The organism is Microcoleus sp. ARI1-B5 (assembly GCF_036705795.1).
Lineage (GTDB): Bacteria > Cyanobacteriota > Cyanobacteriia > Cyanobacteriales > Microcoleaceae > Microcoleus.
On record NZ_JAUBVK010000007.1, the window covers coordinates 230,686 to 288,236 of the forward strand.

A 57,551-nucleotide genomic window follows, 5' to 3' on the forward strand; every position below is an offset into this window, starting at 1 on the left:
CTACAACTATCCCAGCATCTAATATAGGTTTAATTGTCGCTCTTTCGGGTAACGGGGCTTGGCTGAGCTTTCTCATCGGCTTGATCGGCCTAGTATTTGTCAGCATCAATATCAACCAATTTGCGAGTCGATCGGCTTCTGCAGGTTCTCTTTATTCTTACATTGTTAAAGGACTAGGCCCGACTGCCGGCGTAATTTGCGGCTGGAGTTTGGTACTGGCTTATCTATTTACTGCTATGGCCGTTTTGTGTGGTTTTGCCAACTTTACGGGTATTTTCATCGGTCATTTAGGCATCCATCCGTCACCGATTACCCTGTTATCGATCGGGGCTGGCGTTGCTTGGTATGCAGGTTATAAAGATATCCAGCTTTCAGCTATGGCGATGCTGTGGCTGGAGGGAGCATCAGTAGCGGCGATCGCACTTTTAGGAATTATCATCTGGGCGCACAAAGGTTTTGCCTTAGATATGTCCCAACTGACTTTGGAAGGCGTAACTCCGGGGAACATAGCGACGGGACTTGTCTTAGTAATGTTTGGTTTCTCTGGTTTTGAAAGTGCTACATCTCTGGGCGACGAAGCGAAAAAACCCTTAAAAAATATCCCCAGGGCTGTCATGGGCAGCGCTGTGATGGCAGGCTTATTCTTCATTTTGATGACCTATATTGAGGTTTTGGGTTTTAGCGGTACTGGAGTTTCTATTACTAATACTGAAGAACCTCTGAGTTTTCTGGCGCAACAAGTGGGCATGGGCTGGCTGGGAGAGTTAGTGGCTTTCGGCGCTTTATTTAGCTTTTTTGCTTGCGTGCTCGGCAGCATCAATCCAGCGGCGAGAGTGTTTTTTATGATGGCGCGCCACGGTTTGTTTCACTCTTCATTAGGTGTAGCGCATTCATCTAATAAAACTCCCCACGTTGCAGTAACGATGTGTACATTTCTGACATTCTTGGTGCCGGCTGTGATGTCTATGTTTAACATCAAACTGTTCGATTGTATGGGTTATTTGGGGGCAATTTGCAGCTACGGATTTTTAACCGTGTACGTCTTAATTTCGATCGCGGCTCCGGTTTACCTGCACAAAATTGGTAAGTTGCGCCTGCGAGATGTGCTGTTCTCAGTGGCGGCGATCGCATTTATGATGATTCCGATTGCGGGCAGCGTGGGCATTCCCGGCAGCACTATGTTCCCACCTCCCGAAGCTCCTTACGATGCCTTTCCTTACTTGTTCTTGATGTACTTGGTTGTTACTTGCGGATGGTTTTTCTGGCAGCGGCTGCGTTCTCCTGAACTGACGGGATCGATGCAGCAGGGTATTGACGCAATTCATGCCAAGTTCGAGGAAGAAAATGCAATTTACGGCGGTGTTCGATTGAAAGCAGTATCGATCGACAGCAACGGCTTTGATTAGTTGCAAGGCGGTGTTTATAGATGTTAATTTAGCCGCCAAGACCGCCAGGGAATTAATTCCCTGGCTAATAGCAAAAGTCCTCTGAAGAGGACTAATAATTTCTTCAGTCCTCTTGAGAGGACTCGCAGCTCTGAGGCGGGGGTTTTAACCCCTGCCGCACCGCGGGAGCAACCGCAAAGACCGCTGAAATTAAGGAGACACAGAAATGAATGAATTACTAACAGCAATTTCTACGGCAATGACAGCTTTTACGGCTACGAATCTAGACGATATTCTGATTCTGCTGCTGTTTTTCTCGCAGGTGAATGCAGTATTTCGGCGCAGGCATATCGTCTTCGGTCAGTTTCTGGGTTTTACTGCACTGGTTTTTGTTAGCCTTCCCGGCTTTTTTGGCCGCTTAATCTTTCCGCCAGATTGGATCGGAATGCTGGGTTTGCTGCCAATTGCGATCGGGCTTAGCCGCTTGCTGAATTCAGAAACCGACGATTCGGAAGTTGAGGCAGAATTAGAGCAATCTGAGAAATCTTTTTTTAGCAGTTTTCTGTCTCCTCAAACTTACAGCGTAGCAGCGGTGACGGTGGCAAATGGGGGCGACAATATCGGGATATATGTGCCGCTTTTTGCTAGCAATACTTTAGAAAGTTTGGCGGTTGTTCTCGCTGTATTCTTCGGGATGGTGGGCGTTTGGTGCTACGCTGCTTATCGGTTAATTCAGATGCGGGCGATCGCGGATACTCTGACTCGCTACGGCAATCAGCTTGTGCCTTTTGTTTTGATCGGATTGGGAATGGCGATTCTGGTTAAAAGCGGCACTCTGGCAAGTCCAACTTTAAGTATAATATCTTTAGTTGGTTGCGGTTTCTGTTTGATAACTATGAGCAGAAGTAACGCCAGCGAACCAGAAGTTTAGGAAAGTTGAAGGAACAGCACATGAGTTGGATTGCAGCAGCGATTATTACCGGGATTACATCTTTTGCCGCAACCAATATCGACGATATGGTGCTTTCGATGCTGTTCTTCGCCCAGGTAGATGATACTTTCCGCCCCCGGCATATCTTTGTCGGTAAGTACCTCGGATTTGCAGCACTCATCGCTGCTAGTTTGCCCGGTTTTTTTGGCGGTTTAATTGTGCCGAAAGCTTGGATTGGCTTGCTGGGTTTGGTTCCGATCGCGATCGGCATCAGTCACTTAGTCAAAAGAGAAAATGAGGAAAATGACGTACAAGCGGTATCGGGCGAATTTAACCGTCAATCTAACTCATCTGCGGTGTCAAAACTAGCAAATCTTTTCAACCCCCAAACTTTGAATGTGGCTGCGGTAACAGTGGCTAACGGGGGAGACAACATCGGCATTTATTTACCGCTGTTTGCTAGCAGCGATTTGCCGAGCTTGGTGGTGATTTTGGCGGTTTTCTCGGTGATGGTAGGTGTTTGGTCTTATGCCGCTTACCGGTTAACTCTTCATGGGGCGATCGCCCGTATTTTGACTCGCTATACTCAGGCTGTTGTCCCTTTTGTATTGATTGGTTTGGGAATATTCATCCTGATTGAAAGCGGTACTTATCGCCTGCTCCCGCCCTTTCAATCTAACTAAGAATTAGCCCGGGTTCCCCTACTTACATCCCTCTATAGGTAGATAATTTTCCGGAACATCATAAGTTCTAACTCATCAATTTTACCTTACCAATTATTTTCTTAAAATGGTGTCTAAATTACTTGCACTATATCACCAAAGATGCTAAGTTAATAATGAACTAATTGCTCGAGCTAAAAGCAGCTTCAAACTAATTTAGCCGCGAATTTTGACGAAAGTTCAAGCCATATTGTGAGCTAGCAAGTTGCCAGACTTAGGCAAGAATATACCTGTCATTTCACTAAATTATGTAGTGGTGAATCCAACTCAGCTAAAAACTTGAGGAGGAATCCTTAAAATATCGCCCGAACACTTCGCCACTACCCCACGCCGCTCGACTTTGACAATAGGTCTAATCCTAAAAAACCAGATTTTTTGATTCTGCCAAATTTGGTTTCTCAGGCCAACCAGTTAAAGAGAGTTCGTTTTTGCCTAAGTCCTAAGATAGCAAGCAAACAGAAAGTTGGAAAAAACCTGACAATCTAGAAAAGGACAAAAATTGTGAAAATCTTCAAATTTGTTTTAGTGCTCTTGGTAATGGCCGCCAATTTAGTATTCGTTCCCCCATCCTGGGCCGACGCTCCAAAAACGCCGAAATATGCGAGCAATCCCGACTACATAGAGGTGACTCAAGCTCTGAACACTCTCAGGACAGCGAAAGATGCACCCAATCTCGCCCAGACTTATACCCCTGAGCAACTTCAGCAAAAAATCGCTCAATTGGAGTTTCAAAAATACACTTTAGAAACGGGAAAACCTTGGGGTCAGTGCCGCAACGAAACCGGAAAAACCCTGGCTGTCTACGGCCCGAAACGCAAAAAAGCAGCTTCCTCTTCTTACGAGAATGCCCTTTATTTTCTAGCTGACGGCCAAACAACTGAACATAAATGGGATTGCGATGGAATTTATCTACCCAGCGATATCAAAGCAACTGATTTAAGAGCGACCGATCAACCTTCAGAAGAATTGACTGGCGGTCTAGCTGTTAAGATAGTTGACGGAACTCAAGTTGTAGCGAGAGCTAATCCCGATACGGCGGCTGTAGAATTCAACGTTCCTACTGCTAAAGTTTTCCAGCCTGGGGATGCGAATTGGTTTGTTCCTGATGTGACTCAGGCGTACATAGATGCCCAAGTTCCCAACGCACCTACTGAGGAAAATGATTAGTTTTGGTGAAGTTGTAATGCGATCGCCTGTGTAAAGCCCGTTGCAACGCAAAATCCCGCCCGGGAGCGCTCTCCCGGCAATCGTCCAAGCTCGATCGCTCGTGCCGTAGGGACACGGCGCCATGCCCTTCTTCGTGTCAACTTAAGCTGTCAGTCCGGCAAATCCTCTCACCTACCCACCAGCCCGCCAGGGAATGAATTCCACGGGGCTTATAGCGAAAGTCCTCTCAAGAGGACTAATGAGTTTAAAAATTCTTCTTCTGAGTCCTCTTGAGAGGACTTTAGCTTTGAGGCAGGGGTTTCAACAAGAGCCGGACTGAAGGTGTTACCTTAAGTTGACACCAATCGGCATTGCCTTTGTCCCTACCTCTGCTACTTCATATTTGCAGTTAAAATTAAAAGGTTTCTCTATGCTATTAAAGTTGAAATCCACGAAAGTAAATACAGAAAAGACTAAGCGACCAAATCCGTCGCGGGTGCGCGATCATTTGGCAAACGAGCGCACTTATTTAGCATGGATGCGGACAGCAATATCGCTGATGGGTTTTGGCGTAGTTATCGTGCGCCTTCGCGCCTTCCATCCCCCTCTGCTGCCAACTCCGGGCAATGGTTGGAAGTTAGGTTTGCTTTTTTCAATAGTGGGTTTGCTGACGGTGCTATTATCAACTAAGCACTACTTCGGCGTCCGCCACGATATCGATTACGATACTTATGAACCTACCGATCGCTGGGTAATTCTTTTCAGCCTCGCGATCGCAATCCTAGGGGCTGGGGTAATTTATTATATGTTCACCGTTCCTTCTAGCTTAGAAGGTTTGATGGCTCCTGAATAATGGCGCAGGTTTAATATCAATCTTAAAGAGTTCGATCGCGTGCAATTATCGTTCCAACCGATGCAAGTAGATGATGAGAAACCAAACCAGCAAAATCTGTCGCGGGCGATCGACCGATCGGCAAATGAGCGCACCTTCTTAGCATGGATGCGGGCCGCGATCGCCCTCATGGGTTTTGGCGTCATCATCGTCCGACTTCGCGTCGTGCAAGTGCCCGTACAGTACCGCCTGGGGATGGGGTGGAAGTTGGGTTTAATCTTCTCTCTAATAGGTTTGGCGACAGTCTTAATCTCAACTTTGCACTACTTCACCGTTCGCCGCCAAATTGACGAGGATACCTACGAACCGTCAGATTGGTTGATATTCGTCTTCAGTTCGGCTGTCGGCTTATTGGGGATTGGAGTAATTTATTTTATCTTTGCAGCCGCCGTGGGCCCAAGTAGTTTTGTAATACCCGATTGATTTTCAACAGGAGTTAATTATGAACAGCGATACAGTTGCCACGATCGCTTCCATTATCATCTTAGCTGCTGCTATCTGGGCAGCATTCGTAGTGCTGGAGACTGTCGCGAAAATAGTCCCTAAATTGCTGGGCGTGACAGTGGCGATCGGGCTTTTGCTCGTTTACCTGCAATTTTACTGGGGCATCGATACTGCATATCTTTGGCAAACTGTCAAGCATTTGCCTGAAGCTTTCAATTTCTCGATCGGCGCCTAAATTAGCACCAGCCAGGATTCTCAACAACCTCTCGCGGATAGATATTTTTGTACCGGGAAAAAACTAGATTTAGCCGATCGCCCATAAAATACGGTAACTCGATCGAGTTACTAGACATTACTCAGTTTTGCTGTTAAACTACGGTAAGCCGATCGAGTTATGGGTTCTTAACGTGGAAAACGCTAAAAAAGTCAGTGAAAAGTACGAGCTTGCAGGACAACTCACCCAACAGTTGCCACAAGCTAAGGGCTTTAACGAAGTCTGGTTTAAAAAGATCAGAGGCGGGTTGCTTCTGGCAATTGGATATTTGCTATCACCGCTGTGTTGGTGGAATGACATATTTTTCAATCTGCCAATTGCCTACGCCTTTGGGTATATCTTTAGTTGGCTTTCCCCAGATTTACTGTTTCCTTGCACCATTGTCGGCTACTGGCTTTCCAATATTGCGGGAATTCTGTTGATGCAGCTAGGAACTTTAGATGTTTTTACAGACAAACCCAAGGAAAAAAACCTCAAAAAAGAGTTATTGACGGGTTTAGTTTCCTCAACCGCCTTCACTCTTGTCATTGTGGCATTGATTCATTTTAATGTTCTCGATACTCCCGATTTCTTTGCCGGCAAGCAGTCGGTTAACCTCAGCTCTACTTTACCTATGACGAGCGTCATTTCAAGGTAGAAGACAAAATATAAACCCCATAAATGAATCCAGGGTTTTTGATCAGTTACACAGGTACATTTAAGAAAATCAGGGAGCTTTTACACTACAATTTCTGTAGTCTTGTTTATTTGCATTTAGTTACTTTTACCAAGAATAGAGTTGCTGAGAACGCGACAACTCTAAAGCCTTGAAAAGACAAATTTATGGTGAAAAATATTGAAATGCAAGTGAGATTTAGCCTGTGTAGCTGTGTTGCAGGAGCCGCCCAAGTTATCTATTTGTGGGTGGGCAGCGCTTAAATACACAGTTTTTGGGCATAACCGTGAACTACTTATTACTATCGTTTCTCAGCTTTTTTGTGGGCATTATCGTTGGTTTGACCGGAGTTGGCGGAGCCTCGCTCATCACCCCAATGTTAATTTTTGTTTTTCAAATTCCAGCATCAATTGCTATTAGTTCTGATGTCGTAGCGGCTACACTGATGAAAGTTGTTGGCGGCTTCAAACACTGGCAGCAAAAAACCCTCGACTTGCAAGTAGTTAAGTGGCTGGCTTTGGGGAGCGTACCCGGTTCGCTGACTGGCGTGTGGATTTTACACTGCATCCAATCCAGCGAAAATCAGGACTTAGACAGCATATTGCTGCGCTTTCTCGGAGTAGCGATCGCCCTAATTGTCGCTTTATCGCTGAGCCAATTAGCGGTCAAAACATTTTTCCCTAATTTTAAATTGCCTTCGCCCCCTGAATGGGACTTAAATACTAATTATGGTCGTTTTTGTACTGTGAGTGCAGCAGCAATTTTAGGCTGCATAGTGGGAATCACTAGCGTGTCTTCCGGTTCGATGTTTGCACTGTTGCTGATTGCTTTTTTCCGCCTGGATACTTCTAAATTGGTGGGTACAGATATTTCGCAGGCGGCGCTTTTGTTGATGTTTACATCTGTGGGACACCTCAGCCTCGGAACAGTAAACTGGAGTTTAGTTTTGCCGATTTGGTTGGGTTCGGTGCCGGGAGTTTTGGTAGGCGCTAAATTCTGCCAAATTATGCCTCAACGCCCGCTAAAGTTTGTTATTTACGGAATGTTGGCGATGGCTAGTTGGAAGTTGTATCAAGTCTGAAAAGTAGGGTAAGGTCAGGAGTATTGCTGTCAACAAATATGCGCTTTCGGTGCAGTCCGCCAGGGAATTAATTCCCTGGCGGTCTTTCGGGTTAAGCTGATAGCAATGTCGCAGTAATGACGATCGCCCCTACTACGTATTAATAATTGCTGACTAATGCTTCAAGTTCGCCGACGGTAGGCAATTCTAAATCTTTGAACAAGACTGTACTGAGGTAGCGTTCGCCATAAGAAGGCTGCACAAAAACTATCAATTTTCCAGCATTTTCCGGCCGCTTGCCGACTTGAATTGCGGCACACAAAGCGGCGCCTGCAGAAATTCCTGACAACAATCCTTCTTCTCTGGCTAGTCGGCGACTGTAGGCGATCGCATCTGCGTCGCTAACTGCGATCACCTCATCAATTAACTCTGGTTTCAACACTTCCGGGATGAATCCTGCGCCAATCCCTTGAATTTTGTGAGCACCAGATTTGCCTCCAGAAAGCACGGGGCTGGTGGCTGGTTCAACTGCGATCGTCCTAAAACTCGATTTCCGCTGTTTAATTACCTCAGCAACTCCAGTAATCGTACCGCCGGTGCCAACTCCAGCAACTAAAAAATCTACTTTACCTTCTGTATCTTCCCAAATTTCTTCGGCCGTTGTTTCCCGGTGAATTTTTGGATTAGCGGGGTTGCGAAACTGTTGCAGCATGAAAGCATCGGGGGTTTCTTCTACAATTTCTTCCGCACGGGCGATCGCGCTTAACATCCCTTCATGTCCCGGAGTTAATTCCAACCGAGCTCCGTAAGCTTTCAGCATCGATCGGCGCTCTAAACTCATCGTATCCGGCATTGTTAAAATCAGACTGTAGCCTTTCGCCGCCGCGATCATTGCCAAAGCAATTCCAGTATTTCCCGAAGTCGGTTCAACTAAAACAGTTTTTCCCGGTTGAATTAACCCCGCATCTTCTGCCGCCTGAATCATGCTCGCCCCAATGCGATCTTTCACCGAAGCCGCCGGATTCATCCCTTCCAATTTCGCTACAATTGTAGCAACCACTCCCTCAGCTTGAGGAATTTTATTGAGCTGAACTAAAGGAGTTCTGCCAATTATTCCTGTAACATCCTTAGCAATTCTCATGGCTTAATTTCTCTCCCTTTAAATGTAGTACATGGGATTTGCTTGTTTGCGAACATCCCGCTGTTCGCACAAATCTTGTAATGTGTATTTGCCCAAAACCGCCAAAGATGCCTGTTGAGCTTCCTGCCAGATTTCTAGCACCGCAGTTTTTTCTATTGTTACAGATTCCGAAACTTTTTGGGTCTGGCCGCTGCCGGATCCTTCGAGAGTCGAAAACACCTCTAGCAAAGTAATCTGCCAAGGCTCTTTCGCTAGCAAATAACCGCCTTTAGCACCCCGCAGACTCTGGACAATACTTGCACGCCGCAGCACGGCAAGAATTTGGTCTAAATAGCGTTCCGGTATCTCACCAGAAGCAGTAAGTTCGTTTACTGTTAGGGGCGAATCCTTCGGGTGGTGGCTCGCCAGTTCCAAGAGCGCTAACAGGGCATATTCTACTCTAGAAGATAGTTCCACATTCCCCACTGGCGATCGAGTTTAAATTGTACATTATATCATAGTACACAATTCCGGTAGGTGTACAGGTGTTAGTATATTTTTATTACAAAAACGGTTGGAGAAATCCCGTGAGCAACGTAAATGTAGGTTTAAGCTGTCGGCACTGTCGGTTTTACGAGCAGCACGGGCACAGGGGCGGAAACTGCCTGATGCTCGGCGTGGGGGTACAGGGTGGGTGGAAAGCTTGCCCCTTCTTGGTTCCACCCTTTGCACCGTCTTGGGAACACCCAGAAGCGGGTAGAGAACGAAAGTCTCAAATGTTGGAGCGATCGAGTATTTTACAAGCAATACCGCCGCCTTAAAGTAAGTGCTAAGTAGGTAGGCGGATATATGCTGTGTCATCGTTAAGTTTATTCATACTCACCTACTTGGCGGCAGTCAACACGTGCGAGATATCGCATCTGTTGGCAGTGAGAAGGAAGAAATCAACACAAAGAAAAAAGCAAGTGCGATCGTCACCCTTGCTTTTGAACTTATTGACCAGTGGAGGAGAAAATTTAATAAATGCAAATTCTCACAAAACTGGGTTTAAAACCCCGTCCTTTTAGGACGGCTTTCTCTGAATTTAGGGATACGCCCGTACTTGTGTTTGTATATTTTTGTGAATAATTCGGCAATATTAAGCCAGCCCCGCTAGCATAAAGATATCGTGATGAGGTCGAAGTCATGCTAGTTTTTGAGTTCAAAGCATTCGGTAAAAAACAGCAATTTGACGCTGTAGACGAAGCAATTAGAACGGTGCAGTTCATCCGCAACAAAGCATTGCGCTTTTGGATGGAAAACACAAAAGTCGATAAATACGGCTTAAACAAGTACAGCGCTGTTCTAGCTAAAGAATTCCCGTTTTGCGATGACTTAAACAGCATGGCTCGCCAATCTAGCTCAGAAAGAGCGTGGTCGGCGATCTCCCGATTCTATGACAACTGTAAAAAGAAAGTCCCAGGAAAAAAAGGATTTCCGCAATTCCAGAAAGACAACCGCTCGGTCGAATACAAGACTACTGGCTGGCGTCTGGCAGATGACCGGAAATCTATTACTTTTACCGATAAGAAAGGAATCGGGAAACTCAAATTAAAAGGAACGCGCGACTTGCATTTCTACCAACGCAGTCAAATCAAGCGAGTGCGCTCGGGTTAGCGAGCAGACGGATATTACGTCCAGTTCTGCATTCAAGTTGACCGCTCTGAGAAGATTGAAATTACTGGCAACGCCATTGGATTAGACGTGGGACTAAAAGAGTTCTACACAGATTCCAATGGTGTTGCAGTCGAAAATCCGCGATTTCTGGGCAAGTCCGAGCGCAGGTTAAAAAAAGCCCAAAGACGAGTTGCCAAACGAGTCAAGGGTTCGCAAAATAGAAAAAAGGCTAGAGTGATTTTAGGAAAGCGCCACCTCAAAATAAGTAGGCAACGTAAAGATTTTGCCGTGAAATTGGCAAGATGCGTGATCCAGTCTAGCGACTGTGTAGCCTACGAAGATTTGAGGATTAAAAATATGGTGAAGAATCACTGTCTAGCGAAATCGATTAACGACGCATCTTGGTATATGTTCCGAGTGTGGTTGGAATATTTCGGCAAAGTATTCGGAAGAATTACGATTGCCGTGCCAGCCAATGGAACAAGTCAAGAATGCTCTAACTGCGGAACAATTGTTAAGAAAACTCTATCAACGCGAACCCATGCTTGTCGGTGTGGATGCGTATTAGATCGTGATTGGAATGCCGCTAAAAATATTCTAAGTCGGGGATTGAGTACGGTGGGGCACACCGGAACTTGGATTTTAGATCCGAACGCTTGTGGAGAATTGACCGCTACCGATGTTGAAGTAATTCTGCATCGGCAAGTCGATTCTGCGAATCAAGAATCCCCTCGCATGCACGGCAGGGGAGTGTCAAATTTCGTAGTGCCACACCTCAGAAGGCTGCAGAATAATCCGGTGGAGCGGCAGACGATCGATCAAGCCTTGCTGCTCAAAATGACCGAGGGTGCGAGTTACAGTTACGCGACTTGTACCGATGATTTCTGCAATGTCCTGATGCGTTAAAATCATATCGATCAGATGTCCTTGCTCTACCTCAGAACCAAACCTCTTAGCCAGCCAAGTTAATAGTTGATAGAGCATAAAATCAACTCTTTTGTAACCTCGCATTACCATAAACTCTTCAGCCTGCTGAATGTGATTGAGCAGAATATCTCTATTTAGCCAGCGATCGCCACATAGTAAAATTGCCTCGACTTTAGTGAGGCATTCAATTTGAAAAGGATCGCATTTTGATATCGGTTTGCCGATCGTATCACCAGGCCCCCACAATCCCAAGGTGATAATTGTGCCATCTTCAAGCCACGTTACAGTTCGCACTACTCCAGTTTCAATTCGCCACAGAGCATTGCTTCTGTTGGGCAAGTGCGAGCGACGAGAAAATATATGTCGGCTCGTTTCATCAAAAATTTTAGTGGAAACAGAAACAATAGTCATAGCCAGTTACTGAACGAATCAAAGTTAGTTTGTACAATTGCAGCAGGATAGTGCTGCTAGCAAAAATCTATATAAATTAAACCTTTACTAGATTCCTGCACCGTCTAAAAACTGTGTAATAAATAAATTAGAAGACATAAATAATTCATGTTTTTCGACCTCTGCTGGCTCTGATTGAGTTGTTTTGAGCGGAGATAATTGAGATTTCAAAAAAGCAACCTGCTCTTCTAAATCCTTAATGCGATCGAACAAAGCTCGGATTGCTTGAGCTTCCAAATCCGGTAGGTCTTGAGAATTTTGAGCATCTTCCACCTGCTTTTTCCGAGGGATGATGCGGCCGGGAATTCCCACAACTGTGCAATCGCTAGGGACATCCCGCAGCACTACCGAACCCGCACCAATCCGAACATTATTGCCAATTTGAATATTGCCTAAAACCTTAGCACCGGCTCCTACCACTACATTTTCTCCCAGCGTTGGATGCCGTTTTCCTATTTCTTTACCCGTGCCGCCAAGGGTCGCTCCTTGATAAATTACAGCATAATCTCCAACGATCGCAGTTTCGCCAATTACCACCCCCATGCCGTGGTCGATAAACACCCCCCTACCAATTTTTGCACCTGGGTGGATCTCAATACCTGTTAAAAAGCGGCTCAGTTGGGAAATCAAGCGCGGTACAAACGGCAGGCCAGCGGAATAAAGCCAGTGTGCTATCCGGTGCAAAAAAAGTGCTTGCAGTCCGGGATAGCAAAATAATACTTCCAGCCAGTTGCGCGCCGCCGGGTCGCGTTCGTAAATAATTTGCAAGTCACTGAACATATTTACTCTCGCCGTGTTTGGGTTATACAGTATCGGCAGTGCGGACGGTTTAAGCTGCTTTATGCAGTAGTGGTTGTGGCATTATTACATATAATACTGTAAATCGACCGAATTACAGTAGTTAATGAAAAAAAATTTTTCCTTCCCCAGCCCCTTCTAAGCTGCCTCCGATATTTTCCGCGAAACAAACGGTACAGCTTGTCTGACTTCTTGCCGCAGCGGAATCTCGATCGAGAATTCCGTCCCCAATCCCGGTGTCGAATCGCAGCGCAGCGCACCCTTGTGCTTTTCTACGACAATTTTATAGCTGATTGACAGTCCCAATCCTGTCCCTTTTCCGGCAGGTTTAGTCGTAAAGAACGGGTCAAACAGCAGTTTTTTGACATTTTCTGGCATACCGGGGCCGTTGTCAGATATCCGCACAATTATTTTGTCGGGACTTGAATATTCTGTGGTTATGGCGATCGCGATCGGATTGGCTTCCGCTGCTTTGGGCCCGCGATCGAGGCTGTAACTCTCAAGGGCGTCGATCGCATTAGCCAGAATATTCATAAACACCTGATTTAATTGTCCGGCATAGCACTCTACTAAAGGTAAATTGCTGTAGTTTTTAACAATCTCGATCTGCGGGCGATCGGCTGTAGCTTTCAGGCGACTTTGCAGAATTAGCAGAGTGCTGTCAATGCCTTCATGGATGTTGACAGGTTTCATTTCGCTTTCGTCCAAGCGAGAGAAATTCCGCAAAGATTTGACAATTTGAACAATGCGATCGGCTCCTATTTTCATCGAGGACAGCAGTTGCGGCAGATCTTCGCACAGAAAGTCCAAGTCAATATTTTCTAAATGCTCTGAAATTTCCGACGGAGGGGATAAATAGTGTTTCTGGTAGAGTTCTACCAACTCCAACAAATCGTTAGTATATTTGCTGGCGTGGTGGATGTTGCCGTAAATAAAACTAATAGGATTGTTAACTTCGTGGGCGACACCAGCAACTAATAAACCCAAACTAGACATTTTTTCCTGCTGAATCAGTTGACTTTGAGTTTGCTGCAACTCTTGCAAAGTTTGTTCTAGCCGTTGAGATTTAGCCGTGCGTTCTGCTGCTATTTTTTCAATGAGAGCGGTATAATTCCACAAGCTGATTAGATAAAGTGTCGCCGCCAAAGTTAAGATTGTCCCAAAAATTAAAACAGTCAAAGAACGCCAAAATCTTAGAGGATTAATGTACTCTGGCGTTAGCCGCAGTTGCAGCAACCACCTGCGATTTTCAATATTGAGAATGCGGGTGCAACTGCTGCCATCCGGGCAGTAAGCTCTTTCCCCAACTTGGAGTTGATTTTTAATGTTTTCGTCGGTGACTATCCTTTTAGTCTTTGCTTCGTAAAAAGCTAGAAATCTTTCTGCTTCAGGAGCCATAGCATCTTGAAGATAAACGTTAACAAAGTTGAGTTTAGTTTCCTGTAAGGCCGACTTAACAATAGCATCAACGAGCAAAACTCCGAAAGCAAAACCTTTCAAATTTTCGGGTGACGGAGCCGGTGAATCCGGCGGCACTTCTGCGGTATCGCCAGCAGAAACTTGACTAAAAATTGGCAGAAATACGAAGACGGTTGGTTGATTTTGTGAAGACCATTTTTGACGGTCAGTCGCAATAATTTCTTGTCTTTTGGCGGCTTTTTCTAACGCTAGCCGATTGGCGGTTAAATCTAAACCTAAATCTATTTCATCAGTCAGGAATTGCGGAGAGTCAGAAACACGGGGCAGCCAAGCGATCGCCTTCAGGCTCGGATGGCGGTACAGGGCAGAACCAACAAATGTATTCATTTCTGGTTTTTTAACGCCGTCAAATACGCTGTAAAATGCTCCAGCAGCACGAATTATTTCTAAATTGCCGCTAACATCTCTCTGAATGTCTGTAGCTATTTTGTCCAGCCGGTCTTGCAGTTCGGCTTGCATGGATTTGTATTCCCAATTGTACGCAACTGAAGAGGCGATCGCAGACAGTCCAAATCCTGCACCAAGTGTTAATGCTGCCTGGATGTAACGGCGATAAGCAAGTAAAGTCCTAGTTGCTAAATTGAACAATTTGTTAGCATTCATATTCTTCGCTGACCTTTTTTTCTCGTTCCCAGTCACAGCCTGGGAATGAATTTCAGGAGGAACCACCTCCGGTTTGGAGCCACGAGACAGCATTACCAGGCACGAGCCTGGTAACGATGTGGCAGCAGTATTTTGTAAAAGCTCCCCGATAGTATTTTGAGTAAGATGCAGCCGCTGATTTAAATTGAATAAGCAGGAAAAGTCATCGCGTGTTTGGGCTTGACGTAAACGTGCTGATCTCGCGTTAACTGTAGAGAATCGAATCGCTCGCGACTCACGTAAGCTGTTACTACCTGCTCGGATTCTAACACTAACTCGGTTTGTATTTCCCGCCCTAAATGAATGATGCGGCTGACTTTTGCTAATGAAAAACCAGACTCCGGCTTAGTTTTAATTTCCACGTCGTGGGGGCGCAAAAACACTACTTCCGAATGAGCGGCTCCATTATGGCGAGGCGTTGTGGGGTTGCTGGCGAACAAACCCGCAGCATTCGACAGCACATTGACCGGCCCAATAAAACTCATCACAAAAGCTGTTGCCGGTTTGTCGTAAATTTCCGCAGGAGTGCCGACTTGTTCGACTCTACCTTTGTTCATCACTACAATTTCGTCGGCTACTTCCATAGCTTCTTCTTGGTCGTGAGTCACAAAAACTGTGGTGATATTAACTTCTTTGTGAAGGTTGTGCAGCCACGATCGCAATTCTTTACGGACTTTAGCATCTAATGCTCCAAAAGGTTCGTCTAGCAGCAGCACTTTCGGTTGAACTGCTAGAGCTCTGGCCAAAGCAACCCGCTGCCGCTGGCCCCCGGAAAGTTGCGAAGGGTATCTGTCGCCCAAACCGTTCAACTGCACTAAATCCAAAAGTTCCTCAACCCGCCTGCTAATAGAGCCTTTAGGAACTTTGCGAATTTCCATCGCAAAAGCAATATTTTTCCGAATACTCATGTGTTTGAACAAAGCGTAGTGCTGAAACACAAAACCGATATGCCGTTCCTGCACCGACTGATGAGTAGCATCTTCACCGATCAGGTAAATCTGACCGCTGTCCGGCGGTTCTAGCCCCGCGATCATCCTCAGCAGAGTCGATTTCCCGGAACCGGAAGGCCCCAACAGCGCGACTAAAGAACCCCTTTTAATTTCCAAATTCACGTTGTCAATGGCGTGGAAGGAGCCGAAGTGTTTCGATACGTTCTGAACTGTAATGCTCATGAGTTTATTTACCTATTTTAGGAGTTGAGGATGTTAACTCCGAATACCAGACAGATTTACAGTAGTATATCCTGAAAAAAATATTTTGCAACACCTGTAACTTTTTGTATCGTATTTCTAGCCCTCCTGATGGGGACTGCGCTTCAAAGTTGACGCTGGCGGACCGTCCGAGTTAACCCGTGAGCGTTTCCAGATGTGGCTGTATCGTTCAGTTGACCTGTGACAGTTGACCTGTGACAGTTGACCTGTGACAGTTGACCGCAAGAGGGCGACCTCTACCTGGAAGTCCGAGGATTGGAGTAATGAATAGTCGGATTTTAATTTCTCAAGGGATCTCGGGGCTGGGGCTTTAAACCAATTCTTTCTGGTAAAGGCGATAAATGCGATCGTCAGTCAATTAGGGAAAAATTAAATGTCCCCGCCCGCAGTATGCAGGTAAAATGCCCAACAGCTTAGCAGCAATGGCTGTTTTGCGGTAGTCTGCTAGCCTGACCCTTCCCCGACTCCCGACAATTCGCCAGTCCCGGCGATATTGAAGATTTCAGGTACGAATTGCTCAATCTGAACTGCGATCGCCCACAATTTATATGACAATAGTTAGTTCAGAAGCCAGCCAGCTTCAGCTTTGACAAACTACCAGAATAGTAAATTCTAACCAGAACACCGCTATGGGAAAACCAACAGGCTTTATCGAATTCCTCCGCGAATTGCCCTCAGAACTCTCACCAGTCGAGAGAGTCCACAACTGGGACGAATTTCACCTGCCGATGGATGAGGACAAACTCCGCAGCCAAGGCGCGCGCTGCATGGACTGCGGCATTCCATTTTGCCACACCGGCACCATCATCAGCGGCATGGCAAGCGGCTGCCCGATTAACAACCTCATCCCCGAATGGAACGACTTAGTATATCGCGGACTGTGGAAAGAAGCCCTAGACAGACTCCACAAAACGAACAACTTCCCCGAATTCACCGGCCGCGTCTGTCCCGCGCCCTGCGAAGGTGCTTGCGTGCTCGGCATCAACAACCCGCCGGTCACGATTAAAAACATCGAAGCCTCGATTATCGACAAAGGCTGGGATGAAGGCTGGATTACCGCCGAACCGCCAGCCAAACGCACCGGCAAAAAAATCGCCGTCATCGGTTCCGGGCCCGCAGGTTTGTCGGCTGCGGCGCAACTAAATAAAGCCGGTCATTGGGTAACTGTATACGAAAGAGCCGATCGACCGGGCGGCCTGCTAATGTATGGCATCCCCAACATGAAGCTAGACAAAGAACAAGTCGTGATGCGCCGCCTGAAAGTCCTCGAAGACGAAGGCGTGACATTCGTCTGCAACACCGAAGTCGGCAAAGACTTACCAGCAGAACAACTGCTAAAAGAATACGACTCCGTTGTGCTCTGTACCGGCGCCACCAAACCTCGCGACTTGGGCATCCCCGGCCGGGAATTAAAAGGCATCCACTTCGCAATGGACTTCCTGACAGCCAACACCAAAGCAGTTCTCGACAAGAGCACCAACGATAACTTCATCTCCGCCGAAGGCAAAGATATCGCGATCATCGGCGGCGGCGACACCGGCACCGACTGCGTGGGCACCTCCATCCGCCACGGCTGCAAAAGCCTGGTACAGCTAGAAATCCTGCCCAAACCGCCCTCGGAACGCGCCGCCAACAATCCCTGGCCGGAATGGCCGAAAGTCTACCGTCTCGACTACGGCCAAGAAGAAGCCGCAGCCAAATTCGGCGACGACCCCCGCGGCTATCTCACCACCGCCACTTCGTTCGAGGGCGACGAAAACGGCAATGTCAAAGCCGTGCACACCGTTGAGGTGGAGTGGGCGAAAAACGAGAAAGGACAGTTTATTCCGAAACACATCCCGGGCACGGAAAAAGTGTTGCCCGCACAGCTTGTGTTGCTAGCGATGGGCTTCCTCGGCCCGGAACAGCCCTTGCTGGATGCGCTGGGATTGGAACGCGACGCCCGCAGCAACGTGAAAGCCGAGCACGAAAAATATACAACCAGCATTCCGGGAGTTTTCGCGGCAGGGGACTGTCGCCGGGGACAAAGTTTGGTGGTTTGGGCGATTAATGAAGGGCGCGGCGTGGCCCGGGAGTGCGACCTTTATTTGATGGGTGAAACCGATTTGCCTTAGTTGATTGATTTGGCCGGTAGTCTACTGTTTCACTATTAGACCCGCAGATCCCCCCTAGCCCCCCTTAAGAAGGGGGGGACTGGAGTGTTCAAAGTCGACCCCTACTCCCCTTCTTAGGGGGGGACTGGAGTGTTCAAAGTCCCCCTACAACCAGGGGGATGCGAGGGGGATCGAGACTCGGGTAAAAACGAGATTTATCAAACAAAGGTTTTAGTAGATTGTTGACACTAATGCTCTTCATTGCCTTTTTTGAGATTTAACATTTTGAGTAAAGGGCATTCTTGACAGTGGGGAAATCGCTGCTGCACTTTGTTACCCTTGATAATTTGCTCGTAGGGGCAACTTTGTTGCGATTGGCGATCGAACTGCAAGTGCAAACCTACTGAGGCAACGGTTAAAATAGTACCAGCCATGCTGTCAATATACCCGATCGCGATCGAACCAACTGCCTCTGCAACTTGAACGCAAACGTAACAATCCAGAACTCGCCCAACAATATTACAACAGTGCCCATCAAATCTTTCAACAATTGGGAGCTGCGAAAGACTTAGAAAAAATCGATCGAGAGTGGGAATCCGATTAATTTTAATCGAGAAATGCCGCAGGCGATAGGTGAAAAAACTCAGCTAATTTCTGAATTTGACTCACCGTCAGTTCCCTGTTACCATTCAACACCTCAGCCACCAGAGACTCAGTATAAAAAATATCCACCAAGTCTTTTTCTGAAAGCTCAGCTTCAACCATCAAAGCCTTGAGCAATTTAATCCCCTTCAGCACAGGCATTGGCTCATGTTTTTGTTCGTAATCATAGACAAGAATACCCAGCACATTTAAGTAATCTCGGTCATCTTGCGTCAGTTTTCGGCGATCCAAAATATAATTAATCCGATTTTGGGTAGCAATTAACTCAGCTTCACAACTAATCGGGCGCGGGGGAAAAGCTACGATTAACTCAATGTAATCGCTACTAGGAGTTTTCAAACCAATCGTCATTTTTCCAATTCTCCTTGTCGTATTCTGAATGAATTAATACACTGCGGACGAATACTATTTGGTATTCATAATCAATAAAACTGATTAGCCGATAATTATTGCCACCAATATTAAAGACTGTAAAATTACCTACTAAGTCAGCGGAGGGAAAGACTTGGCGTACCTCGACAAAATTTTGCCATTCAGCCTCAGAAGTACGCTGATACCATATTAATAGACTTGGTTCAGCATTGGGGTGTTTTTCCCAAAATTCTCTCAGTGGTTTTCGGCTGATGACACGCATTAGATAATTATTTTATTCCTTGCTTGATAAGTATCATAGCTTTTAAGGTGCGTCTGCTTTGAGATTTTCGATTATTGATACAATTGTCGAAGATGACACACCCTACGATTACACAGCTCATCAACCAAAATTCAACGGATCGACATCAATAGTTAAACTAACAGAACGCGGCGTGCGTGAAGCGAAGCTATCCCGAAGGGAATCGCGCAACCCGATCAAATCCGACAAATCCAGCGACTCATCCAAAGGCAACTTCAGCAAAATCTGCCAGCGATAGCGATTCGCAACCCGCATAATCGCCGCCGGTGCAGGCCCCAACATCTCGCAGCCAGACGCCGGAAATCGATCGATATAATCGCGACAAACAGACGCCAACTGTACCGCAGTCACCGCAACCTCCGCCGCATCAGCACTACTCAACCGCAACAAAATCAACCGCCCCGAAGGCGGATAATTCAGCGCCGCCCTTTCTGCTAATTCCGTCTCCACAAAACCCGCATATTCGTGCCGCCTCACAGCTTGAATTACCCGATGTTCGGGAGTATAAGTTTGAATAATTACCCGCCCCGGATCGTCGCCTCTGCCCGCACGGCCCGCAACTTGAGTTAATGTTTGAAAAGCTCGTTCGCTGGCCCGATAATCCGATAAATTCAGCAACCCATCAGCAGACACAACACCCACCAATGTAACTTGAGCTAAATCTAACCCCTTCGTCAGCATTTGTGTACCCAGTAAAATATCAGCTTCCCCGTTGGCAAATTGAGTTAACAATCGGCGGTGGTCGCCCTTATTTCTAGTAGTATCGCTATCAAACCGAATAGTCCGCAATTCGGGAAACAATCTGGTTAATTCCTGTTCCACTCGCTGAGTGCCGCTGCCGAAGTTTTTGAAGTAAGGAGAACTGCATTCCGGGCAGTTTTGAGGGTGTCGTTCCGTGTGGTTGCAGTAGTGACAGCGCAGGATTTCTGCTGTGCCTTCGCCGACGTGGTGATAAGACAGCGAAACATCGCAGTTAGGGCATTCCATCACGTAGCCGCAACTCCGACAAGACACAAACGTACTGTGTCCTCTGCGGTGAATAAATAGGATGCCTTGCTGTTGTCTTGCTTGCAATTGTTCCAACGCATTTTGCAGCGAAGTGCTGAAAATCGAGCGGTTCCCTTGCCGCAATTCTTGGCGCATATCGACTACTTCCACGGGCGGCATCGGGCGGGAATAAATGCGATCGGGCAATGATAAATAATGGATATTTGGTAACGAGTAATAATCTCGGCGCGTCCCGACAAAAGTCTCTAATGCTGGCGTTGCGGAACCTAAAATTAAGGGACAATTTTCTAATTCGGCGCGCCATTTGGCAACGGTGCGGGCGTGGTAGCAGGGGGCTGGTTGGTCTTGTTTGAAGCTGCTGTCGTGTTCTTCATCGAGGATAATTAAGCCCAGGTGAGGTAAAGGCGCAAAAATGGCCGATCGCGTGCCGATGACAATTTGCGGTGTTCCAGTCAGCATCTGACGCCATGTATCGTAACGTTCGCCGTCGGATAGGGCGCTGTGGTACACGCAAATTTGCTCGCCGAAACGGGCGCGGAATCTGTCTGTAAGTTGCGGTGTCAGCCCGATTTCCGGGACGAGCACGAGGGCGGATTTGCCGCTGGCTAAGATTGGGGCGATCGCCTGCAAATACACTTCGGTTTTCCCGGAACCTGTAACGCCGTGCAGCAGCACTTGACGGAATCCCGAAAAAGAGTTAATAAACGCTAAGGCTTGAGCTTGAAAATGAGTTAAAGTTTTTGGTGTATCTGGTAATTGAGAAATTCCGCGATCGCCCCTGAGAACTTCCCTTTGATCGATGACAACGCTACCTTTTTGTTCCAAATTTTTGACAACAGAAGAACTCGCGCTGCAAATTCTCAGCAAATCGTTCATCCACATTTCACCGCCGCCGCGCCGCAAAACTTCCAATACTTCTTGTTGCCGCTTCGTTAAATCTGTGACAAATGCACTAGCAATTAATGTCACTGCCGGTTTGAGTTGTGGTTTGGGAGGATTGGGCGGTTCTAAATAACTTTCTACCCAACCGCGTTTCAATAAATCTTTCAATCCCCGATAACTTCCCTTAACTTGCCCCTGGAGGTATTTCCAAGTGTAATCGCCGTTTTTTTGAGCTTGCAGCAACTGCAAAATTTGACTCGCGGCCGGATTGAGAAATGTTTCGGCATTCGGAGAAACGGCGCTTTTAATTAAGCGAATTCGGCGCACGGAACGGCTTAACAAACCGGGCGGCAGCGAGGCTCTAATTACTTGAATTAATGGCGTGCAATAATAGGCGGATACTCGTTCTAGCAATTCCCAGTAAGTAGGCGGAAAAAAGCCCGTACTGACAACATCTTCGACATCTTTAACCCGCGCCGGATCTAAGTCTGCCGGCAGTTTAGAAATGAACCGAATCGCGATCGCCCCTACCTGTTGGCTGCCAAAGGGTACACTCAAAATATCCCCCGGCTGCACGTTCAATTCCGCAGGTAAGCGATAGGTAAATAACTTGTTTTCCTCCCCAGGCGAGTCCCCCGCACCCCTGAAAGGAGAGTCCACCAACACCTCGATCCACTGTGCAGGCGCGGTGGGGCGCTGTGGCGGTTCGCTGCTGCCGTAGGATGCCCCGGCCTCTGCCGCTGAGGGGGTTGATAAACCAAAAGTGACAGTAGACATAGGGTTGCACATCATACTAGGAGGAGCCGCGGTCAAAGGGAGTTTTTATTATCCCTCAGTTTAGCTCGATCTAGCAGTCTTCAATTCTATGAAATACTGTAGGGACACGGCGCCGTGCCTTTTGTCGTGTAAACTTAACCTCAAACCTTTAGTCCGGCAGGGGTTTAAACCCCTGCCTCAAAGCAAAAGTCCTCTTGCATAGGACTGATGAGTTCTTGAGTCCTCTTTAGAGGACTTTCGCTATTAGCCAGGGGTTTCAACCCCTGGCGGACTGTGGGTTTAACACGCTTGTTGACACGATGAAGGACACGGCGCCGTGTCCCTAACCGATATCTGTAAATTAGTCAACTGAAAACTGCTATATTAGCTGCGGGATTTGGCGATCGGAATCTCGATCGCAAATTCAGTCCCTTCTCCCACTGCGGAGGTGCACTCCAACCTCCCGCCGTGTTTTTCCACAACAATTTGATAACTAATTGACAGCCCCAAACCTGTACCTTGACCTACTGGTTTCGTCGTAAAGAAAGGGTCAAAAATTTTGGCTTTCACTGCATCATTGATTCCCGGCCCATTATCCTTAATACTGATTTTCACCCAATCGGTTTCTTGAAGAGATGTACTAATTATAATCTGCCCGTGAGAGGGATTTTTAGGGTTGTATGACTCCCCCTTTTCTGTATGGTACAAAGCATATATGGAATTACTCAAAATATTCATAAATACTTGATTTAGCTGTCCAGCATAACATTCAACTCGCGGCAAATCTCCATAATTTTTGACAATTTCAATTTCATAAAAATTAGGTTGAGCTTTGAGAACACTCTGTAAAATCAAAAGCGTGCTGTCAATTCCCTCGTGAATATTCACTGGTTTCAGGTCAGATTCATCCAAGCGAGAGAAATTTCGCAAACTTAGTACAATTTCACGAATGCGGTTAGTACCAACCTTCATTGAAGACAATATTTTCGGCAGATCCTCGCCGAGAAACTCCAGATCGCTATCCTCAATCAAATCTGCAATTTCAGCAGTGGGATTCGGATATTCCTGCTGGTACAAATCGATTAAACTTAATAGGTTGTGACTGTAGTTACTAACGTGAGAAAGATTGGCGTGAATAAAATTAACTGGGTTATTAATCTCGTGAGCTACACCAGCGATCATTTGACCCAGCGAAGACATTTTCTCTGTTTGAATTAGTTGAGCCTGGGTTTGCTGTAAATCTTGCAGAGTTTTTTTGAGTTTTTGAGCTTGAGCAGTGGCAGTGGCAGCAAGTTTATCCTTAAGTTCCAAGGTTTGACGCAGTTCTGCTTCAGCGTGCTTGCGCTTGGTAATGTCAAAAATTACTCCATCAAGCCAGAGAAGATCGCCGTTTTCATTAAATATGCCTTGACCTTTGTCTGACACCCATCTCACAGTCCTATCCGCTCGAATGATGCGGTACTCGATGATATAATCCCGTTTTTTTAATATTCTTGTAGCGATAATTCTTGTTACCGTTGCTGCGTCTTGAGGATGGATGATGCTGTTAAAACTTCGCACTCGATTGTTCATAAAATCGGTGGCGGGGTAGCCCGAAATTTCTGCGATCGCATCACTGATAAACTCAATTTTCCACCCCGAATCGAATACCCATCGATAAACGGCACCAGGGAGATTGGAAACCAATGTTCGGAATCGTTTCTCGCTTTCTTGCAGCATCTCGGTATGGGACTGAATGCGATCGCCCATGTGGTTAAAAGCGGCTGCAATCTGAGCAAGTTCGTCAGAACCTCCCAGTTGCGCGCGATCGCCCAAATTTCCTTGGCTGAAGCTATTGCTGGCTGCAACCAACCTCGCAGCGCGCCCTGTCAAGGTTTGATCGAAAAACAACCAGACGATCGCGCAAAATAAAGCTAATCCAATACTCGTTTCTGTCGAGCGCTGCAAAGCATCTGCATAAGCTTGCTGCTTGACTAACAAAATATCATACTCTACCAAAAGAATGCCGACTCTCGAAGGGCGAACTTCACCCGGCTTAGCCCCCAACAAAACCGGATAAATTGCCCAGGTACTCTCTCTATTTTGAGCAAGCTTGACTTCTCCTGACATCTTTTCCCGAACTTGGGAAAATTCTTCTGGCAAATAGTTAGGTAATGAGATTTCGCCGATCGGGCGATTCCGCAATTCGTAACGGGTTGCCAAAATTATGCGGTTATTTTCATCACAAAGTAAGGCCAAGCGGATATTGCGATCGCTCCCCAACTTGCTAATTGCGATTTCCACTTCCTCAACATCTCCTCTGCGGTACAAATATTCCAGCATTCCTGAGATTTGATTTGCGGAAAACTTTAAATTGCTAATTCCATGTTCTTCTTGCCGGCGGTCCGACTGATCTACCTCCCGTTGAAAAGAAAATAAACCAAATAAACTACCGAAAATCAGCAGAATCAAAGGAATTGATAAACGCAGAGAAAAGGGAAATCGTTTCATTGTTACGAATCAAGTAAGCGAGCCTGAATAAACTTAACTACAGAATTTGTCAACTCAAGACTCACACTTATTTCTAACAATTCCGAGAAACACTTGAGTTCACAACTTCACATTTTTGACCAACCTCTCGTCCAACAAGGGAACGGCATCTACAGCTTTCGGCAGCAATTTATTTTCTAACATCACTTGAGACAGTCGCTTGACGCCATCCAGCCATGAGGGGTCTGTTTTTCCTAGTAATTTTTGGTTTTCTTGGAGGTTGGGACTGCTCAGCCCCTTTAAAGATTCCAAAAATTGCTCTGGAGTCACTCCTGTACGGGGAGCCATGCGACTCGCAGCATCCTGGGGATTTTTTGTCAAGTAATCTAGGGCGCGAAACCGACCGTCAACTAAAGCCTGCAAAGCCTTGGGTTGCTTGTTAATTACCTCCTCGCGTACTATCAGAACATCGACAATTTCACCGGGAATTTGCGAACTGTCAAACAGTAGTTTTGCGCCGGCTGCGAGCAGCTTTGTCCGAGCAGAGCCAAAGGTAACAACAGCATCTATACTTCCCTTTTTAAAGGCTCGTTCATGTTCTGATACTCCTAAAGAGACAATTTTTATATCTTGAGGTGACATACTTTTTTGTTCTAAGGCACGGGTAATTATGAATGCTCCTAGTGCAGTAGATTCGACCCCTACAGGTCGGCTTTTTAAGCCTTGCAAATTTTGAATCTCGGGTTTTCCGAGAATCACATCCCCACCGTTAGAGAAATCCATTACAACTACAATTTTTACGTCGGGATTGGTGGCTGCCAATACCAAAGCTTGATCGATGGATATACCGGCTGCTTCAATTTCTCCATTTCGATAGGCTCGTACCTCTTCTGTACCTGAAGGGTAATCTACTAATCGAATGGGGGTATTATCATAGTAGCCTAAACTGCGAGCCAAGTACAGAGTTTCATAGCCTGGCCAAACATTGGCACCGACTCGCAAAGGGGGTTCTGCTTTGGTGCAACTAGCTAATATGGCTGTACACAGGGTTACTGCCACAATGCCAAGCGTAAAGCTTTTTTTGAGTTTCCGGCTCAATTTTATCCAAAAGTTGAGGTCAAATATCTGAAGATTTATCAACATATACTTAGGTAGGCTCCTGGTTATTCATTAGTAAATTATACTTAGAGGCTGGTACTTAATTTAAGGTGTTGCGATCGCCGCCTATATTAACCAATTTAGCCAAGAGAAACGCCGATCGCAAACTTGTAACAGCGGCTTGAAGGTGAATAATTGGCCTGCAACAAATTGCCTGTGACAAACAACTTTGTAGACAACCCGCGCCGACGCACAAGTATTAAGTTGGGCTGCGAAGTTTGACTGCGAAGTGAAGCAGCGACTACCAAGCTGGAGACGGTTCGCAATCTCCCAAACACCAAGGAAATCATACCATTCCCGATCGATTTAACTCCAATGTGTCGATCGCACTTACACAAGGGCGCCATTGTGTGCTAAGAATTACTACTTGCGACAACATCGACGCAGCAGTTTACATTTGGAGAGTATAGGATGTCAGGTAGCGAAGTCCGTGCAGACTTTTGGATGAGCGAGTACATTACCCCTTGGGATATTTACGTTCACGGCGTCATCGGCGTGCTCGCTTACAAAAAAACTGCCTACCAGGAAATGTACGTAGTTCAGACCGGTACCTACGGTAAAGGCTTAGTTTTAGACGGCAAATGGCAATCTTGTACAGGCGACGAGTTTCTGTACCACGAACCCCTCGTGCACCCAGCGATGATTGCTCACGGTTCGCCCAAAAAAGTGCTCGTTCTCGGCGGCGGCGAAGGAGCTACAATTAGAGAAGTGCTGCGCTGGAAAACAGTTGAAAAAGTCGTGATGATCGACATTGACGGCGAAGTAGTAGAAGCTTGTCGCGAACACCTGCCAGAAATGCACCAAAATGCCTTTGACGACCCCCGCTGCGAAGTAGTAATCGGCGATGCTTTGGACTATTTAGACAACACTGACAGCGATTGGGATATCGTCATTTCTGACTTATCCGATCCCATTGAAGAAGGCCCATCTTTCCAGTTGTTTACCAAGGAGTATTTTGAGAAAGTTCGCAAGATAATGTCGCCTGACGGATATTTTGTAGTGCAAGCGGGCCCAGTTTCTCCGGCAGAAATGAAAATGCACGCCCGCATTGTCAACACCCTGAAATCGGTTTTCCCCAACGTTCAATCCTGCACCAGCTTTATTTCTACCTACGGAGCTCCTTGGGGTTTTGCCGTAGCTTCAAGCGAAGAAATAAACACGCGGCCAGAACCCGAAGTTACCGACAAATTGCTGGCGGAGAAAACAACCGGCGGGTTGCGGATGCTCGACGGGATTACCCTGTTGGGGTTGATGCAAGTTCCCGGTCACTTGCGGCGGGTAATCGCCGAGGAAACCGAAGTTTACACGATCGCAGCACCGCCTAAGTTTTTCGGGAAAGGCTCTGTCGGTCAGTGAAGTTAAATTGAAAGAGAAAAGTCGTTTGGAGTAACTGAGATGGGCAATTTAATCCGCATAGTCGCTGCAATTTTTCTTCCCCCTCTGGGCGTATTTTTGACTGTTGGGATTGGCGGTGATTTTTGGATCAACCTGGTTCTGACATTTTTGGGATTTATTCCCGGGGTTGTTCACGCTATTTGGGTAATTGCCAAGCACGATCGGGGCTAGGTTGAGACCAAAGATATTGACTGTAGGGGCGGGTTCACTAACAATATATGTCACCAGCCCGGGGATATATAAACCCGCCCCAACCCAACAAATAACTAACAGCCTGCATCAATTTTGATGGTCATGCAATAATGCAGGTTGATATTGTTTGTGGGGTGGGGCGGGTTTATGTAAATTGTTGGTTGGTGTTTGATATTGTTGGTGAAAGGGCCCCTACGATATTTGGGTAGATAGGGAAATAGGGATTGATTTTGAGGTAGATTTGATATTGTCTGTGGGGTGGGGGCGGGTTTATTTAAATTGTTGGTTGGTGTTAGATATTGTTGGCGAACCCGCCCCTACGACAATTAATTACTGATAAAATCGATTTCTTGGCAAACCAATTCAGCGATTTTCTGCGCCGCCCCAGATTCGCCGCGAACACTGCGCAGCCGATCGCCAACGAGTGCTAATTTATCAGGATGGCTCAAATAGTCGATCGCCAAATCAGCCACAGCATCCGGTTCCAGCCGCCCGATCAACTCCGGCACAATCTCCTCCCGCGCCCAGATATTCGGCCAAGCATAAAGCTTTCCCGAACCCAACTGCAAGATTGCCCAATTAATCCCCGTCGCAAAAACAGAACCAACTAACGGCAAATTTGCCAACAATCCCGGCAAACCATCCCAAGCCTTCATCGCATCCAATTGCTGCGTCGGAATCAACACAATCATCGGTACAGCTAACGAACCCAATTCCGCAGTATTCGCCCCCACAGTAGTCAAACACAGACTGCATTGTGATAGCAAATCGTAGGCAGGAGTCTCAGTCCAAAGTTCTATTTGTAAGCCATTTGCTGTCTGCAAAAACGGCGATTCTGTTAAATGCAGTTCGGCGCTAGCGTTGGCAAATAAATGCAAGCAGGGATTTTGTTCGGGGTCTGCAAAACGTGCTATAGTTTGCACATCTATGGTAGGCGCAACCGGAATTACAAAGCGCGTTTGAGGGCGGATGCGGTGGATCGATTGGGCGATCGCCAAACACAGCGGTACACCTAAAGCTAATTTTGCCGCTTTAGAACCCGGTAACAATCCAATTAACTCTATTTTTGGAAGAGACAGAGCCTCTGGATATGCGTTTCCAGGCTCTTCCTGGGAACGAGGTAAATGAGTTGATTTGCGATCGCCTACTTCTGCGATCAAATCTCCGACAACTGCAAATTTACTAGCATATTTTTGGGGAACTTTAGCAAAAACTTCAGATTTCATCGCCGCAAACTTATCAATCCAGCGATACCACCGCGCATCCCATTCCGCATAAATAACAGTGCGATATTTTAGCCTTTTGCCGATCGCAACTGTAAAAAATTGGTCGCCGCCTAAAAACAACACAACTCCCTTTCGGTGCCAGTCCCAATTTTGGGCAGTTTTGCCCGACAATAAGAATGGAAAAAAATGCTCCGGTGCTTGCACTCTGTCCACTTCTGGGTAGTTAGATGCGATTTGTGCTTCTTTCCCCGTGGCGTGCGGACAGGGGGACAGCACCACCGAGATTCGCGCTTCTGTGCCCCTGTTTGCCAATTGCTGGCGCAATGCTTGCACGGCGGGACGCACCCAAGTTGCTAATTCTCCTGGCCCGTTGGAGAGGATTAAAATATCGACTGTCATAGGATTTAAGATTTGAAAGGATGCAACGGAGAATTTATGACAGATTTAATTGATGCCGTCAAGATGGGTGATGTTGCGGCTGTAGAATGTGCGATCGAACAGCGTGCAGATATCAATGCCAAAGATGAGGAAGGCGCGACGGCTTTGACGGCTGCGGCTGAGGCTGGCAATGCTGAAATTGTCAAAAAATTGCTCGCTGCGGGTGCGGATGTCAACAGTCAGGATAATGACGGGTGGACGGCGTTAATGAGTGCTGCTGCTGCCGGACATACCGAGATTGTACAGCTTTTGCTGGAGGCGGGGGCGGATGTGAATGCTAAAACTGCTTTTGGTTTGACGGCTTTGATGAGTGCGGCGGGTAGCGGGCGCACTCAAGTTGTGGAATTTTTGATCGATCGAGGTGCTAATATCAAGGCTAAGGATAACAATACTTGGACTGCGTTAATTTGGGCGTCTTCGGAAAATCACAAAGATGCTGTTGAGGTTTTGAAGCTGGCGCGCGATCGGGCTTAATTATTCAAGAAACCCGGTTGCTTGGATAAACCGGGTTTCTCGTTGCTATTAATTGCTTTCTACCCCAGCAAGAAAGGACTCTGCGCAAGGTAAGTGCTAGGAAATGTCAGTTGTTTCAAATTCAATCCAGCACCTCCCTCAAGAATTGCAATTCTATCTCCTGCTTTTGAGATGACTAAATCTGCACCCACTGGAGATATTTGATAGTTACTGAGTTGACCTGATAGCTGGAGTACATCTCCCTGACTGGGGTTGAAGTCCCGAATCCGAGCCTCCCCCGGGCCTAAATACAATTCTACAGTGTTGAGGGAGAAGCTAGTAACCGACTGCGGAAGTTGATAAGCAAAAATAAAAGTATCAGCACCTTCGCTGCCAATCAAGGTATCAAATTCGTTGCTACCGTAGCTCAAATAACGGCCATCAAAGTCAACTCCAATAATTGTCGATTTTCCCTTGCCAAAAGCAGTCACAACATCATTCCCAGAAGTCCCGACAAAAGTTGCAGAGCGATTTGTTTCAAATTGCCCAACTTTTGTATACTGATCGAGACCTGAAGCAAAACTTCCTGCTTGAACAGCCGCATCAACATCGGGATTGTTTGCTAAATATCCAGCTTCCCAAAAGTTATCCAATACAGAAACTCGATCGAAAATCAAGAAATTGGGTTCCCGATTTTCTAGAAACGGCATATTCGCAACACCCTCGACTTCAGCAATCACTGGGACAATCCTAGAGCTTGGTAGTCCATCAATCTCAAAATTTCCAGAAGCGTTAAACTGATAATTGTAGCCCCCTCGCGTTCCGGCTAGGCGGATCTTATCGGCTTGGGGGTCAAAGTTTTTAATCGTAGCTGCGCCACTGGCGACGATATACGAGCTGTAGAATCGATCCTCCTTCACACCGAGAACGAAAGTATCACTACCTTGACCGCCAATGAGCGTATCGCGATCGTTACGAGGGGGTAAACTTTTTTCATAAACTCTATTTCCCGCTGCATCTAAAGATACTTGAACGCCAGTGATTTCAACTTTTCCTACACCAAATCCCGTTACAATGTCAGTGTCTTTAGTCCCGACAAATGTAGCCGATCGCGCTGGCTCAAATTGTCCAAATTTCCGGTAGTGTTCCCCACCTGTTTTGAAAACTCCCGCCTTGACTGCTGCTGCTACATCGGGGTTTTTCAGCAAGTATTCTGGTTCAAAAAAGGTGTTCGCATACAGACCTTCTTTGGCTCCGAATTTGACAAAGTGCTGAAATCCTGATTTGAAAGTGCCGTTCTGTACAAACGGCACAAGTACGGGGTATCGTTTTAAATAAAATGCTTCGTCGTAGTCAAGCGATACTCGCGTGCGGCCTTCATCGTAACCAAACTGGATAAAGTGGTCTAAACCAGAAGCAAAAGGCGCGTTTGGATTGCTTGAGTTGCGGATTGAGGGAACAATATCTGGATTTTGAGCTAGATAGGTTTGTTCGTCAAAGTAACGCGATACTGCGGTGAGGCCACCAGCTTGACCAAATTTTTCAAAGTGTTCTCTGCCAGATTTGATGATTCCTGCATCAAGTGCTGGTTTCAGCCACGGATACTGTGAAAGATAGTATTGTTCCTCAAAGATGTCATAGTTTGCCATGATTTTTAGCTCGAGCTTAGTCTGCTTACTTGTCAGTTAAACTTGACCAATATTAGTAACTATACTAGCTCATTATGTCAAGTTAAGTATTATCAAGCGCCATTTTGTATTTGGCTGGTAGACACAAAAGGGCTCTCGCCGGAAAACTCAAAAGCCATCAATCATCAGTATCAACTCATGGCCAATGACTAATGACTGATGACTGATGACTGATGACTAATTACTAACCAATCAAGAAAGTACCATTACTCTTAGACTCTAGGAATTGCAAATTCAAGTTTGCTCCTCCTTCAATCACGCCGAGGACATCTCCAAAACGCTGGATTGACAAATTGCCACCAACAGGAGTCAGACTGTAGCCGCTTAAAGAATTTCCTTGCAGTTGGATCAAATCGTCTGCTGCGTTGAAGTTGCGAATCGTAGCTTGACCGTTACCCGTATACAGGGCTGTCGCGGAGGGATTCTGGGCCGCTGCTGGAACTCCGAGGACGAATGTATCAACTCCCGGGCTGCCGATCAGGACATCGAACTCATTGGTGCCAAAGCTTTCATACTGCCGGTTTCCGTTGCGATCGATACCTACTTCTACTCCAATCAGTTCCACATTCCCCGCACCAACACCAGTTATAACATCGTTGCTGCGGCTGCCGACAAAAGTTGCGGAGCGGCTGGGTTCGTTTTTCCCAAAATTGAAGAAGTGTTCCCGACCGGTTTTCAAGGCTCCAGAGTTGACAAACGGCACAATGTCGGGGTTTTTCTTTAAGTATTCGGGTTCAAAAAACGAAGTTCCAAAACGACCTTCTTTTGCCCCGAATTGAATGAAATGCTGGTATCCTGATTTGAAAGGTCCATTGGGGCCTATAAACGATCGCAGCTCGGAGTTGTTTGCTAAATAAAAATCTTCGTTGTATTCAGGCGATACTTGAGTGCGGCGCTGTCCTTCATCGTAACCGAACTGGATAAAGTGATCGAGACCGGTTGCAAAAGGCGCGTTTGGATTGACTGTGCGGACGAAGGGTGCAATGTCTGGATTGCCGGCAAGATAAGTAGCTTCGTCAAAATAACGCGATACTTTAGTTAAGCCGGCGGCTTGACCGAATTTTTCAAAGTGTTCTCTCCCGGATTTGATGATGCCTGCATCAATGGCCGGCTTGACCCAAGGATATTGTGAGAGGTAGTATTGTTCGTCAAAAATTGCGTAGTTAGCCATGTTTTCCCCCTAGGGTTTTGATGAGCCTGACAATTAAGAGCAATTAATTTCACCGGCGCTCGATCGCCGATCGCAAACTTACACAATCCAGACTTTCTGAAACTGTTTTAAGTTCCCGGCAAAAATATCAAATTTTCTAATAGCGCACTCATCCGAACGGAAAGTTTAACATTCGGAACTCATCCTTTTCTGCGGTTAATTAATTGCTCGATCGCCTGTTTAATGAGTTCTACAAACTTGGGAACTTTTCTCAGGAGCCTTTTTCTCAAAGATTGGTTGATTGTTTATTTTTTTTTACTTTTTAATATAATACACAGTATGAAATTTTTGTCAAGTAAATTTTTGTAAAAATAATAGGGAGTGTTTGCTCAAGGAATTTATAAAATAATGTAACGAAAAATAGCAATAAATTTGTCGAATTGTGTCATATGCAGGCTCAAATCACCTAATGGCAAGCGTTTTCTGGTAAAAATGCTTATGGGATAAAAAATTCCCGATTGCCGAAAACAGCATCTTAAAGGAGCCTAACCGGATGTTCACTCACGTCAAGCCCACCATTCGCCACGTCGTGCCGGAAAACTTGCAGGGGCGATCGCTCATGAAGGTGGTCTATGTCGTACTGGAACCGCAGTATCAAAGCGCCCTGTCCGCAGCGGTTCGATCGATAAATAACAAAAATCCGAATCTGGCAATAGAAATCAGCGGCTACCTGATCGAAGAACTCCGCAGCCCGGAAAATTACGAGGCCTTCAAGCGGGATGTGGCAGATGCCAACGTATTTATTGCTTCTCTAATTTTCATCGAAGATCTGGCCGAAAAAGTGGTAGCGGCTGTGGAACCGCTGCGCGACAGCTTGGATGTCGCCGTCGTCTTCCCGTCGATGCCGGGGGTGATGCGGCTCAATAAAATGGGCAGTTTCTCGATGGCGCAGTTGGGACAAAGCAAAAGCGCGATCGGCGAATTCATGAAAAAACGGAAGGAAAAATCCGGGAGTTCCTTCCAAGACGGAATGCTGAAACTGCTGCAAACTTTGCCGAAAGTCCTGAAATATTTGCCGATCGACAAAGCCCAAGATGCCCGCAACTTCATGCTGAGTTTCCAGTATTGGCTGGGAGGTTCCCAAGAAAACTTGGAAAACTTCTTGCTGATGCTGTCACATAAATACGTATTCAAAGGCCAGGAACAGTTAACTTTTCAAGAACCTGTTGTCTACCCCGACATGGGGATTTGGCATCCTTTGGCCCCGTCGATGTTTGAGGATGTAAAAGGATATCTCGCCTGGTACAATGCCCGCAAAGATATTTCCGCAGACCTCAAAGACCCCCTCGCACTTTGCATCGGTTTAGTGTTGCAGCGCACTCACTTAGTCACCGGAGATGACGCGCACTACGTAGCAATAGTGCAGGAATTGGAGGCAATGGGGGCGCGGGTGGTACCGATTTTTGCCGGCGGTTTGGACTTCTCGAAACCCGTTGAAACGTTTTTCTTGGAAGTTGGGGCCAAAGGTGTGACACCGCTGCCGATCGTAGATGCGGTGGTTTCTCTGACTGGTTTTGCGTTGGTTGGCGGCCCGGCGAAACAAGATCACCCGAAGGCGATCGAGACTTTGAAAAAGCTAAACTGCCCTTACATGGTGGCTTTGCCGCTGGTTTTCCAAACGACGGAAGAGTGGGAAAATAGCGATTTAGGCTTGCACCCGATTCAAGTTGCTTTGCAAGTTGCGATTCCTGAGTTGGATGGCGCGATCGAACCGATTATTTTGTCGGGTAGAGATGGCGCAACTGGAAAGGCGATCGCCCTGCAAGATAGAATCGAAGCAATTTCCCAGCGCGCCATGAAGTGGGCAATGCTGCGCCGCAAACCAAAATTAGATAAAAAAGTTGCGATCACAGTTTTCAGTTTCCCGCCCGACAAAGGCAACGTCGGAACAGCCGCTTACCTCGACGTTTTCGGCTCGATTTACGAAGTATTGAAAGCCCTAAAAGGCAACGGTTACGACTTGCCAGAACTGCCTGATTCCGCAGAAAAACTGATGCAAGAAGTCATCCACGACGCAACAGCCCAATACCAAACTCCCGAATTAAATGTTGCTTACCGGATGTCGGTAGCTGAATACGAAGAATTCACTCCTTACTCGGAACGCTTGCAAGAAAATTGGGGCCCGCCTCCGGGACATTTGAACAGCGACGGACAAAATTTGCTGATTTTCGGCAAACATTTCGGCAATGTGTTTATCGGAGTGCAACCTACTTTTGGATACGAAGGCGATCCGATGCGGTTGTTATTCTCTCGTTCCGCCAGCCCGCACCACGGTTTTGCTGCTTACTACACTTATTTAGAGCGCATTTGGGGTGCGGATGCGGTGCTGCACTTCGGCACTCACGGTTCCCTAGAATTCATGCCCGGTAAGCAGATGGGAATGTCTGTGGATTGTTATCCCGACAGTTTGATCGGCAAAATTCCTAACCTCTATTATTACGCCGCCAACAATCCCAGCGAGGCAACAATTGCCAAGCGCCGCAGTTATGCTGAAACCATCAGCTATCTGACTCCTCCGGCTGAAAATGCTGGTTTGTACAAAGGTTTGCAGGAACTCAGCGAGTTGATTGCTTCTTATCAAACTTTGAAAGATACTGGCCGGGGCGTGCCGATTGTTGATGCGATCGTCGAAAAATGCCGTTTGGTGAATTTGGACAAAGATATCGCCCTACCTCCCGAACAAGAAAGAGGGGTTGCTGCGGGCATGACTTCGGAGGAACGGGACAATTTAGTTGGCTTGGTTTACCGCAAGTTGATGGAGATTGAGTCGCGGTTGTTACCTTGTGGTTTGCATATTATCGGTAAGCCGCCGACTGCTGAAGAGGCGATCGCAACTTTGGTGAATATTGCCAATTTAGACCGCGAAGAAGATGGACTTGTCAGCTTACCGCGAATTATCGCTAACAGTCTGGGACGCGATATCGAGGAAGTTTACACAAATAGCGATCGAGGCATTTTAACAGATGTCGAATTGCTGCAAAATATCACCTTAGCTTGTCGGGATGCCGTTGGCGCTTTAGTGAAGGAACAAACCGACGCTGAGGGCAGAGTTTCCCTTGTTTCTAAGTTGAATTTCTTCAACATGGGCAAGAAAACACCTTGGATTGATGCCTTGCACGCCGCCGGTTACAAAAAAATCGATCCAGAACCGATTAAACCGCTGTTTGAGTATCTGGAATTCTGCTTGCAGCAAGTTTGTGCCGATAACGAATTGGGCGCTTTGTTGCGCGCGTTGGAAGGCGAGTTTATTCTGCCTGGGCCCGGCGGCGATCCGATTCGCAACCCGGATGTTTTGCCGACTGGCAAGAATATGCACGCTTTGGACCCGCAGTCAATCCCTACGACGGGTGCGGTGAAGTCTGCTAAGGTTGTTGTCGATCGCTTATTAGAAAGACAGCGCCTCGATAACGGCGGAAATTACCCAGAAACGATCGCCGTCGTGTTGTGGGGAACCGACAACATCAAGACTTACGGCGAATCCCTCGCGCAAGTAATGTGGATGGTAGGAGTCAAGCCAGTTCCCGACGCTTTGGGCCGGGTAAACAAACTCGAATTGCTTTCTTTAGAAGAGTTGGGACGCCCTCGAATCGACGTAGTAATTAACTGTTCCGGCGTATTCCGCGACTTGTTCATCAACCAAATGAATTTGTTAGATAAAGCCGTGAAAATGGCAGCGGAAGCCGACGAACCGTTAGAGATGAACTTCGTCCGCAAACACGCCCTGAAGCAAGCGGAAGAAATGGGAATCAACCTGCGACAAGCAGCAACCCGCGTATTTTCCAATGCTTCCGGTTCCTATTCATCTAACGTCAACTTAGCGGTAGAAAACAGCACTTGGGAAAGCGAAGCTGAGTTGCAGGAAATGTACTTAACCCGCAAATCCTTCGCCTTTTCTTCCGACAATCCCGGAACAATGGAACAAGACCGGCAGATTTTTGAATCATCCTTAAAAACTGCTGATGTCACCTTCCAGAACTTGGATTCGGCGGAGATTTCGCTAACCGACGTATCGCACTATTTCGACTCCGATCCGACTAAATTAATCGGCAGTTTGCGCGGCGACGGGAAGCAACCGGCATCCTTTGTAGCTGATACCACCACTGCGAACGCGCAGGTGCGGACGCTATCAGAAACCGTGCGTTTAGATTCGCGCACAAAGCTGCTGAATCCGAAGTGGTACGAGGGGATGTTGTCGCACGGCTATGAAGGCGTGCGCGAGATTTCTAAGCGTCTGGTGAATACGACTGGATGGAGTGCGACTGCGGGCGCGGTAGATAATTGGGTTTATGAGGATGTCAACACTACTTTTATCGAAGATGCGGAAATGCAGAAGCGTTTGCTGAATCTGAATCCTCATTCGTTCCGCAAGATTGTCAGCACTTTGCTTGAGGTGAACGGCCGGGGTTATTGGGAGACTAGCGAGAGTAATCTCGATCGCTTGCGCGAGTTGTATCAGGAGGTGGAAGACCGGATTGAGGGGGTAGAATAAGATAGTTTGAGGCAGGCTTTCGGGCCTGCCCTACGTTTTATTTTGGGTATACAAAACGACTATCATCAGTCATCGAATGAGTTGAATATTGTACTTTTTAACCATTTGGGCAGAGACCATTCATCTTGCCAAAGTATGTTATGTTTTTTGCTGTAATAGGTCAATCCTAGTTTAGACCAATACTTTCTCATAATGAGTTGGCCTTTAGTTTTAGAGTATTTACCTTCTAAATCATTCATAGGTATAGGATGACAACTTACAACTTCTCCTCTAGCGAATAGTTCTAAGAACAACGCTAATGCTTGAAGAGCATATCCATGTCCTCTAAACTCAGGTTTAATAAAAATATAATCTATATAAAAGAGATATCTGCTACCAGAAATTTTTTGATAATTTGTTTTATTTTCAAATAAAAAATTAGCCACATGAAATAAATCCGAATCCATGTCATCTGCAAAGCTCACTAATCTTCTGGGTGAATAAGCTAAATCAAATCTGTGTGCTAGTATATGACCTAGTTCTATATCTTTTTCTTCGTCAGTTTCCTCATCATAAAAATCTGTTTTAATCAGTGTCTTGAAAGGTGTTATTAATAAGTCGTGCCTACTAACAATATAAGCAGTTGGTTCAATTTGAAAATACATAACAGTAAATTAAATAGAAGATTAGATTTCAGTTAAAGAAATTAAGGATAATTATAGCAGGTCGATAAACGTTTCGCAAGCTTGTACGCTCGCGATCGTCTTTCCCTGCATCGCCCCTCCGGTTTCCCCCTAATCGGACTTTGGCGACTATTTTTGCATAAAGTGGTGTTTGTTTCAGTCTCAAGTAGTCTTGACACGAGATTAGCTCACACTCTTGACAATGATATCATTTTGTGATATCATTACTTGTTTAAACAACAAATAAAATATTCATGGAGCTAAATAATAAACAGCGTAAAATTTTAGAAGCAATTTTTACAGATCCTATACCAGCTAATATTAATTGGCAAGATATTGAAAATTTATTTACAGCGCTAGGTGCTACTATTACTCAAGGACAAGGTTCGCGGGTTCGCATTTTATTAAATGAGGTTAGAGCGGTATTTCACGAGCCACATCCTCAAAAAGAGACAGATAAAGGAGCAGTTAAATCTGTGAGGGAATTTTTGATAAAAGCGGGGATTGAACCATTATGACTTAGCTCTTAACGGAAAAATGATTGCCGATCGCCCAAATCAACAATGGTATTAGCATAAAATCGATCGCAAGTTTAAATTATTGAAACAGGAAGATATATTACAGCCATGATGACTTACAAAGGTTACAGTGCTAGCATTGAAGTAGATTTAGAAGCGGAAATTCTTTTCGGGCGAGTTCTCGATATTAATGACGTAGTGACTTTTAAGGCTAAAACTATTGAAGAAGCTCGGCAAGAATTCCAAAACTCTGTTGATGATTATTTAGAGTTTTGCAAAGAATTGGGACAGGAACCGGATAAACCTTTTTCAGGTAAACTTCCCTTCCGCACTACTCCAGAAAATCATCGCAAAATCTTTATTGCAGCAAAGAAAGCTGGCAAAAGTATTAACAATTGGATGGATGAGGTTTTAAGTAGAGCAGCCGATCGAGCAATTAATACTTAATAAGTCAAAAGCTCAAGCTTATCAATGTTGAAATAGAATCGCAGGCGATCGCCCTTATTTTCCTTAAGCGCGATCGCCCAAACCGATCGCTCTATTTTGATTTGATAGAAAATCGCCCTCAAGACTTACTCGATCTGCTACCATCCTTAATAAAGGTCGTTTAGCCCGCTATAAAATACCGCTATGACTACCCTCACCCTCAACCTCAACCCGATTATTAAGCTGACAGACGAGCAGTTTTTTCAACTCTGTCAAGAAAATGAAAATATTAGATTGGAACGCACGGCTAAGGGAGAATTAGTTATCATGTCACTAGCCGGAGGAGAAACTAGCAGCAGCAATGCAGGATTAACAGCACAGATTTGGAATTGGAATGAGCGAAATAAATTGGGCAAAGTGTTTGATTCCTCAACAGGTTTCAAACTTCCTAATGGTGCAAATAGATCACCTGATTCTTCTTGGGTAAAATTAGAACGCTGGGATGCACTAACTCCAGAACAGAAAAAGAAATTTCCCCCCATTTGTCCTGATTTTGTAGTCGAGTTAATGTCTCCCAGCGATAGCTTGAAAGAAACTCAGGATAAGATGAAAGAGTATCGAGATAATGGTGCGCGTTTGGGTTGGTTAATTAATCGCAAGTCTCGACAAGTTGAAATTTATCGTCAGGGCGCAGAAGTTGAAGTGCAGGAGTCGCCTGCTAATTTATCAGGTGAAGATGTTCTTCCCGGATTTGTGCTGAGTCTTGAGTCGATTTGGTAAAGGGCGATCGCGCTTACAGAATCAGCTACCGTAGGGAAACGGTAGTGCCATCTCCGGCGCCAGCACGGATACGGACACGGCATAATACCCGGCGGTTGAAACCGCGTCTATACAGACAAAACCCGACGGGAGCGGGTTGAAGAAGACCAGTTGAAATTATCTTATTTTCTTCAGTCCGCGTCGGCGGACTTCGTTTGACAAGACGCGGTTTCAACCGCCGTTTCATCTAATTAATTTGACATCAATTAGAAAGATACCGACTTTGCACATACTGTCTCAACACGGGATTCAAACTAAACAAAGTTATCTTTTCCTCTTCCATTGCATCCAATAAAAACCGATTTCTGAGCGATCGCACTGCATTGACTATCTCTGACGGCGACAACGGTATTTTGTTAAAAAAATGAGACACAGCAACGGGTTCAGCTTGACTGGCAAAGTGAGTCACCACTGCCAATTCCGGCTGAGTCAAGCGCTGAAATTGTTGAGATAACTGAGATTGCAACCCTTCATCTAAAATCGGCATCTCGCACTGCAAAAACTCAGCCACCCTACCGCCAAATAACTCTTGAATCAGCGTTGCAGTTAACTCCAACCACAGGGGATTGCCTTGATAAATATCAATCAAAGTTTCCCATGTTTCCTCATCGGATAACTTTTCTGACTTCAAAATATCTTTAGCTGCTACTCCTAAACTTCCCAATACAAAACATCGCACGGGATGATTATCTTTTGATAATCTGGCAATTTCTCTGGGTTTTTCCCAACTATTCAATATCAAACAACTTTGATGGCAAACTTCGGCAATTAGTTTAAAAAATAACTGATAATCTTCATATCCAGTTTTATATTGTCCCGCTAGTTGTCCGCTGCCCAAAAGCATCTGCACGTCATCGAGGACAATCAGACATCGGTTTTTTCGCAGGTAATCGAGGATTTGGGAAATTTTGGTTTCGATGCTTTGGGGAGTTTCTGATTGTTGGGAAAAGATTTGCAGCAGGTTGGTGAGGGTTGCATCGAGGGTGGGGGAAAAGCGGAGGCTGCGATAGATGACGTAATCGAAGCCGGTTTTGATGCGATCGATTAGGGCCAGGGAGAGGGTTGTTTTGCCGATGCCACTGATTCCTAGGATGGCGATTAGGCGTGTGCGATCGCCCGTTATCCAGTTTTCGAGGGTGGAGAGTTGGGAAGTGCGATCGAAAAAGGTGAATATTTCCGGTGCGTCGCCTAAGTCTATGTGGAGTTGTTTCGGAGTTTGTTGGGGGTTTGGGGGTTCTGTTGGACTTCTCCCCCTTTCTTGACAAATATTGAGGTTGTTAATCGCTACATAATCTCTACCTACTCTACCGATGGCTGATGAAAAGTTATCAAATTTCGCTTTTTCTAATATTGCTCTAAAATTTCTTTTCGTAATATCTTCTCCCAATCCCTCTGAAAATATTTGCCATAATTCCGAACCGATATCTCTGGTATGACCTTCACTGGAATGAGTCGCTTCAGCAATTTGTGGGTATGTTCGACCTTGGAATGTCCCTTCAAGGATAGCTTTTTGCAGATAGTCTATATGTTCTCCCGTCTTCGCGAAGATGAGCTCGTCCGCGAGTTTTAAGACTTCTGCGATGTCCATAGGTCAGTTGTGTGCTGCGGTTTGTCGTATTATATCCGACTTTCCGACATTTCCGACAAGATTCCGACATTTCCGATCGGATTGTCTGGTGAAAGTGCCGACATTTCCGACATACAAGAGTTAGCTTTTGCCTGACAATATATACAAGGACTTAATAATTCTTCATTATTCCTCTAATCGGTCAAGTATGAATACTTATACAGTCATCATGCTAGGGCCACGCGGCTCAGGCAAAACGGTATTTTTAGCCAGTATGTACAATCAGTTATGTACGCAGGGAGAAGGAGGCTTTTTTCTGGAGGTTGACAGTGTAGAGAAAAGCAAACGATTACACGATCTTTATACAGAAATAGCTTTTGAAGAAAAATGGCCAATTGGAACACGACGCAGCGAAGTATCAGAATGGACTTTCACTTGTCACGTACAAACGAAGGCTCTGCCTATCTATCCGGCTTGCAAGTTCACCTATTTAGATTATGCAGGTGGTTTGTTAACTGACCAGACAGACGATCCTAAATTCAATGAGCAAGTCAAGAAAGCAGATGCTTTACTTGGCTTGCTGGATGGTCAAAGACTTTGTGCGCTGATGCAAAATGAAACAATAGGTCAAAAGTGGGCCGTCAACGAGCTACCTAGAATTCTCAGCATCATGCAAAAGACTAGCAAACCGATCCATTTTATAATCAGCAAGTGGGATATTGTAGAAAAGAAATACACCCTCGAACAGATACGGGATTGTTTGCTAAAAATTCAACATTTTAAAAATTTAGTCTCTACTTATAACAAGGCTGGAAAACCAGTTCGATTAATTCCTGTTAGTGCAGTGGGTAAAGATTTTGTTACTCTGAAACCAGATGGCAGTATGGAAAAAAATCTTAGCGTATTACCTAAACCCTTTCAAGTAGGAATTCCTTTGGCTTGTGTCTTGCCTGATATAATTCAAGCTGATTGCAAAGAGGCCATAGACAAAATGAGAGAACAAGCTAACCGTCCAATAGAAGTTAAGGCAAATCTACAATGGTGGGAGCAAGTAGGTCAAGTTGTTGGCGGAGTGCTGAAAGCAGGGCAAGACATCTTACCTATTCTATGGGACTCCCTGCCTATACCTAGAAAATATAAACCCTTGCAAGATGTAGTCCTAAAGATGGTTGAATTTGCTAGTAAATATGCGGAAGCACCAGCCAAACAAAAGCAAGAAGCAGCAGATAGAAGAGCCGAAGAGTTACGTCAGGAACGAGAAGAATTATTCAAAAAAGTAAAGAATGAAGAAACCGCCTTCGACTACGCTCTTAATTGTTTCTTATATTTTCAAAATGACCTCGACCGCAACTTTCCAGCATCAGATTTAAGATTGCCATGAAAGATACTACAGCTTGGAGTTTTTTGGTTGGTTGTAATCAGTCTCTTGACTACCTAACAGTGGTCGCCCCAAATTTTATGTGTGAGGCTGGTATAGCTGGTTTACTTGCTAGAGTAACAGAAGGAGACTTGACGGAAAAAGGAACAGCATTCTACCGAGAAATTCATAACTCTCAAGTCGGAGATATAACTTTAATTTTCCGAGTAATAGAGGCAATAGCAGAAGATATCGGCATCTCAGGTAACGGCGTTCTCAAAGACCTTTTTGGTAGAGAAATTTATTTAATAGAAGGCATCGCTCTCAAAGGAATAGTACCAAATATTGTGACGAATGCGAACAATATTGAAGAAGCTCACAAGCGGGTTTTAGGAGATTATCGTAAGTTTTGGAAGGCTGAGGATTCGGTTTCTGCTGTTGCTTCAGACTCTTTTACATTGCAGAGCCAAGGAGAAGAAACGGGTTTAAAATATATCAAACTTAAGCCTTACGTCGCAGGTAATAAGGTTGCAGTTACTAAGTGGCAGCGCCTGTATCCAGAACCACAGCGTTTTGAAGGTGCAATTCACTCTATTGCAATTTTTCCAGATGGAAAAAAAATTGCAATCCGATATGACGATCGCAAGATTGTTGTTTGGAGCGTGCAGGACAAACAAGAACTCTATTTCTTGTCAACTTTAAGGGGGCTGACAGGAGGCTATCCAACTCCGATCGCGATCGACCCCACAGGACATTTCCTTACAACTGCTATGATTGAGGGTCTACATCAAAATCAAGTCAAAGTGTGGCACTTGGATGCAAAGGAACCTAAAGATATCGGAAGCTTAGGAAGAGGTAATACTCATAGAGTTACATCAGTAGCCTTTACCCCCGATAGTAAAACAGTGATTATTGGGAGTGCTGATGGTAGGATTAAGTTGTTAGATGCCCGATCGGAAGGGCTAGAAATTGCCACACTGTCAAGCCATGCTGGGGAGGTAAAATGTCTGGCTGTTGATTTGAATAATTGGCTTCTTGCTAGTGGGAACAGCAAGGGAGAAGTTAGCCTCTGGGATTTAGGAACTCACAAACGAGTTAGACTTATTCAAGAACATTCGCTGCCTGTTAATTCATTAGCTTTTAGTCCAGACGGTAAAACGCTTATTAGTGCAAGTGATGACCACACAATCAAGTTTTGGAATGTAAAAACAGGCGATAATTCTAATGTTTTGAAATTCGATTATGAAATTACATCAGTAGTTTTTAGCTCTGATGGGAATTTGTTTGCAACTGGAGACTACGGCGGTAATATCCAGATTTGGGATTTCCAAAGTAAGAAAGATATTTTTAAGGATCGCGTACATTCCGCAGCAGTTACATCAGTAGTTTTCAGTCCCGACGGGCGTACTCTGATTAGTGGCAGTAAGGATAGTACAATTGCAGTGTGGCAGCAAATATAGACTGAACTTCCGGCTGATCATTGAAGTAATAAATCAGGATGTTGGTATCGAGAAGATATTTATTAATCATCCCCTTCTTATCTAAGTTGTAACTGAAATTCCAAAGCATCCACACGCTTAGGCAAAAAACCGCGCCATCTCTTTAAATTTTTTCTCGGCAATCTTTCACTACTACCCTCAGTCTGGGTTGTTACCCGATCGCGCATCAAAGCTGACAATACATCTAAAAGCTGCTGTTGCTCGTCAGGAGTGAGACTTTGAGCCTGACTCAGTACCTCGCTCTAAGTAGACATAGGCTTTATGTTGAGATTTTTGGGCTGATTGTCATTATAGCAATTTAGGATCGAGGGAAGTGCGATCGCCCTTATCTTCCCCAAAGTGCGATCCGGTTATGCTATATTATAAGTAGATACGTTTTGTATATACAAAATCATGCAGTTTGAATGGGATGAAAATAAAAACGCCCAAAACCTCAAAAAACATGGCATTAGCTTTGAAGAAGCTCAAGAAATCTTTGACGGAATCGTTTTTAATGCCATTGATGAGCGTTTCGACTACGGAGAAATCCGAGAAATCAGTATTGGTGCCATACAAGGTGTCGTTATCGTCACCGTAGCGCATACTGAAAGAAATGGAGCTATCCGCATCATCTCTGCAAGAAAAGCCACTCGTCAAGAAAAAAATACCTACTATGACTATCTCGCCCAAACGACTTGAAGAATTAGAAAATATTCCCGAATCCGCAATCGATACGTCTGATATTCCTGAATTAGATGCGAATTTTTGGGGAAAAGCAAAACTCGTAACACCACTGACAAAACAAGCTATTTCTTTAAGAGTTGATAGCGATGTATTAGATTGGTTTAAAAACCAAGGAAAAGGTTATCAATCTCTGATGAATGCTGTGCTGCGTTCTTATGTTGAACATCACGTAAAAAGCAGTGAATAAATGTGCGATCGCCCTTTTCTTCCCCAAAGTGCGATCGCCCTTATCTTCCCAAAGTGCGATCGCCCTTATTTATAGACATCACCGCGAGAACCAATCTGAGTCACAACATATACCTAGTTATCCGTATCTTCTACAAAAAGTATCGGATATTTACCCACTCGCAGCCGGAACTCAAGACGACCTTTGAGAGGCTTAATGTCAAGTCCTGTCGAGTCTGTCACCAGCGCATCTAAAGCCTTAACAATACGCACTCGATCGTCCAGTTGCATCCGTTGTAAATACCGCTGTGCTGATTTTAGGAGAATGTAGTCAGTCACTTTTTTCTCCGAACAGCTTCAACTTAAGTTCTTTTGAGGAGATTCCCCGATCGCGCCCCGCGAAATAATCTGCCAATGCTGCTTGACTTTCCGCTATCTCTTGGGCTGAAACCACCTCATCATCGCCTTCAACTTCCACCCCCTGATGAACGATCTTTCTCAATTCCTCTAATAATCGGAGTTGGTCAGACAGGGCGAGGCGTTGAACTTGAGTCAGTACCTCATTATAAGTCGGCATAGACTTTTTGCTGGTATTTTTTAGCTCTAACTCTAATATATACTGATTTTGGCTGGAAGCGCGAGATCCCATTTCTTCCCAAAGCGCGAGATCCCATTTCTTCCCAAAGCGCGAGATCCCTTATCTTCCCCAAAGTGCGAGATCCCTTCAGTTAATCATAAATTTCTCTCCGGTGTCCAATCTGGTGAATAGTAATCACCTTTAAATCATCATCAAAAGAATAAATTACGCGATAATCACCCACTCTTAACTTAAAGAAACCTGCCAGATGAGCCGACAACGGCCTAGGAGTAATTTGTTCAAAATTTTCAGCCAACCAATTGATTTTATTACCTATACGCTCCTGCACAGCCTGAGTCAATCTTTCTTGGTTAACCAGAGCTTCTGCTGTCAACTCAACCGAATAGCTCATTACGATTTTAGGCCGAGTTTTTGATAAACTTCCCCAGGTTCGACGCTACTTTCTCCTGCTTGTTTGCGCTTCATTGACTCTAACAATTTCAGCTTGACTTCTTCCTTAACTTCTAAACCTGCATCAGGATCGCCAAAATATTCTTCTAAACACTGTTCCACGGTATGCCGAATTAAGTCCCGCAATTGCTCAACAGTCATGTCTTTGACTTGCATTTTAATCTCCTAGTCTGTGGGATTATCAATAAATAATAGCAACTTTAGTTCGGAGAAAACAGAAATCGCCCTTGTCTCCCAAAGTGCGATCGCTCTTAACTGCCTAATTCAGCCTCAAACGGGTTAATGAGCGTTAGTTCAGCAATCCATTGAAAATCCTGTATATTTCGCGTCACAAGAGTCAAACCGTACACCAAAGCGGTTGCTGCAATAATAGCATCGCCAAGTGTCATCCTCCTCATTTGTCGCAGTGTCACAGCGCGATCGAGTACAGCTTGGGAAATAGGTAAAACCTCAACCACCCCAAATAATTCCTCAAAGTGTAGGCGAGACTCTTCAGTTAGTCGGTGGTAGCCAAGCACTTCAACATAGCTAACTGCTGATACTGCTATTTCGCTCTCGCTAATAAATTGTCGAATCTGCGCGTGTTCCGGTTGAGAAGCATAGATAATAATGTTACTATCAAGTAGCATCATTCATCCCTACCAGGAAGGGGACGATCTTGACGCATCTCTCGCTGCCATGCAACCGGATCTGTGACTTCTGCAAAAGTCTGGCTCGCAGCCAGTTTTTCCAAGATTTCAACTATTTTTTGACGGCGAAGATCCGCACTTATACTTGAATTTTCCTCTAACAAAGTCACGTAAACTTTCAGCGGGCGATCGCTCTGTTGCGGAGCATCGTTCGTCCACTCTAAAAGCTTGCCTTTCAGTAAAGCCTCAAATGTGCGTAGCATAATCGATACCAGCTTCTTTCTGACTTTTATATCATAGCTCTCTGACGGAATTTTTCGCAAATCTCAGTCTATCGAGTACGCGCGGCGTAGCTATCCCGTAAGTAATCGCTCTAATACACTTGACGACGATGAGCAATCACAGTCACAACCACCCGCTTTGGCTCATCATCAATGTAATAAACAACCCGATAATCTCCAACGCGATAGCGATAGTATCCAGCTAAGTCGCCTTTCAGTTGCTTAATATTTGGATGACTGCGAGGGTCAGTTTTCAACATCTCAAAACATCGCTCTAGCTTGCGTTGTAAAGAAGCTGATGCTTCTTAAAAAAACTCCTGAGCATCAAATGAATAAAAATCCCGATTTTAATCAGTATTTTCGTTTGAGTTGCTCGACAGAAGTCACCTTACCTGCTGCTACATCTGTTCTGGCTTTATTAAAAGCTTCAAGAAAACCGGGAATTTTCAATAATTCGATCGTAGCTTCATTGATTTCACGTTCTTCTAAATAAGCTAAGAAATCAGCAGCAACGCTCAGCCGTTCAGGAGATAAGCGATCTATCGATTGCTTGAGGTTCTGGCGAAGTTCTTGAGTTTTCATAGTTATAGCTCTTGAAAATTATTAGAGCTACCTGTTTAATTTTACCAGATCGTCTGAAATTTTGCTCAGGCGAGATCCCTTTTCTTCCCAAAGTACACGCGGCGTAGCTATCCCGCAGGCGATCGACCTTTGTCAAGACCGCCCCATGCTAACCTCGATCGCAAATAGCTGTCAGCCCATGAAAACCACAACTTACTTCGAGGAATAAGTAATTGCCAAACCTCCACAAATTTAACGCGAAAAGTAACACCGTATTGTATAATCAAAAACGCTCCCTCGCCCAACCGCAAACACTTGACAACTAATCACCTCAAAAGTTAACAAATTAATAGATAACACTCCTACAGCAATAATGTCATACCTCATATCATTTTCCTACGGTATTTGCCTGCTACTCTCCCTCATAGGTTGGGGAAAAGCCCTCAACCACATCCTGTTTCCCAACCAGCGAATAGACTGGGGACAAAGAGCAGCTTGGGGTCTAGCTTTTAGCGTTATAATTGGCGGCCTCTTCAATGCAACCTGGACTATTTCCCCAACCACAATTCTAATTTTTTTAGGTTTGGGACTTGTTTACTGTCTAGTAGACTTAGTAAATCACAGACAATTAATTATTAGCAATATCTTGCAGCTATTTGAAGAAGGCCGCCAAGATAAAGTCATCTTAGGAGGCATTGCCATAGTTAGTCTACTGATTTTAATTCAATATGCCGGATGGCTTTATACAGGCAGACTAAACATTGCCAACATGGTCTATGCAGACGGGTTTAATACCAGCGACGACTACCACGCCTACTTAGTATTTCCCCACAAAATGCTGCAACTCGGTTCGATGGGCCCAGACCCTTTCAGCGAACGAAGAATAGTATCTTTGGGGGGGCAGTCATTTCTCCATACATTGATTTTAAGCGGACTTTCCGACACTAATTTAAACCTCATAGATCCCGCTTTACCCCTGATAATTACTGTCGGACTAATTGTTGGGTTTTTCAAAGAAAATAAAGCCTCAACCAAGCGGATAATCTTCACAATTTTATTCTTGCTTTTGATTGCAGTTCCCAAAGCTAACACTACAAGTATCATGCTGCCAGTAGCTTTATTTGTAAGTTTGTTCAGGACGCTTGACAGCAAAGAAATCGAGCGCAACCATTGGGCGGCAAATGCTTCCATATTAGCTTTAATTGCGGCGGCACTTTGTGCTTTGAAATCATCCCTAATTCCCGCCTGTGTCTTTCTGTTTGCAGCGAGCTACATTTTCTACTTAATGAGCTCGGAATCCAAACAAAAAGTTGTATTTGAATTAGTGCTGACAACAGTATTAGTCGGAATATTTCTGCTGCCTTGGATGATTTCGATGTATCAATCATCCGGCACTCTATTGTATCCTCTTTTGGGAAAAGGGTATCACGCCTCCGCCTACGGCATTACCTTCAAATCAGCTTCGACGCTGTTGGGGACTGCTAAAAGTGCGATCGCATCTTTCCGAGGCATTTACATTCTTATACTGATATTGCTCGGCTGTTTGAGCTTGAGCGTTCGGCCTTGGAAGTTTGGCAATTTACCCGAAGAACGGTTCTCGAACCGCCAAGCTGCTTTATCTATGACAGTTGCAGCCGGATTGGCAACAGTTGCTGTAGGCGTACTTACCGAAAATGCCGACCCTTTTCGCTATTCGTTTTCTCACCTATTCCCAGCAATTTTAATATTGATTGCGGTAGCAATGACCGACACGGGAGCATTAAATAAAAACGGAGCCGCCAACTTTTTTATTGTTGCTGTATTTTGTGCGGGTCTGGCAATTAGCTATGATTGGGATATCACCAAACAGACTTATTCAGCTTATGTTAAAAATATTAAATTTGGGCTGACAAATCCATCGTTAGTTACAGCAAAGCAAAAATCGCAGTACGCAGCAATGCAGCAGTCTGTGCCACAGGGAGAAACCGTTTTAACCCGACTAGATGCGCCTTTTATTCTCGACTTCAAACGCAATCAAATTTTCCTGGCCGACTGGCCGGGGGGAGCAAGTTTGCCGCCAGGTATGCCTGCATTCAAAGGCCCTGAAGCCTTAGCAAACTATTTAGTTTCAAAATCTATTCGATACATAGCTTATTCGTCTTGGAGTATCAATCATCCCGCAGATGTAGATACTTCTGGCCCTGGATTGTCATCTTGGTTTCGACTGCAAGCACAACTCTCTCACGACTTTCGGGATAACGTGCAGCAACTTGCAAAAACTCGAAAAAAACTTTATGAAGACGGAGAAAATTTTGTGCTGGATTTGGCAACTAAATTATAAAGTAAGGTGTGCAGTGAGTTGACAGTTGACAATTGACAGTTGACCTGGGACAGCTTGCACGTTCGCGTAGTCGAAGTGTTATATCATGTCCGGTCAATTAACCGTAATATTGTAGTACCGCCTTATCCAGGAGATAACTCAATACGCTTGGGTTAAGATTGTCCGAAGAGAGGAACGAAGCAATCTCCGTGTCTATTTTTCATAGGTTTTCCCTGTTGGAATCTCTGATCCCAAGCGTATTGGGAGATAACTAACTCGGACATGATATCAAATGGGATTTTTTACATAAAAGAGCAGATTGGATATCAAACCGAGAAGCCGGAAATGTCGAGTAGAAACTTGAGCATCTGCTGGCAGCATCTTTAACACATCTTTCTCGGATAAAAGGTTGAGATTTTCCTCTTTGGCGAAAAAGTGCTTGCCGAGCAATCTCAGCAGAGCTCGAAACCAAGAGGAGGGAAGCCAGTGTATTAGGGGAACAGCAGTGTGGAATTCTACGGGATACCAGCGGTTGGGAGTGGTGATGCAGCAAGTTTTGCCGACGCGGCAAAGTTCCCGAACAAAAGCTTTTTGCTGATCCCGACTGCCGACGTGTTCGATTACGGCAAAACTGACTACTAAATCAAAACTTTTGTCTGGAAATGGCAAACTCGACCCGTCAGAACGGACGTATTTTAAACCGGGATATTCTTCTTCTAAAAAGGCAGCATCTTCCATGCCGACTGCGGTGATTTGGTGGGGGTACGGATAGAGTTTTTCAAAGAAATTGCAGTCTTCGCGGCGGTCGGAAGTTACTCCTACATCCAGCACAGTTGTGTCGGCGCTGGGATTGGCTAATGCCATGAGTAAATCGAACATTTTTTGGCGGGCGTACCAAGATAGTTTAGTGGCGAAACCGCCTAGCTTGGGGCCAACATACTCGCTGGAGTTGTTTTCAGTTACTGTCATAGGATTTGAGGTTTTGGATGCACTGATTGCATGGGTGAAGCCTGATTTTTCGCGACAGATTTAACACAGCATTTTGCACATTCAATCATCTTTGCTAAAAGTTGTCACAACAAGATGTGAGATTGAATTATTTTACCTGCGCTTCAAGCTCAGGACGCTGAGAAAAAAGCTGGAGAGAACCATCTGCAAACCGACTGTCAGGCACGTGAGCGAGGGAATAACTAAACGCAGAGTTTTAGAAGGGTCTAGAGAACCGAAAGCAGTTTCGCTCCAGATAGTTAATGACAAGAACGAGCCAACTATTCCGATTAATATCAGCGTGACTCCGACAATCAATCCTGTCTCTAAGCTAACATACCGAAATATTTTATTGAGTTTGGGGTCTTCGGGCAGGAGTTTCTCGCTGATGGCGAAAACTTTGGTGAAGAAAGCGAAAGTTACTGCTTGAAAACCGACGATAATTGCGATCGCAGCATAAAGCAGCGTATGTACATCAAAGCTGATACCCCCGATTTGTTGAGTACCGGGCAACAGCCAAATGCCAACTATTAGACCCAACATCATCAGCGCAGTACCGGGATACAGAAACAGCCACCGGGGACTGTACAGCAGCAAAAATCGCAGGTGCCGCCAGCCATCTCGCCAAGTTCGCAGGTGCGGCGGGCGGCTGCGGCCGTCGGGAGAGAGTACCGTTGGGACTTCAGCGATGCCCAACTTGTACAGAGATGCTTTGACGACCATTTCGCTAGCAAATTCCATCCCCGTTGTTTGCAAGTCGAGTTTCAAAATTGAGTCTCTCCTGAAACCTCTGAGCCCGCAGTGAAAGTCGCCGGCGGGACTTGAAAAGAATAGCCGCCCAACCCATGTCAGCACCGGATTTCCTAAATATTTGTGCAGCGGCGGCATTGCACCCGGTTTGATGCCCCCTTGAAAGCGGTTTCCCATCACTAAATCGCAGCCTCCCCGCAATTTTTCGACAAAGGCGCCGAGGTTGGAAAAGTCGTAGCTGTCGTCAGCGTCGCCCATGATAATATAAACTCCGCGCGCCGCTACGATGCCTCCCATCAGGGCGCTGCCGTAGCCTTTGGCTGCTACGGGTACGACTCGGGCCCCCATTCTGGTGGCGATATCTTGAGAACCGTCAGTGCTGCCGTTGTCTGCTATGATGACCTCGCCGGCAATATTCAGTTCGCGCAGGGACTTCTGTGCCTTCTCGATGCAGATTTCTAAAGTTTCTGCCTCATTGAGGCAGGGCATGAGTATCGAGAGTTCGAGAGTGTATTCCCCGCTGGTGTTGGTCTGTTCTGCCATATGTTTGTTCCAGGCGTGGCTGGCGATCGACAATACTTGCTTTTCCAGTATCTCTGCTTAAAATATTAGTGGTGAAGAAAACTCAACAAAACTTAATTAAAGTTTTTCCGGTTTTTGGCAATGGCAATTTTTGATGGTAATATAGGTTAGTGAACTTATGAATAGAAGCGTTTTTCTAGTTTTGCTCGCTGCTATTTTGTGCAGTGTTGTGGGTCAATTTAGTCTGAAAGCAGGAGCTAAAATTTTAGGGCCGATTGGCGCTGCTAATTTAGTTGAAAAAGTTATAGCAATGGCAACTCAGCCTTTGATAGTTGGAGGTCTGTGTTTGTATGCAGTTTCTTCGATCGGGTTTATCGTAGTTTTGTCTCGCGCCAACATTAGCATAGTCTCGCCTTTACTGTCAATTAGTTACTTGTTTACTGTTTTGGGCGGCAAAATTGTATTTAACGAGCCTTTACCGCCGCTGCGGTTGGTAGGCGTGGCGCTGATTATGACGGGAGTAATTTTTGTACTCAGAGGTCAGGCTGGGGGAGTGACTGGCGGCAACTAATACGATTTTAGATTTTAGATTTTAGACTTGAAGATTGAAGAATTTTAGATTAACTCCACAGATGAATCGGGGAGCTTTAACTGAGGTCTTAAATTTGGAGTTTTCCAGGAATTAAGTCCGGGTTGGTATCGGTTTTGGGGCGGTTGAAAGGGTGTAGTTGAGTCTTTTATTACAAAATAATGCTGCTGTATGTCTGTGTTCTCTGAGTCTGTGAATCCCAATCAATTATTGAGCGATCGCACCGCCGTTCTTGCTACTATGCACCAAAAAGAACGGGTGATGGCTCCCGTTTTGGAACGAGAATTAGGCGTCAACATCCTAGTACCTGCGGATTTTGATACTGACACCTTCGGCACGTTTACGAGAGAAGTTAAACGATTAGGAACTCAAATAGAAGCTGCTCGCCAGAAAGCCGAGAAAGCTCTAGAAATTGCGGGCGAAACTCTGGCATTTGCCAGCGAAGGTACTTTCGGCCCTCACCCAATGATGCCGTATCTGCCAGCTAATAGAGAAATCGTACTTTTATTAGATCGAGCTAACAATCTCGAACTTGTGGGCGAATCTTTGTCCGTGGAAACTAACTACAGTCACCAGCTAGTTGTCAGTATAGAAGAAGCCGAGGATTTTGCTAAAAAAGCTGGATTTCCAGAACACGGACTGGTGGTTGTAGTTGGCGATCCTGCACTCGGGAATGGTGAAATTGTCAAGGGCATTGCGACTGAAAAAAAACTTTTTGATGCTGTATCAGCAGGCTTAACAAAATCGTCAACTGGCAAAGTTCACGTCGAAACAGATATGCGGGCGATGTACAATCCAACTCGGATGAAAAACATCGAAAATGCAACTCTCGATTTAGTTAAAAAATTCAAGCAATTCTGCCCGGAGTGCGGTTGGCCGGGATTCGAGGTTGCTGATAGGAAAATCGGGTTGCCCTGCGGACTTTGCTATTTTCCGACTCAGCTAGCGCGAGCGACAATTTATAAATGCAAAAACTGCGGTTATACTAAAGAAGAACTGTTTCCCGACGGTCGAGAGACTGCCGCTCCCGCTCAGTGTCAGTATTGCAACCCTTAAAATTAAGTTACTAATGATAGCCGTAGAAACAGAACGCAACTGGAAACCCGTTATTAAAGAATTTGAGGCTGTAGTCGGCAAAAACGGCGTAGTGCAGCGCCGCGAAGAATTGATTGTTTACGAGTGCGACGGGCTAGCCAGCTACCGCCAGCGCCCCGCCGTGGTGGTGTTGCCGCGAACTACGGAGGAAGTGGCGCAGTTGGTCAAAATATGCGATCGCAATTCCATTCCCTGGGTAGCTAGAGGCGCAGGCACCGGGCTTTCCGGCGGCGCTTTACCCGTAGAAAACTGCGTGCTGATTGTCACAGCCCTGATGCGAAAAATCCTGAAAGTAGACTTAGAAAATCAGCAAGTAGTCGTACAACCGGGAGTAATTAATAACTGGGTAACGCAAGCAGTTAGCGGCGCAGGTTTCTACTACGCGCCCGATCCTTCCAGTCAAATTATTTGTTCGATTGGCGGTAACGTTGCCGAAAATTCTGGCGGCGTGCACTGCCTCAAATACGGAGTCACAACCAATCACGTTTTAGGATTAAAATTGGTCGTTCCCGACGGTTCAATTGTCGATGTCGGAGGCGAAATTCCCGAAATGCCCGGTTACGATTTAACTGGTATATTTGTCGGTTCCGAAGGCACTTTAGGCATCGCCACAGAAGTTACTCTGCGAATTCTTAAAGCCCCCGAATCGATTTGTGTTCTGTTGGCAGATTTTCCTAGCATCGAAGCAGCGGGCGAATCGGTTTCCGATATTATCAGCGCCGGCATTATTCCCGGCGGCATGGAAATCATGGACAACATCAGCATCAATGCTGTAGAAGATGTGGTGGCAACTGGTTGTTATCCCCGCGATGCGGCGGCGATTTTACTCGTAGAAATCGACGGTTTAGAAGTGGAAGTTGCTACAAACAAGCAGCGAATTGCGGATATTTGCAAGCAAAATGGAGCGCGAAATATCACGACGGCTCACGATCCAGAAACGCGGATGAAAATTTGGAAAGGGCGGAAAGCTGCTTTTGCGGCGGCGGGTCATCTCAGCCCTGATTATTACGTGCAAGACGGCGTAATTCCGCGCACGCAAATGGCTTATGTTTTGAAAGAGATTGAGGGTTTGAGCGAGAAATACGGCTACCGAATTGCGAATGTATTTCATGCAGGAGATGGGAATTTGCACCCGCTGATTCTGTACGATAATTCGGTAAAAGGTGCGCTGGAAAAGGTGGAAGAATTGGGCGGGGAAATTCTCAGGCTGTGCGTGAAAGTTGGCGGCAGTCTTTCGGGGGAACACGGGATTGGTGCTGATAAGAAGTGTTTTATGCCGGATATGTTTTCGGAGGTAGATTTGGAGACGATGCAGTGGGTGCGTCAGGTGTTTAATCCGAAAGGTTTGGCGAATCCTGGGAAGATGTTTCCGACGCCGAAGACTTGCGGAGAAGCGGCGAGGGCTAAGGTTGAAACTATGAAGAAGTTGGAGGGTGCGGAGGTTTTTTAATTCCACGGATAACACGGCGGTTGAAACCGCCGTCTGCTGCATCTACAAACAATTTTTATTATGGCTAACTACACTAATGTGCGATCGGCATTTTGATAGTAAATTCCGTGCCCTTGCCCAATTCCGAAGTACAGTAGAATTCGCCTTTGTGTCTTTCTACAATAATTTGATAGCTAATTGACAAACCCATGCCCGTGCCTTTACCAACGGGTTTGGTAGTAAAAAATGTATCGAATATGCGCTGCTTAACTTCCTCCGTGATTCCCGGCCCGTTGTCAGCAATTTTGATTTCTACAAAAGTGTCGCTAACTTCCGTGCAAATCATAATCTGGCTGGGATTCTCTGGGATTTCTTGAAAAGTTTGCTGACTATTGACATCATCTAAAGCATCGATCGCATTACTGAGAATATTCATAAAAACTTGATTTATTGGGCCCGCGAAACACTCGACAAGCGGCAAGTTTCCGTATTCTTTGACAATTTGAATTGGCGGCATTTCTCCGTTTCCTTTCAAACGGTGATTGAGAATTAACAGCGTGCTGTCAATACCTTCGTGGAGGTTAACGGGTTTCATCTGTGAATCGTCGTGCCGCGAAAAGTTCCGCAGCGACTGAACAATCTGGCAAATCCGCTCGACGCCTACACTCATTGAAGACAGGATTCTGGGTAAATCTTCAGTTAAAAAATCGAGTTCATTGTCTTCTGTTTCCTGTTGAATCTCCGCGACTGGATTGGGATAGTGCTGTTGGTAAAGTTCGAGGAGGTGCAGCAAGTCTTGAGTATAATTTTTGAGATGAGCGAGATTGCCGTGAATGAAGCTGACGGGGTTGTTGATTTCGTGAGCGACGCCGGCAATGAGCAATCCCAAACTCGACATTTTTTCGCTGTGAACTAATTGGGAATGAGTGGTTTTTAGTTCGTCAAGTGCTGCTGCTAGTTGAGCTGCTTGTTCTCTGCTTTGCGCTTCGGAATTCTGCAAGGCTTCTTCGGCTTGTTTGCGATGGGTGATGTCTCTCTGCACGCCGATGAAATGAGTTAATTTCCCAGTTCGATCGCGCACGGGAGATATTGAGAAACAATTCCAGAAAGCGGTTCCGTCTTTGCGGTAATTTTTTAATATTACCTTGCATTCGCTCTCTGTTTGCAAGGCTTGGCGGATGATTTCTAGCGCCTCCGAGTCGGTATCGCTTCCTTGCAAAAATTGGCAGTTTTTCCCGAGAATTTCTTCCCGCCGATAACCTGTCATGCTTTCAAATGCGGGATTGCAATAAATAATTGGATATTCTGAGTTAGTTGCGTCAGAAATCGTAACTCCGGTGCTGGTAGCTGCCATAGCCCGATCGTACAACCAAAGCATTTCTTCTGCGCGCTTGCGATCGGTAACGTCCCGCAGCGTAGCTAAATAAGCCATTTCTCCCTCCCATTCCGTTTCCACCACCCGCATTTCTACTACACCATTTGCTTTGTGCTTGCGAATAGCTTCAACTTCTGTTTGCACGACGCGAATTCCTGCTGCCTCTGTTTCTCCAACTTGGGGAATAATATCCGCGTCCATTTCAATGTCGCAAGCTGAACCTTCTACTACCAAAGTCCCAAAAAATTCTTTGCCTAAAAGTTCCTCTGCTTTGCAGTTAAACAGCGCTTCTGCTGACGGGTTGGCAAAACAGACAAGTCCTCGCTTGTTGACGATTGCGATGCCGTCGGCATTTTTTTCGATCGCATTCCGAAACCGAGATTCGCTAGCTTTCAAATCCTGCTTTAGCTGTTCCATTGCTATTTGCATCTGCTGCTGTTCGCACAAACTAACACTATAAGCTTCTGAAATGCTTGCCTCTGCCGAATTATCGGCTAAATTTTGGGGCCAATCTTGATAGTTTGCTCGCTCGGTCATTTTTTTAGCAGTTATTTTCGAGGTACTGCTAATATTACTGAGCTTATTTTCTGAATCTGCTTCTTGAAAATACATATTTAAACCCTACCCAATTCTTTTTTTAATTCAAGTGTTGCGCTCGCCCAATTTTACGGCAAATTTATGGACAGAACAATTTACACCCGATGCTAGCACATTACTTTTAGAATTCATCCTAAAATATCGTTAAAATTCAAGATCTATCTCCATCGAACGATCTATTCCACTTGAGTAAGTAATTTCAACAACATCGGCATTTACCTAGTAGGGAGACGAACTATTAAGGCGAGTAATGGCTTCAATCCCTCTCGCAGCGGACAAAATAACAGGAGCGACGCGCCAGTTATAAATATTTAGAAGCAACTGCCAAGTATAAAATATTATATAAATTTTGAAAAAAATACGCTGACCAAAAAGCAGGCTCATCTTTGATATAAAAAATAATCACAATTACCAATTACCAAATCATGTCGCTGCCGCCAGATGTGGTATAGAATGTAACCTGTCTATTTTTGCGATCGCAACTTCAAACCAATGGCACGTCTAGCACTTCTGAGCGTATCCAATAAAACCGGGCTAATCGACTTAGCGCGCAGTCTAGTAGAAGAATTTGAATTTGACATAATTAGCAGCGGCGGGACAGCAAGCGCGCTCAAAGAAGCAGGAATCCCAGTCACCAAAGTTGCGGAATATACTGGTTCTCCCGAAATTTTGGGAGGGCGAGTCAAAACACTTCACCCCCGAATCCACGGAGGTATTTTAGCGCGCCGCGATGTAGCGCAAGACATCGCAGATTTAAGCGAAAATCAAATTCGAGCGATCGATCTAGTTGTCGTCAATTTGTATCCCTTTGAACAGACAATTGCCAAACCGGGTGTAACGTTAGCAGACGCAATTGAGCAGATAGATATCGGCGGGCCCGCGATGCTGAGAGCTTCCGCCAAAAACCACGCTCATTTGACAGTTTTGTGCAATCCCGAACAGTACAATACTTATTTAGCAGAACTTCGGCAAAACGGCGGGGAAGCATCCTTAGAGTTTCGGCAAAAATGTGCCTTAGAAACATTTCAGCATACAGCTAATTACGATCGCGCGATCGCAAATTATCTC

General features: G+C 45.5%; 55 protein-coding genes and 2 pseudogenes (2 of these 57 only partly in view). 28 read left to right on the forward strand and 29 right to left on the reverse strand.

All coding sequences use genetic code 11. The features are described from left to right. The 9 genes from QUB63_RS14070 to QUB63_RS14110 form a co-directional block, all read left to right on the forward strand. Nucleotides 1-1,406: the 3' portion of an APC family permease gene (locus QUB63_RS14070; RefSeq protein WP_332945871.1), read on the forward strand. It extends 100 nt beyond the left edge of the window; only the last 1,406 of its 1,506 coding nucleotides appear in the window; its start codon lies off the left edge, out of view; its stop codon occupies nt 1,404-1,406. Nucleotides 1,407-1,611: 205 nt separating this feature from the next. Then, the gene (locus tag QUB63_RS14075; protein ID WP_332945872.1) at nt 1,612-2,316 is read left to right on the forward strand and encodes a cadmium resistance transporter; all 705 of its coding nucleotides are present in this window, start codon (nt 1,612-1,614) and stop codon (nt 2,314-2,316) included. A gap of 20 nt (nt 2,317-2,336) precedes the next feature. Next, nucleotides 2,337-2,999, forward strand: coding sequence for a cadmium resistance transporter (locus QUB63_RS14080; RefSeq protein WP_332945873.1), 663 nt, complete (start codon nt 2,337-2,339; stop codon nt 2,997-2,999). Nucleotides 3,000-3,539: 540 nt separating this feature from the next. Next, nucleotides 3,540-4,205 (forward strand): hypothetical protein, encoded by a 666-nt coding sequence (locus QUB63_RS14085; protein ID WP_332945874.1) that lies wholly within the window; start codon nt 3,540-3,542, stop codon nt 4,203-4,205. 409 nt (nt 4,206-4,614) lie between these two features. Beyond that, nucleotides 4,615-5,037, forward strand: a complete 423-nt coding sequence (locus QUB63_RS14090) for a YidH family protein (protein WP_332945875.1) — start codon at nt 4,615-4,617, stop codon at nt 5,035-5,037. Nucleotides 5,038-5,076: 39 nt separating this feature from the next. Beyond that, nucleotides 5,077-5,499: a YidH family protein gene (locus QUB63_RS14095; RefSeq protein ID WP_332945876.1), complete on the forward strand. Its 423-nt coding sequence runs from the start codon at nt 5,077-5,079 to the stop codon at nt 5,497-5,499. Between the two features lie 19 nt (nt 5,500-5,518). After that, nucleotides 5,519-5,755, forward strand: a complete 237-nt coding sequence (locus tag QUB63_RS14100) for a hypothetical protein (protein ID WP_006631712.1) — start codon at nt 5,519-5,521, stop codon at nt 5,753-5,755. A 172-nt stretch (nt 5,756-5,927) separates the two neighbouring features. After that, nucleotides 5,928-6,431 carry a hypothetical protein gene (locus QUB63_RS14105; protein ID WP_332945877.1) on the forward strand — a complete coding sequence of 168 codons (504 nt, stop codon included), beginning with the start codon at nt 5,928-5,930 and terminating at the stop codon, nt 6,429-6,431. A gap of 304 nt (nt 6,432-6,735) precedes the next feature. Next, entirely contained in the window at nt 6,736-7,530 is a 795-nt protein-coding gene (locus QUB63_RS14110) for a sulfite exporter TauE/SafE family protein (RefSeq protein WP_332945878.1), read from the forward strand. Between the two features lie 139 nt (nt 7,531-7,669). Here QUB63_RS14110 and cysK read toward each other — a convergent pair whose 3' ends face one another. Beyond that, on the reverse strand, nt 7,670-8,650 hold the full coding sequence (cysK, locus tag QUB63_RS14115) for a cysteine synthase A (protein ID WP_332945879.1): 981 nt from the start codon (nt 8,648-8,650) through the stop codon (nt 7,670-7,672). A gap of 18 nt (nt 8,651-8,668) precedes the next feature. Next, nucleotides 8,669-9,106 carry an RrF2 family transcriptional regulator gene (locus QUB63_RS14120; RefSeq protein ID WP_332945880.1) on the reverse strand — a complete coding sequence of 146 codons (438 nt, stop codon included), beginning with the start codon at nt 9,104-9,106 and terminating at the stop codon, nt 8,669-8,671. Nucleotides 9,107-9,216: 110 nt separating this feature from the next. On the opposite strand from QUB63_RS14120, the gene QUB63_RS14125 reads away from it, so the two are divergent. Continuing rightward, complete coding sequence (locus tag QUB63_RS14125) at nt 9,217-9,450, forward strand: hypothetical protein (RefSeq protein ID WP_332945881.1); 234 nt, start codon at nt 9,217-9,219, stop codon at nt 9,448-9,450. Nucleotides 9,451-9,814: 364 nt separating this feature from the next. After that, nucleotides 9,815-11,023: pseudogene (locus QUB63_RS14130) on the forward strand (RNA-guided endonuclease InsQ/TnpB family protein); the annotation flags it as partial. A 15-nt stretch (nt 11,024-11,038) separates the two neighbouring features. Here QUB63_RS14130 and QUB63_RS14135 read toward each other — a convergent pair. The 4 genes from QUB63_RS14135 to QUB63_RS14150 all read right to left on the reverse strand — a co-directional run bounded on the left by QUB63_RS14135 (nt 11,039) and on the right by QUB63_RS14150 (nt 15,753). Beyond that, nucleotides 11,039-11,623 carry a Crp/Fnr family transcriptional regulator gene (locus tag QUB63_RS14135; RefSeq protein ID WP_332945882.1) on the reverse strand — a complete coding sequence of 195 codons (585 nt, stop codon included), beginning with the start codon at nt 11,621-11,623 and terminating at the stop codon, nt 11,039-11,041. 87 nt (nt 11,624-11,710) lie between these two features. Next, a complete protein-coding gene (gene cysE / locus QUB63_RS14140) occupies nt 11,711-12,442 on the reverse strand; it encodes a serine O-acetyltransferase (protein ID WP_332945883.1) in 732 nt (243 codons plus the stop codon). Between the two features lie 156 nt (nt 12,443-12,598). Beyond that, on the reverse strand, nt 12,599-14,542 hold the full coding sequence (locus tag QUB63_RS14145; RefSeq protein ID WP_332945884.1) for an ATP-binding protein: 1,944 nt from the start codon (nt 14,540-14,542) through the stop codon (nt 12,599-12,601). A gap of 179 nt (nt 14,543-14,721) precedes the next feature. Beyond that, on the reverse strand, nt 14,722-15,753 hold the full coding sequence (locus QUB63_RS14150; protein WP_332945885.1) for a sulfate/molybdate ABC transporter ATP-binding protein: 1,032 nt from the start codon (nt 15,751-15,753) through the stop codon (nt 14,722-14,724). Between the two features lie 668 nt (nt 15,754-16,421). Between QUB63_RS14150 and gltD the strand changes: the two genes are divergently transcribed. Further along, complete coding sequence (gene gltD / locus QUB63_RS14155; RefSeq protein ID WP_332945886.1) at nt 16,422-17,906, forward strand: glutamate synthase small subunit; 1,485 nt, start codon at nt 16,422-16,424, stop codon at nt 17,904-17,906. Between the two features lie 227 nt (nt 17,907-18,133). Here gltD and QUB63_RS14160 read toward each other — a convergent pair whose 3' ends face one another. From QUB63_RS14160 to QUB63_RS14190, 7 genes are all read right to left on the reverse strand, one after another. Then, nucleotides 18,134-18,319 (reverse strand): hypothetical protein, encoded by a 186-nt coding sequence (locus tag QUB63_RS14160; protein WP_332945887.1) that lies wholly within the window; start codon nt 18,317-18,319, stop codon nt 18,134-18,136. Nucleotides 18,320-18,491: 172 nt separating this feature from the next. Then, nucleotides 18,492-18,899, reverse strand: coding sequence for a helix-turn-helix domain-containing protein (locus tag QUB63_RS14165; RefSeq protein WP_332945888.1), 408 nt, complete (start codon nt 18,897-18,899; stop codon nt 18,492-18,494). Continuing rightward, complete coding sequence (locus tag QUB63_RS14170) at nt 18,874-19,182, reverse strand: type II toxin-antitoxin system HigB family toxin (protein WP_332945889.1); 309 nt, start codon at nt 19,180-19,182, stop codon at nt 18,874-18,876. The genes QUB63_RS14165 and QUB63_RS14170 overlap by 26 nt, the downstream gene beginning before the upstream one ends. Before the next feature lie 120 nt (nt 19,183-19,302). Then, entirely contained in the window at nt 19,303-21,888 is a 2,586-nt protein-coding gene (gene priA, locus QUB63_RS14175) for a primosomal protein N' (RefSeq protein WP_332945890.1), read from the reverse strand. Between the two features lie 363 nt (nt 21,889-22,251). Next, nucleotides 22,252-24,357, reverse strand: coding sequence for an ATP-binding protein (locus tag QUB63_RS14180; RefSeq protein ID WP_332945891.1), 2,106 nt, complete (start codon nt 24,355-24,357; stop codon nt 22,252-22,254). A gap of 99 nt (nt 24,358-24,456) precedes the next feature. Next, entirely contained in the window at nt 24,457-25,479 is a 1,023-nt protein-coding gene (locus QUB63_RS14185; protein WP_332945892.1) for an ABC transporter substrate-binding protein, read from the reverse strand. A 95-nt stretch (nt 25,480-25,574) separates the two neighbouring features. Beyond that, nucleotides 25,575-25,841, reverse strand: a complete 267-nt coding sequence (locus QUB63_RS14190) for a hypothetical protein (protein ID WP_332945893.1) — start codon at nt 25,839-25,841, stop codon at nt 25,575-25,577. A gap of 64 nt (nt 25,842-25,905) precedes the next feature. Between QUB63_RS14190 and QUB63_RS14195 the strand changes: the two genes are divergently transcribed. Further along, nucleotides 25,906-26,850, forward strand: coding sequence for a fused MFS/spermidine synthase (locus QUB63_RS14195; RefSeq protein ID WP_332945894.1), 945 nt, complete (start codon nt 25,906-25,908; stop codon nt 26,848-26,850). Nucleotides 26,851-26,889: 39 nt separating this feature from the next. Continuing rightward, nucleotides 26,890-27,060, forward strand: a complete 171-nt coding sequence (locus tag QUB63_RS14200) for a YqaE/Pmp3 family membrane protein (RefSeq protein ID WP_332945895.1) — start codon at nt 26,890-26,892, stop codon at nt 27,058-27,060. 347 nt (nt 27,061-27,407) lie between these two features. Here the strand turns inward: QUB63_RS14200 and QUB63_RS14205 are convergent, their stop codons facing one another. Then, the gene (locus QUB63_RS14205; protein WP_332945896.1) at nt 27,408-28,706 is read right to left on the reverse strand and encodes a lipid-A-disaccharide synthase; all 1,299 of its coding nucleotides are present in this window, start codon (nt 28,704-28,706) and stop codon (nt 27,408-27,410) included. Between the two features lie 36 nt (nt 28,707-28,742). Between QUB63_RS14205 and QUB63_RS14210 the strand changes: the two genes are divergently transcribed. Next, nucleotides 28,743-29,219, forward strand: coding sequence for an ankyrin repeat domain-containing protein (locus tag QUB63_RS14210; protein WP_332945897.1), 477 nt, complete (start codon nt 28,743-28,745; stop codon nt 29,217-29,219). A 59-nt stretch (nt 29,220-29,278) separates the two neighbouring features. Here QUB63_RS14210 and QUB63_RS14215 read toward each other — a convergent pair whose 3' ends face one another. Further along, nucleotides 29,279-30,847: a hypothetical protein gene (locus tag QUB63_RS14215; RefSeq protein WP_332945898.1), complete on the reverse strand. Its 1,569-nt coding sequence runs from the start codon at nt 30,845-30,847 to the stop codon at nt 29,279-29,281. 223 nt (nt 30,848-31,070) lie between these two features. Beyond that, the gene (locus QUB63_RS14220) at nt 31,071-32,057 is read right to left on the reverse strand and encodes a calcium-binding protein (RefSeq protein ID WP_332945899.1); all 987 of its coding nucleotides are present in this window, start codon (nt 32,055-32,057) and stop codon (nt 31,071-31,073) included. Between the two features lie 532 nt (nt 32,058-32,589). Between QUB63_RS14220 and QUB63_RS14225 the strand changes: the two genes are divergently transcribed. Next, nucleotides 32,590-36,585, forward strand: coding sequence for a magnesium chelatase subunit H (locus tag QUB63_RS14225; RefSeq protein ID WP_332945900.1), 3,996 nt, complete (start codon nt 32,590-32,592; stop codon nt 36,583-36,585). Nucleotides 36,586-36,650: 65 nt separating this feature from the next. Here the strand turns inward: QUB63_RS14225 and QUB63_RS14230 are convergent, their stop codons facing one another. Beyond that, a complete protein-coding gene (locus tag QUB63_RS14230; RefSeq protein ID WP_332945901.1) occupies nt 36,651-37,229 on the reverse strand; it encodes a hypothetical protein in 579 nt (192 codons plus the stop codon). A gap of 272 nt (nt 37,230-37,501) precedes the next feature. Between QUB63_RS14230 and QUB63_RS14235 the strand changes: the two genes are divergently transcribed. From QUB63_RS14235 to QUB63_RS14245, 3 genes are all read left to right on the forward strand, one after another. Further along, complete coding sequence (locus QUB63_RS14235; RefSeq protein WP_332945902.1) at nt 37,502-37,765, forward strand: type II toxin-antitoxin system HicA family toxin; 264 nt, start codon at nt 37,502-37,504, stop codon at nt 37,763-37,765. A 108-nt stretch (nt 37,766-37,873) separates the two neighbouring features. Then, entirely contained in the window at nt 37,874-38,212 is a 339-nt protein-coding gene (locus QUB63_RS14240) for a type II toxin-antitoxin system HicB family antitoxin (protein ID WP_332945903.1), read from the forward strand. A 183-nt stretch (nt 38,213-38,395) separates the two neighbouring features. Continuing rightward, entirely contained in the window at nt 38,396-38,971 is a 576-nt protein-coding gene (locus QUB63_RS14245) for a Uma2 family endonuclease (RefSeq protein ID WP_332945904.1), read from the forward strand. Between the two features lie 241 nt (nt 38,972-39,212). Here the strand turns inward: QUB63_RS14245 and QUB63_RS14250 are convergent, their stop codons facing one another. Next, nucleotides 39,213-40,598, reverse strand: a complete 1,386-nt coding sequence (locus QUB63_RS14250) for an ATP-binding protein (protein ID WP_332945905.1) — start codon at nt 40,596-40,598, stop codon at nt 39,213-39,215. A gap of 187 nt (nt 40,599-40,785) precedes the next feature. Here QUB63_RS14250 and QUB63_RS14255 point away from each other — a divergent pair, with 187 nt between their 5' ends. From QUB63_RS14255 to QUB63_RS14270, 4 genes are all read left to right on the forward strand, one after another. After that, nucleotides 40,786-41,958 carry a hypothetical protein gene (locus tag QUB63_RS14255; RefSeq protein ID WP_332945906.1) on the forward strand — a complete coding sequence of 391 codons (1,173 nt, stop codon included), beginning with the start codon at nt 40,786-40,788 and terminating at the stop codon, nt 41,956-41,958. Then, on the forward strand, nt 41,955-43,394 hold the full coding sequence (locus tag QUB63_RS14260; RefSeq protein ID WP_332945907.1) for a WD40 repeat domain-containing protein: 1,440 nt from the start codon (nt 41,955-41,957) through the stop codon (nt 43,392-43,394). Before QUB63_RS14255 ends, QUB63_RS14260 begins: the two co-directional genes overlap by 4 nt. A 432-nt stretch (nt 43,395-43,826) precedes the next feature. After that, nucleotides 43,827-44,111: a BrnT family toxin gene (locus QUB63_RS14265; protein WP_332945908.1), complete on the forward strand. Its 285-nt coding sequence runs from the start codon at nt 43,827-43,829 to the stop codon at nt 44,109-44,111. Then, nucleotides 44,086-44,343, forward strand: a complete 258-nt coding sequence (locus QUB63_RS14270; RefSeq protein WP_332945909.1) for a BrnA antitoxin family protein — start codon at nt 44,086-44,088, stop codon at nt 44,341-44,343. Before QUB63_RS14265 ends, QUB63_RS14270 begins: the two co-directional genes overlap by 26 nt. Before the next feature lie 113 nt (nt 44,344-44,456). Here the strand turns inward: QUB63_RS14270 and QUB63_RS14275 are convergent, their stop codons facing one another. The 8 genes and pseudogenes from QUB63_RS14275 to QUB63_RS14310 form a co-directional block, all read right to left on the reverse strand. Further along, the gene (locus tag QUB63_RS14275; protein WP_332945910.1) at nt 44,457-44,660 is read right to left on the reverse strand and encodes a type II toxin-antitoxin system RelE family toxin; all 204 of its coding nucleotides are present in this window, start codon (nt 44,658-44,660) and stop codon (nt 44,457-44,459) included. Then, on the reverse strand, nt 44,653-44,970 hold the full coding sequence (locus QUB63_RS14280) for a hypothetical protein (protein ID WP_332945911.1): 318 nt from the start codon (nt 44,968-44,970) through the stop codon (nt 44,653-44,655). Before QUB63_RS14280 ends, QUB63_RS14275 begins: the two co-directional genes overlap by 8 nt. A 79-nt stretch (nt 44,971-45,049) precedes the next feature. Continuing rightward, the gene (locus QUB63_RS14285) at nt 45,050-45,310 is read right to left on the reverse strand and encodes a type II toxin-antitoxin system RelE family toxin (protein ID WP_332945912.1); all 261 of its coding nucleotides are present in this window, start codon (nt 45,308-45,310) and stop codon (nt 45,050-45,052) included. Continuing rightward, complete coding sequence (locus QUB63_RS14290) at nt 45,310-45,525, reverse strand: hypothetical protein (RefSeq protein ID WP_332945913.1); 216 nt, start codon at nt 45,523-45,525, stop codon at nt 45,310-45,312. The genes QUB63_RS14285 and QUB63_RS14290 overlap by 1 nt, the downstream gene beginning before the upstream one ends. A 95-nt stretch (nt 45,526-45,620) precedes the next feature. After that, on the reverse strand, nt 45,621-46,001 hold the full coding sequence (locus tag QUB63_RS14295) for a type II toxin-antitoxin system VapC family toxin (RefSeq protein ID WP_332945914.1): 381 nt from the start codon (nt 45,999-46,001) through the stop codon (nt 45,621-45,623). After that, on the reverse strand, nt 45,998-46,261 hold the full coding sequence (locus QUB63_RS14300) for a hypothetical protein (RefSeq protein ID WP_332945915.1): 264 nt from the start codon (nt 46,259-46,261) through the stop codon (nt 45,998-46,000). Before QUB63_RS14300 ends, QUB63_RS14295 begins: the two co-directional genes overlap by 4 nt. A gap of 110 nt (nt 46,262-46,371) precedes the next feature. Then, nucleotides 46,372-46,563: pseudogene (locus QUB63_RS14305) on the reverse strand (type II toxin-antitoxin system RelE family toxin); the annotation flags it as partial. 67 nt (nt 46,564-46,630) lie between these two features. Beyond that, nucleotides 46,631-46,861, reverse strand: coding sequence for a hypothetical protein (locus tag QUB63_RS14310; protein ID WP_332945916.1), 231 nt, complete (start codon nt 46,859-46,861; stop codon nt 46,631-46,633). 352 nt (nt 46,862-47,213) lie between these two features. Between QUB63_RS14310 and QUB63_RS14315 the strand changes: the two genes are divergently transcribed. Beyond that, on the forward strand, nt 47,214-49,160 hold the full coding sequence (locus tag QUB63_RS14315) for a hypothetical protein (RefSeq protein ID WP_332945917.1): 1,947 nt from the start codon (nt 47,214-47,216) through the stop codon (nt 49,158-49,160). Nucleotides 49,161-49,427: 267 nt separating this feature from the next. Here QUB63_RS14315 and QUB63_RS14320 read toward each other — a convergent pair whose 3' ends face one another. Both QUB63_RS14320 and QUB63_RS14325 read right to left on the reverse strand, forming a co-directional pair. Further along, complete coding sequence (locus QUB63_RS14320; protein ID WP_332945918.1) at nt 49,428-50,108, reverse strand: class I SAM-dependent methyltransferase; 681 nt, start codon at nt 50,106-50,108, stop codon at nt 49,428-49,430. A 132-nt stretch (nt 50,109-50,240) separates the two neighbouring features. Beyond that, nucleotides 50,241-51,419, reverse strand: a complete 1,179-nt coding sequence (locus QUB63_RS14325) for a glycosyltransferase family 2 protein (RefSeq protein ID WP_332945919.1) — start codon at nt 51,417-51,419, stop codon at nt 50,241-50,243. Between the two features lie 157 nt (nt 51,420-51,576). Between QUB63_RS14325 and QUB63_RS14330 the strand changes: the two genes are divergently transcribed. The 3 genes from QUB63_RS14330 (at nt 51,577) to glcD (ending at nt 54,532) form a co-directional block, all read left to right on the forward strand. Beyond that, nucleotides 51,577-51,969, forward strand: a complete 393-nt coding sequence (locus QUB63_RS14330; RefSeq protein ID WP_332945920.1) for a transporter — start codon at nt 51,577-51,579, stop codon at nt 51,967-51,969. 189 nt (nt 51,970-52,158) lie between these two features. Next, entirely contained in the window at nt 52,159-53,043 is an 885-nt protein-coding gene (locus QUB63_RS14335; protein WP_332945921.1) for a DUF6671 family protein, read from the forward strand. Nucleotides 53,044-53,056: 13 nt separating this feature from the next. Continuing rightward, a complete protein-coding gene (gene glcD / locus QUB63_RS14340; RefSeq protein ID WP_332945922.1) occupies nt 53,057-54,532 on the forward strand; it encodes a glycolate oxidase subunit GlcD in 1,476 nt (491 codons plus the stop codon). 73 nt (nt 54,533-54,605) lie between these two features. Here the strand turns inward: glcD and QUB63_RS14345 are convergent, their stop codons facing one another. Then, nucleotides 54,606-56,498: a PAS domain S-box protein gene (locus tag QUB63_RS14345; protein ID WP_332945923.1), complete on the reverse strand. Its 1,893-nt coding sequence runs from the start codon at nt 56,496-56,498 to the stop codon at nt 54,606-54,608. Nucleotides 56,499-56,975: 477 nt separating this feature from the next. Here QUB63_RS14345 and purH point away from each other — a divergent pair, with 477 nt between their 5' ends. Then, nucleotides 56,976-57,551 carry the 5' portion of a bifunctional phosphoribosylaminoimidazolecarboxamide formyltransferase/IMP cyclohydrolase gene (purH, locus tag QUB63_RS14350; protein WP_332945924.1) on the forward strand. Its footprint extends 969 nt past the window's final position, so 576 of the gene's 1,545 nt are visible here — the first part of the coding sequence; its start codon is at nt 56,976-56,978; its stop codon lies off the right edge, out of view.

Excerpts from the sequence above, each read along its gene's own strand:
- QUB63_RS14345 (WP_332945923.1), bottom strand. The coding sequence starts at position 56,498 with ATGTATTTTCAAGAAGCAGATTCAGAAAATAAGCTCAGTAATATTAGC.
- QUB63_RS14100 (WP_006631712.1), top strand. The coding sequence starts at position 5,519 with ATGAACAGCGATACAGTTGCCACGATCGCTTCCATTATCATCTTAGCT.
- QUB63_RS14265 (WP_332945908.1), top strand. The coding sequence starts at position 43,827 with ATGCAGTTTGAATGGGATGAAAATAAAAACGCCCAAAACCTCAAAAAA.
- QUB63_RS14225 (WP_332945900.1), top strand. The coding sequence starts at position 32,590 with ATGTTCACTCACGTCAAGCCCACCATTCGCCACGTCGTGCCGGAAAAC.
- QUB63_RS14200 (WP_332945895.1), top strand. The coding sequence starts at position 26,890 with ATGGGCAATTTAATCCGCATAGTCGCTGCAATTTTTCTTCCCCCTCTG.
- QUB63_RS14220 (WP_332945899.1), bottom strand. The coding sequence starts at position 32,057 with ATGGCTAACTACGCAATTTTTGACGAACAATACTACCTCTCACAATAT.
- cysK (WP_332945879.1), bottom strand. The coding sequence starts at position 8,650 with ATGAGAATTGCTAAGGATGTTACAGGAATAATTGGCAGAACTCCTTTA.
- QUB63_RS14210 (WP_332945897.1), top strand. The coding sequence starts at position 28,743 with ATGACAGATTTAATTGATGCCGTCAAGATGGGTGATGTTGCGGCTGTA.
- QUB63_RS14290 (WP_332945913.1), bottom strand. The coding sequence starts at position 45,525 with ATGCAAGTCAAAGACATGACTGTTGAGCAATTGCGGGACTTAATTCGG.
- QUB63_RS14235 (WP_332945902.1), top strand. The coding sequence starts at position 37,502 with ATGGAGCTAAATAATAAACAGCGTAAAATTTTAGAAGCAATTTTTACA.
- QUB63_RS14335 (WP_332945921.1), top strand. The coding sequence starts at position 52,159 with ATGTCTGTGTTCTCTGAGTCTGTGAATCCCAATCAATTATTGAGCGAT.
- QUB63_RS14090 (WP_332945875.1), top strand. The coding sequence starts at position 4,615 with ATGCTATTAAAGTTGAAATCCACGAAAGTAAATACAGAAAAGACTAAG.
- QUB63_RS14215 (WP_332945898.1), bottom strand. The coding sequence starts at position 30,847 with ATGGCAAACTATGACATCTTTGAGGAACAATACTATCTTTCACAGTAT.
- glcD (WP_332945922.1), top strand. The coding sequence starts at position 53,057 with ATGATAGCCGTAGAAACAGAACGCAACTGGAAACCCGTTATTAAAGAA.
- QUB63_RS14270 (WP_332945909.1), top strand. The coding sequence starts at position 44,086 with ATGACTATCTCGCCCAAACGACTTGAAGAATTAGAAAATATTCCCGAA.
- QUB63_RS14280 (WP_332945911.1), bottom strand. The coding sequence starts at position 44,970 with ATGGGATCTCGCGCTTCCAGCCAAAATCAGTATATATTAGAGTTAGAG.
- QUB63_RS14250 (WP_332945905.1), bottom strand. The coding sequence starts at position 40,598 with ATGGACATCGCAGAAGTCTTAAAACTCGCGGACGAGCTCATCTTCGCG.
- cysE (WP_332945883.1), bottom strand. The coding sequence starts at position 12,442 with ATGTTCAGTGACTTGCAAATTATTTACGAACGCGACCCGGCGGCGCGC.
- QUB63_RS14255 (WP_332945906.1), top strand. The coding sequence starts at position 40,786 with ATGAATACTTATACAGTCATCATGCTAGGGCCACGCGGCTCAGGCAAA.
- QUB63_RS14075 (WP_332945872.1), top strand. The coding sequence starts at position 1,612 with ATGAATGAATTACTAACAGCAATTTCTACGGCAATGACAGCTTTTACG.
- QUB63_RS14180 (WP_332945891.1), bottom strand. The coding sequence starts at position 24,357 with ATGAAACGATTTCCCTTTTCTCTGCGTTTATCAATTCCTTTGATTCTG.
- QUB63_RS14160 (WP_332945887.1), bottom strand. The coding sequence starts at position 18,319 with ATGGCTGGTACTATTTTAACCGTTGCCTCAGTAGGTTTGCACTTGCAG.
- QUB63_RS14315 (WP_332945917.1), top strand. The coding sequence starts at position 47,214 with ATGTCATACCTCATATCATTTTCCTACGGTATTTGCCTGCTACTCTCC.
- QUB63_RS14330 (WP_332945920.1), top strand. The coding sequence starts at position 51,577 with ATGAATAGAAGCGTTTTTCTAGTTTTGCTCGCTGCTATTTTGTGCAGT.
- QUB63_RS14185 (WP_332945892.1), bottom strand. The coding sequence starts at position 25,479 with ATGTTGATAAATCTTCAGATATTTGACCTCAACTTTTGGATAAAATTG.
- QUB63_RS14285 (WP_332945912.1), bottom strand. The coding sequence starts at position 45,310 with ATGAGCTATTCGGTTGAGTTGACAGCAGAAGCTCTGGTTAACCAAGAA.
- QUB63_RS14320 (WP_332945918.1), bottom strand. The coding sequence starts at position 50,108 with ATGACAGTAACTGAAAACAACTCCAGCGAGTATGTTGGCCCCAAGCTA.
- QUB63_RS14295 (WP_332945914.1), bottom strand. The coding sequence starts at position 46,001 with ATGATGCTACTTGATAGTAACATTATTATCTATGCTTCTCAACCGGAA.
- QUB63_RS14260 (WP_332945907.1), top strand. The coding sequence starts at position 41,955 with ATGAAAGATACTACAGCTTGGAGTTTTTTGGTTGGTTGTAATCAGTCT.
- QUB63_RS14170 (WP_332945889.1), bottom strand. The coding sequence starts at position 19,182 with ATGCGTGTCATCAGCCGAAAACCACTGAGAGAATTTTGGGAAAAACAC.
- QUB63_RS14195 (WP_332945894.1), top strand. The coding sequence starts at position 25,906 with ATGTCAGGTAGCGAAGTCCGTGCAGACTTTTGGATGAGCGAGTACATT.
- QUB63_RS14240 (WP_332945903.1), top strand. The coding sequence starts at position 37,874 with ATGATGACTTACAAAGGTTACAGTGCTAGCATTGAAGTAGATTTAGAA.
- QUB63_RS14165 (WP_332945888.1), bottom strand. The coding sequence starts at position 18,899 with ATGACGATTGGTTTGAAAACTCCTAGTAGCGATTACATTGAGTTAATC.
- QUB63_RS14135 (WP_332945882.1), bottom strand. The coding sequence starts at position 11,623 with ATGACTATTGTTTCTGTTTCCACTAAAATTTTTGATGAAACGAGCCGA.
- QUB63_RS14150 (WP_332945885.1), bottom strand. The coding sequence starts at position 15,753 with ATGAGCATTACAGTTCAGAACGTATCGAAACACTTCGGCTCCTTCCAC.
- QUB63_RS14245 (WP_332945904.1), top strand. The coding sequence starts at position 38,396 with ATGACTACCCTCACCCTCAACCTCAACCCGATTATTAAGCTGACAGAC.
- QUB63_RS14190 (WP_332945893.1), bottom strand. The coding sequence starts at position 25,841 with ATGGCGCCCTTGTGTAAGTGCGATCGACACATTGGAGTTAAATCGATC.
- QUB63_RS14205 (WP_332945896.1), bottom strand. The coding sequence starts at position 28,706 with ATGACAGTCGATATTTTAATCCTCTCCAACGGGCCAGGAGAATTAGCA.
- gltD (WP_332945886.1), top strand. The coding sequence starts at position 16,422 with ATGGGAAAACCAACAGGCTTTATCGAATTCCTCCGCGAATTGCCCTCA.
- QUB63_RS14230 (WP_332945901.1), bottom strand. The coding sequence starts at position 37,229 with ATGTATTTTCAAATTGAACCAACTGCTTATATTGTTAGTAGGCACGAC.
- QUB63_RS14325 (WP_332945919.1), bottom strand. The coding sequence starts at position 51,419 with ATGGCAGAACAGACCAACACCAGCGGGGAATACACTCTCGAACTCTCG.
- priA (WP_332945890.1), bottom strand. The coding sequence starts at position 21,888 with ATGTCTACTGTCACTTTTGGTTTATCAACCCCCTCAGCGGCAGAGGCC.
- QUB63_RS14145 (WP_332945884.1), bottom strand. The coding sequence starts at position 14,542 with ATGAATGCTAACAAATTGTTCAATTTAGCAACTAGGACTTTACTTGCT.
- QUB63_RS14300 (WP_332945915.1), bottom strand. The coding sequence starts at position 46,261 with ATGCTACGCACATTTGAGGCTTTACTGAAAGGCAAGCTTTTAGAGTGG.
- QUB63_RS14080 (WP_332945873.1), top strand. The coding sequence starts at position 2,337 with ATGAGTTGGATTGCAGCAGCGATTATTACCGGGATTACATCTTTTGCC.
- QUB63_RS14310 (WP_332945916.1), bottom strand. The coding sequence starts at position 46,861 with ATGAAAACTCAAGAACTTCGCCAGAACCTCAAGCAATCGATAGATCGC.